This is a genomic window from Microbulbifer mixtoriginis (SeqCode), from assembly GCF_052466715.1.
Genome location: NZ_CP174288.1, coordinates 3,247,844 through 3,305,514 on the forward strand (window position 1 = coordinate 3,247,844; position 57,671 = coordinate 3,305,514).

55 protein-coding genes and 1 other RNA gene (2 of these 56 running past the window's edge) are annotated in these 57,671 nt (G+C 52.9%); 18 read left to right on the forward strand and 38 right to left on the reverse strand.

From position 1 onward, the window contains the following. From ACJJH9_RS14375 to yacG, 3 genes are all read left to right on the forward strand, one after another. Nucleotides 1-405, forward strand: partial view of a prepilin peptidase gene (locus tag ACJJH9_RS14375; protein ID WP_444923183.1) — the end only. 474 nt of this gene lie to the left of the window's left edge; only the last 405 of its 879 coding nucleotides appear in the window; its start codon lies off the left edge, out of view; its stop codon occupies nt 403-405. Nucleotides 406-467: 62 nt separating this feature from the next. Next, nucleotides 468-1,136 carry a dephospho-CoA kinase gene (gene coaE, locus ACJJH9_RS14380; protein ID WP_444923184.1) on the forward strand — a complete coding sequence of 223 codons (669 nt, stop codon included), beginning with the start codon at nt 468-470 and terminating at the stop codon, nt 1,134-1,136. A gap of 73 nt (nt 1,137-1,209) precedes the next feature. Continuing rightward, nucleotides 1,210-1,425, forward strand: coding sequence for a DNA gyrase inhibitor YacG (gene yacG, locus ACJJH9_RS14385; RefSeq protein WP_444884061.1), 216 nt, complete (start codon nt 1,210-1,212; stop codon nt 1,423-1,425). Between the two features lie 53 nt (nt 1,426-1,478). Here yacG and mutT read toward each other — a convergent pair whose 3' ends face one another. The 21 genes from mutT to rsmI all read right to left on the reverse strand — a co-directional run bounded on the left by mutT (nt 1,479) and on the right by rsmI (nt 26,739). After that, a complete protein-coding gene (gene mutT, locus ACJJH9_RS14390) occupies nt 1,479-1,877 on the reverse strand; it encodes an 8-oxo-dGTP diphosphatase MutT (RefSeq protein WP_444900079.1) in 399 nt (132 codons plus the stop codon). A 9-nt stretch (nt 1,878-1,886) separates the two neighbouring features. After that, on the reverse strand, nt 1,887-3,089 hold the full coding sequence (gene argJ, locus ACJJH9_RS14395; RefSeq protein WP_444923185.1) for a bifunctional glutamate N-acetyltransferase/amino-acid acetyltransferase ArgJ: 1,203 nt from the start codon (nt 3,087-3,089) through the stop codon (nt 1,887-1,889). A gap of 216 nt (nt 3,090-3,305) precedes the next feature. Next, nucleotides 3,306-6,050 (reverse strand): preprotein translocase subunit SecA, encoded by a 2,745-nt coding sequence (gene secA, locus ACJJH9_RS14400; RefSeq protein ID WP_444923186.1) that lies wholly within the window; start codon nt 6,048-6,050, stop codon nt 3,306-3,308. Between the two features lie 162 nt (nt 6,051-6,212). Beyond that, complete coding sequence (locus ACJJH9_RS14405; RefSeq protein ID WP_444923187.1) at nt 6,213-7,148, reverse strand: M23 family metallopeptidase; 936 nt, start codon at nt 7,146-7,148, stop codon at nt 6,213-6,215. 201 nt (nt 7,149-7,349) lie between these two features. Continuing rightward, nucleotides 7,350-8,261 carry a UDP-3-O-acyl-N-acetylglucosamine deacetylase gene (lpxC, locus tag ACJJH9_RS14410; protein ID WP_252082957.1) on the reverse strand — a complete coding sequence of 304 codons (912 nt, stop codon included), beginning with the start codon at nt 8,259-8,261 and terminating at the stop codon, nt 7,350-7,352. 428 nt (nt 8,262-8,689) lie between these two features. Continuing rightward, a complete protein-coding gene (ftsZ, locus tag ACJJH9_RS14415) occupies nt 8,690-9,949 on the reverse strand; it encodes a cell division protein FtsZ (RefSeq protein WP_252082958.1) in 1,260 nt (419 codons plus the stop codon). A gap of 88 nt (nt 9,950-10,037) precedes the next feature. Then, nucleotides 10,038-11,273, reverse strand: coding sequence for a cell division protein FtsA (gene ftsA, locus ACJJH9_RS14420; protein WP_252082959.1), 1,236 nt, complete (start codon nt 11,271-11,273; stop codon nt 10,038-10,040). A gap of 112 nt (nt 11,274-11,385) precedes the next feature. Beyond that, nucleotides 11,386-12,192, reverse strand: a complete 807-nt coding sequence (locus ACJJH9_RS14425; RefSeq protein ID WP_444923188.1) for a cell division protein FtsQ/DivIB — start codon at nt 12,190-12,192, stop codon at nt 11,386-11,388. A 6-nt stretch (nt 12,193-12,198) separates the two neighbouring features. Beyond that, the gene (gene murC / locus ACJJH9_RS14430; RefSeq protein ID WP_444925227.1) at nt 12,199-13,641 is read right to left on the reverse strand and encodes a UDP-N-acetylmuramate--L-alanine ligase; all 1,443 of its coding nucleotides are present in this window, start codon (nt 13,639-13,641) and stop codon (nt 12,199-12,201) included. Between the two features lie 55 nt (nt 13,642-13,696). Beyond that, nucleotides 13,697-14,794 carry an undecaprenyldiphospho-muramoylpentapeptide beta-N-acetylglucosaminyltransferase gene (gene murG / locus ACJJH9_RS14435; protein WP_444923189.1) on the reverse strand — a complete coding sequence of 366 codons (1,098 nt, stop codon included), beginning with the start codon at nt 14,792-14,794 and terminating at the stop codon, nt 13,697-13,699. A gap of 4 nt (nt 14,795-14,798) precedes the next feature. Next, nucleotides 14,799-16,025, reverse strand: coding sequence for a putative lipid II flippase FtsW (gene ftsW, locus ACJJH9_RS14440; protein WP_444923190.1), 1,227 nt, complete (start codon nt 16,023-16,025; stop codon nt 14,799-14,801). After that, complete coding sequence (murD, locus tag ACJJH9_RS14445; RefSeq protein WP_444923191.1) at nt 16,022-17,404, reverse strand: UDP-N-acetylmuramoyl-L-alanine--D-glutamate ligase; 1,383 nt, start codon at nt 17,402-17,404, stop codon at nt 16,022-16,024. The genes ftsW and murD overlap by 4 nt, the downstream gene beginning before the upstream one ends. Before the next feature lie 7 nt (nt 17,405-17,411). Next, nucleotides 17,412-18,497, reverse strand: coding sequence for a phospho-N-acetylmuramoyl-pentapeptide-transferase (mraY, locus tag ACJJH9_RS14450; RefSeq protein ID WP_252082965.1), 1,086 nt, complete (start codon nt 18,495-18,497; stop codon nt 17,412-17,414). Then, nucleotides 18,497-19,876, reverse strand: coding sequence for a UDP-N-acetylmuramoyl-tripeptide--D-alanyl-D-alanine ligase (locus ACJJH9_RS14455; protein WP_444923192.1), 1,380 nt, complete (start codon nt 19,874-19,876; stop codon nt 18,497-18,499). The genes mraY and ACJJH9_RS14455 overlap by 1 nt, the downstream gene beginning before the upstream one ends. Next, entirely contained in the window at nt 19,873-21,402 is a 1,530-nt protein-coding gene (locus tag ACJJH9_RS14460) for a UDP-N-acetylmuramoyl-L-alanyl-D-glutamate--2,6-diaminopimelate ligase (protein ID WP_444886948.1), read from the reverse strand. Before ACJJH9_RS14460 ends, ACJJH9_RS14455 begins: the two co-directional genes overlap by 4 nt. After that, the gene (locus tag ACJJH9_RS14465; RefSeq protein WP_444923193.1) at nt 21,399-23,159 is read right to left on the reverse strand and encodes a peptidoglycan D,D-transpeptidase FtsI family protein; all 1,761 of its coding nucleotides are present in this window, start codon (nt 23,157-23,159) and stop codon (nt 21,399-21,401) included. Before ACJJH9_RS14465 ends, ACJJH9_RS14460 begins: the two co-directional genes overlap by 4 nt. Nucleotides 23,160-23,325: 166 nt before the next feature. Then, nucleotides 23,326-23,601, reverse strand: coding sequence for a cell division protein FtsL (ftsL, locus tag ACJJH9_RS14470; protein ID WP_444923194.1), 276 nt, complete (start codon nt 23,599-23,601; stop codon nt 23,326-23,328). Between the two features lie 4 nt (nt 23,602-23,605). Further along, nucleotides 23,606-24,538: a 16S rRNA (cytosine(1402)-N(4))-methyltransferase RsmH gene (rsmH, locus tag ACJJH9_RS14475; protein ID WP_444923195.1), complete on the reverse strand. Its 933-nt coding sequence runs from the start codon at nt 24,536-24,538 to the stop codon at nt 23,606-23,608. Nucleotides 24,539-24,550: 12 nt separating this feature from the next. Then, entirely contained in the window at nt 24,551-24,994 is a 444-nt protein-coding gene (mraZ, locus tag ACJJH9_RS14480; RefSeq protein ID WP_252082971.1) for a division/cell wall cluster transcriptional repressor MraZ, read from the reverse strand. A 465-nt stretch (nt 24,995-25,459) separates the two neighbouring features. Further along, nucleotides 25,460-25,827: RNase P RNA component class A (rnpB, locus tag ACJJH9_RS14485), an RNA gene on the reverse strand. A gap of 69 nt (nt 25,828-25,896) precedes the next feature. Further along, nucleotides 25,897-26,739 (reverse strand): 16S rRNA (cytidine(1402)-2'-O)-methyltransferase, encoded by an 843-nt coding sequence (gene rsmI, locus ACJJH9_RS14490; protein WP_444900066.1) that lies wholly within the window; start codon nt 26,737-26,739, stop codon nt 25,897-25,899. Nucleotides 26,740-26,778: 39 nt separating this feature from the next. On the opposite strand from rsmI, the gene ACJJH9_RS14495 reads away from it, so the two are divergent. The 4 genes from ACJJH9_RS14495 (at nt 26,779) to ACJJH9_RS14510 (ending at nt 30,289) form a co-directional block, all read left to right on the forward strand. Next, a complete protein-coding gene (locus ACJJH9_RS14495; protein ID WP_444923196.1) occupies nt 26,779-28,692 on the forward strand; it encodes a penicillin-binding protein activator in 1,914 nt (637 codons plus the stop codon). Next, nucleotides 28,679-29,041, forward strand: coding sequence for a YraN family protein (locus ACJJH9_RS14500; protein ID WP_252082974.1), 363 nt, complete (start codon nt 28,679-28,681; stop codon nt 29,039-29,041). Before ACJJH9_RS14495 ends, ACJJH9_RS14500 begins: the two co-directional genes overlap by 14 nt. 63 nt (nt 29,042-29,104) lie before the next feature. Continuing rightward, the gene (locus ACJJH9_RS14505) at nt 29,105-29,695 is read left to right on the forward strand and encodes an SIS domain-containing protein (RefSeq protein WP_226645585.1); all 591 of its coding nucleotides are present in this window, start codon (nt 29,105-29,107) and stop codon (nt 29,693-29,695) included. A 3-nt stretch (nt 29,696-29,698) separates the two neighbouring features. After that, nucleotides 29,699-30,289, forward strand: coding sequence for a BON domain-containing protein (locus tag ACJJH9_RS14510; protein ID WP_252082975.1), 591 nt, complete (start codon nt 29,699-29,701; stop codon nt 30,287-30,289). Nucleotides 30,290-30,417: 128 nt separating this feature from the next. Here the strand turns inward: ACJJH9_RS14510 and ACJJH9_RS14515 are convergent, their stop codons facing one another. Continuing rightward, on the reverse strand, nt 30,418-31,608 hold the full coding sequence (locus ACJJH9_RS14515; RefSeq protein ID WP_444886954.1) for a thiolase family protein: 1,191 nt from the start codon (nt 31,606-31,608) through the stop codon (nt 30,418-30,420). Nucleotides 31,609-31,786: 178 nt separating this feature from the next. Here ACJJH9_RS14515 and ACJJH9_RS14520 point away from each other — a divergent pair, with 178 nt between their 5' ends. Beyond that, the gene (locus tag ACJJH9_RS14520; protein ID WP_444923197.1) at nt 31,787-32,383 is read left to right on the forward strand and encodes a LemA family protein; all 597 of its coding nucleotides are present in this window, start codon (nt 31,787-31,789) and stop codon (nt 32,381-32,383) included. A 3-nt stretch (nt 32,384-32,386) separates the two neighbouring features. Then, complete coding sequence (locus tag ACJJH9_RS14525) at nt 32,387-34,282, forward strand: M48 family metallopeptidase (RefSeq protein WP_444923198.1); 1,896 nt, start codon at nt 32,387-32,389, stop codon at nt 34,280-34,282. A gap of 19 nt (nt 34,283-34,301) precedes the next feature. Here ACJJH9_RS14525 and ACJJH9_RS14530 read toward each other — a convergent pair whose 3' ends face one another. The 9 genes from ACJJH9_RS14530 to zapE all read right to left on the reverse strand — a co-directional run bounded on the left by ACJJH9_RS14530 (nt 34,302) and on the right by zapE (nt 42,717). Next, nucleotides 34,302-34,925, reverse strand: a complete 624-nt coding sequence (locus tag ACJJH9_RS14530; RefSeq protein ID WP_444889628.1) for a Yip1 family protein — start codon at nt 34,923-34,925, stop codon at nt 34,302-34,304. A gap of 106 nt (nt 34,926-35,031) precedes the next feature. After that, nucleotides 35,032-36,210, reverse strand: coding sequence for a GGDEF domain-containing protein (locus ACJJH9_RS14535; protein ID WP_444923199.1), 1,179 nt, complete (start codon nt 36,208-36,210; stop codon nt 35,032-35,034). Nucleotides 36,211-36,377: 167 nt separating this feature from the next. Beyond that, nucleotides 36,378-36,773 (reverse strand): ClpXP protease specificity-enhancing factor, encoded by a 396-nt coding sequence (locus ACJJH9_RS14540; RefSeq protein WP_252086012.1) that lies wholly within the window; start codon nt 36,771-36,773, stop codon nt 36,378-36,380. 25 nt (nt 36,774-36,798) lie between these two features. Continuing rightward, nucleotides 36,799-37,425: a glutathione S-transferase N-terminal domain-containing protein gene (locus ACJJH9_RS14545; protein WP_252082981.1), complete on the reverse strand. Its 627-nt coding sequence runs from the start codon at nt 37,423-37,425 to the stop codon at nt 36,799-36,801. 104 nt (nt 37,426-37,529) lie between these two features. Next, complete coding sequence (locus ACJJH9_RS14550; RefSeq protein WP_444884042.1) at nt 37,530-39,731, reverse strand: ubiquinol-cytochrome c reductase; 2,202 nt, start codon at nt 39,729-39,731, stop codon at nt 37,530-37,532. Then, a complete protein-coding gene (gene petA, locus ACJJH9_RS14555) occupies nt 39,728-40,327 on the reverse strand; it encodes a ubiquinol-cytochrome c reductase iron-sulfur subunit (protein ID WP_444884041.1) in 600 nt (199 codons plus the stop codon). Before petA ends, ACJJH9_RS14550 begins: the two co-directional genes overlap by 4 nt. Before the next feature lie 301 nt (nt 40,328-40,628). Further along, nucleotides 40,629-41,021 carry a 30S ribosomal protein S9 gene (gene rpsI, locus ACJJH9_RS14560; RefSeq protein WP_252082984.1) on the reverse strand — a complete coding sequence of 131 codons (393 nt, stop codon included), beginning with the start codon at nt 41,019-41,021 and terminating at the stop codon, nt 40,629-40,631. A 15-nt stretch (nt 41,022-41,036) separates the two neighbouring features. After that, on the reverse strand, nt 41,037-41,465 hold the full coding sequence (gene rplM / locus ACJJH9_RS14565; RefSeq protein WP_152454552.1) for a 50S ribosomal protein L13: 429 nt from the start codon (nt 41,463-41,465) through the stop codon (nt 41,037-41,039). Between the two features lie 127 nt (nt 41,466-41,592). Further along, nucleotides 41,593-42,717 carry a cell division protein ZapE gene (gene zapE / locus ACJJH9_RS14570; protein WP_444923200.1) on the reverse strand — a complete coding sequence of 375 codons (1,125 nt, stop codon included), beginning with the start codon at nt 42,715-42,717 and terminating at the stop codon, nt 41,593-41,595. 357 nt (nt 42,718-43,074) lie between these two features. Between zapE and ACJJH9_RS14575 the strand changes: the two genes are divergently transcribed. Next, nucleotides 43,075-43,515, forward strand: a complete 441-nt coding sequence (locus ACJJH9_RS14575; RefSeq protein ID WP_252082986.1) for a Z-ring associated ZapG family protein — start codon at nt 43,075-43,077, stop codon at nt 43,513-43,515. Nucleotides 43,516-43,606: 91 nt separating this feature from the next. Here the strand turns inward: ACJJH9_RS14575 and sat are convergent, their stop codons facing one another. Next, a complete protein-coding gene (gene sat / locus ACJJH9_RS14580) occupies nt 43,607-44,797 on the reverse strand; it encodes a sulfate adenylyltransferase (protein ID WP_444923201.1) in 1,191 nt (396 codons plus the stop codon). A 604-nt stretch (nt 44,798-45,401) separates the two neighbouring features. On the opposite strand from sat, the gene ACJJH9_RS14585 reads away from it, so the two are divergent. Beyond that, complete coding sequence (locus ACJJH9_RS14585) at nt 45,402-46,544, forward strand: S1C family serine protease (protein ID WP_444923202.1); 1,143 nt, start codon at nt 45,402-45,404, stop codon at nt 46,542-46,544. A gap of 27 nt (nt 46,545-46,571) precedes the next feature. After that, on the forward strand, nt 46,572-47,006 hold the full coding sequence (locus ACJJH9_RS14590) for a nuclear transport factor 2 family protein (protein ID WP_444923203.1): 435 nt from the start codon (nt 46,572-46,574) through the stop codon (nt 47,004-47,006). 24 nt (nt 47,007-47,030) lie between these two features. Here the strand turns inward: ACJJH9_RS14590 and ACJJH9_RS14595 are convergent, their stop codons facing one another. From ACJJH9_RS14595 to ACJJH9_RS14620, 6 genes are all read right to left on the reverse strand, one after another. Continuing rightward, complete coding sequence (locus ACJJH9_RS14595; RefSeq protein ID WP_444923204.1) at nt 47,031-48,194, reverse strand: hypothetical protein; 1,164 nt, start codon at nt 48,192-48,194, stop codon at nt 47,031-47,033. 42 nt (nt 48,195-48,236) lie between these two features. Next, nucleotides 48,237-49,544 (reverse strand): histidinol dehydrogenase, encoded by a 1,308-nt coding sequence (gene hisD, locus ACJJH9_RS14600; RefSeq protein WP_444923205.1) that lies wholly within the window; start codon nt 49,542-49,544, stop codon nt 48,237-48,239. A 16-nt stretch (nt 49,545-49,560) separates the two neighbouring features. Beyond that, on the reverse strand, nt 49,561-50,196 hold the full coding sequence (gene hisG / locus ACJJH9_RS14605) for an ATP phosphoribosyltransferase (protein ID WP_444923206.1): 636 nt from the start codon (nt 50,194-50,196) through the stop codon (nt 49,561-49,563). 59 nt (nt 50,197-50,255) lie between these two features. Continuing rightward, nucleotides 50,256-51,518, reverse strand: a complete 1,263-nt coding sequence (gene murA, locus ACJJH9_RS14610) for a UDP-N-acetylglucosamine 1-carboxyvinyltransferase (protein WP_444923207.1) — start codon at nt 51,516-51,518, stop codon at nt 50,256-50,258. Between the two features lie 42 nt (nt 51,519-51,560). Beyond that, nucleotides 51,561-51,794, reverse strand: coding sequence for a BolA family protein (locus ACJJH9_RS14615; protein ID WP_444884033.1), 234 nt, complete (start codon nt 51,792-51,794; stop codon nt 51,561-51,563). A gap of 87 nt (nt 51,795-51,881) precedes the next feature. After that, nucleotides 51,882-52,535, reverse strand: coding sequence for an MlaC/ttg2D family ABC transporter substrate-binding protein (locus ACJJH9_RS14620; RefSeq protein WP_252082995.1), 654 nt, complete (start codon nt 52,533-52,535; stop codon nt 51,882-51,884). A 414-nt stretch (nt 52,536-52,949) separates the two neighbouring features. Between ACJJH9_RS14620 and ACJJH9_RS14625 the strand changes: the two genes are divergently transcribed. From ACJJH9_RS14625 to ACJJH9_RS14650, 6 genes are all read left to right on the forward strand, one after another. After that, nucleotides 52,950-53,921: a KpsF/GutQ family sugar-phosphate isomerase gene (locus ACJJH9_RS14625; protein ID WP_444923208.1), complete on the forward strand. Its 972-nt coding sequence runs from the start codon at nt 52,950-52,952 to the stop codon at nt 53,919-53,921. Nucleotides 53,922-53,983: 62 nt separating this feature from the next. Further along, on the forward strand, nt 53,984-54,523 hold the full coding sequence (locus tag ACJJH9_RS14630) for a KdsC family phosphatase (RefSeq protein WP_444923209.1): 540 nt from the start codon (nt 53,984-53,986) through the stop codon (nt 54,521-54,523). Continuing rightward, a complete protein-coding gene (gene lptC / locus ACJJH9_RS14635; RefSeq protein ID WP_444886966.1) occupies nt 54,523-55,089 on the forward strand; it encodes an LPS export ABC transporter periplasmic protein LptC in 567 nt (188 codons plus the stop codon). Before ACJJH9_RS14630 ends, lptC begins: the two co-directional genes overlap by 1 nt. Further along, nucleotides 55,076-55,624 carry a lipopolysaccharide transport periplasmic protein LptA gene (gene lptA, locus ACJJH9_RS14640; protein WP_444923210.1) on the forward strand — a complete coding sequence of 183 codons (549 nt, stop codon included), beginning with the start codon at nt 55,076-55,078 and terminating at the stop codon, nt 55,622-55,624. The genes lptC and lptA overlap by 14 nt, the downstream gene beginning before the upstream one ends. A 92-nt stretch (nt 55,625-55,716) precedes the next feature. Next, the gene (lptB, locus tag ACJJH9_RS14645; protein ID WP_444923211.1) at nt 55,717-56,442 is read left to right on the forward strand and encodes an LPS export ABC transporter ATP-binding protein; all 726 of its coding nucleotides are present in this window, start codon (nt 55,717-55,719) and stop codon (nt 56,440-56,442) included. 193 nt (nt 56,443-56,635) lie between these two features. Beyond that, nucleotides 56,636-57,671, forward strand: partial view of an RNA polymerase factor sigma-54 gene (locus ACJJH9_RS14650; RefSeq protein ID WP_444923212.1) — the 5' portion only. The gene runs 410 nt beyond the window's last position; only the first 1,036 of its 1,446 coding nucleotides appear in the window; its start codon is at nt 56,636-56,638; its stop codon lies off the right edge, out of view.

Consider the following 57,671-nt stretch of genomic DNA (forward strand, 5'->3'; position numbering starts at 1 on the left):
CCAGACAGCATTACCCTGCCGTTGCTCTGGGGCGGCTTACTGATAAACCTTTGGGGTATTTTTGTTCCACTGCAAGATGCCGTTATTGGGGCTATCGCAGGCTATCTTTCTTTGTGGCTAGTGTTTCATATCTTTAAGCTGGTTACCGGCAAGGAAGGTATGGGAGCTGGGGACTTCAAGATACTCGCAGCTATCGGGGCCTGGTTTGGCTGGCAGATGCTGCCTCTGGTAATTCTGCTCTCTGCCGCAGTTGGTGCTATAGCGGGTATTTCCTGGAGCCTGGCGGCTGGACGGGATCGCAGCCTGCCGATTGCCTTTGGTCCTTATCTGGCCGGTGCCGGCTGGATTGCTATGCTATGGGGTGAGCAGATTGTTGCTTGGTACCTGAGTATTTCCGGCCTATAGATAGCCAGTAATACCAGCTATTTTCAGGGCTCAATTAGCCCATTTGAGGCAAGTGAATTACCATGAACCCGGTCACTCATTGGCCGGGTTTCTTATTTTTAGCTCCAAATTTTTTATTGCAAGGGGACAAGCCATTGTTTCGAGTAGGCTTAACTGGAGGTATCGGCAGTGGCAAGTCCGCCGCCGCGGGGTACTTTCGCGAGCTGGGCATTCACGTGGTAGACGCTGACTGGGCCGCAAGGATAGTGGTGCAACCTGGCAGACCTGCATTAGAGCAGATAGCCCGTCACTTTGGCGCAAATGTATTACTAGAAAATGGTGAGTTGGATCGAGCGCAACTGCGTGTCTTAGTGTTTGATCAGGATGAAGAGCGGGCCTGGCTGGAAAAGCTATTGCACCCTTTGATACGCGAGGAAATCATTACCTCGCTGGAACAGAGTTCTAGCCCTTACGCGATACTGGAGTCACCACTATTGATCGAATCCGGCCAATATCAGCTGGTAGATAGAATCTGCGTGGTAGATTTGCCGGAAAGCTTACAGCTGGAGAGGGCCAGCGGTAGAGATGAAAATCACCCAGAACAAATACGCAAAATTATGGCGGCACAGCTTAACCGACAGGAGCGCCTGGCCAAGGCTGATGATGTGCTGGACAATTCTATAGGATTGACGGAGTTACGCAGCCAGGTACAAGCTTTGCATCAGAAATATTTGCAATTAGCGAAGTCTTAGCACGACTCTACTAATGTAAAATAATAGACCCCGAGACTACCCCAAACATCGAAGAAGCTGTACCAAACCTAATATGCCCAAGCCAAAAGAAGCCCCAAGCCTAAACTGCCCCACCTGTAAAAAGCCGATAGAGTGGAGCGATAAGTTTCCATTTAAACCTTTTTGCAGCGAGCGTTGCAAATTAATTGATCTTGGCGAGTGGGCCAGTGAGGGGCACAAGATACCAGGCGAGTCTATTTATGATGACGTTTTGAGTGATGACCTGGACCCGAGCAAGCAGCGCCATTAAGCAACGCTATATGATGACAGCCTATGCACAAGCCCTGCATAGGCATACTCAATTTATACTTCCGCGGTCTTTATGGCTGCAATAATCGCCTGGTTGGCATCTGGGAACTGATAATTGTTTAGTTCCTGTACCGCCACCCAGGCGGTCTCCTGCCCCTCACGCCCCTGAGCCTCACCGGAAAATGCCGTTACCTGCCAGGTATCGAGAAGTACGGTCTTTTCCGCATACTCATGCTGGATTTCCACCAGGGGCTGTAGCTGATCAACCTCAATTGCCACCTCCTCAAGTAGCTCACGGGTCAGGGCCTGCTGTACGCTTTCCCCTGACTCCACCTTACCACCAGGAAATTCCCAGCGCCCGCCCATATGTAAGTGATCGGGGCGGCGGGCAATTAAAATTTTGCCATCGCTGCGACGGACTACACCAACAGCAACATGAATAACACGACTCACAACAACTCCTCAGGTGCGATATTCAGCGTTGATGGTGACATACTCGTGGGAGAAGTCACAGGTCCAGATATGCTCACTGGCGTTGCCACGGCCCAGCTCTATACGAATGGTGAATTCAGGCTGAGAAAACACCTGCTCGCCTAACTCTTCCCGATAGTCCACCGCGCGACCTCCGGCCTGTACTACCTGCACAGTATCCAGGTAAATATTGACCTTTTCAGTATCCAGACTATGAGTTATTGCATTGCCAACAGCCATCACCAGACGGCCCCAGTTGGGGTCTGAAGCGTAAAGTGCAGTCTTTACCAGAGGGGAGTTACCCACTTCGAAAGCAACTTTAAGAGCTTCTTCACTACTCTCTGCACCTTCCACCTGAATCGTGACAAATTTGTTGGCCCCCTCACCATCCCGAACCACATCCTGGGCCAGCTCAATATGCACCTGGGTAATAGCTTCCATCAATGCGCTATAACCTTCATCAGCAGGGGAATGGATAGGCTTGCCTTTTACTCCACTGGCAATGAGTACACAAGCATCATTGGTAGAGGTATCGCCATCTACACTGACGCGATTAAAGGAGGCATTTACGGCCTCCTTCACCATTTGATCCAGTAAAGGCTGGGCGATGCAGGCATCAGTGGCGACATAGGCCAACATGGTCGCCATATTTGGCTGAATCATGCCGGATCCTTTGGCGATCCCCACCACTGTAATTTCTTCACTGCCAATTTTTAGGAGGCGCTGAGCTTTTTTCGGACGGGTATCCGTTGTCATAATGGCTTTTGCTGCCCGCTCCCATCCGCTTTCGATTAGCTCTGCAGCAGCGCTGGGGATAGCATCCAATAAACGCTGCAAAGGCAGATGCTCACCAATCACCCCAGTGCTAAATGGCAATACCTGCTCTGTTCGAACATTCATCGCTGCAGCTACTGCTGAACAGCAAGCCCTGGCATCGCTTAGACCACGCGCGCCTGTGGCCGCATTGGCGTTACCCGCATTAACCAGCAAGGCACGGATATTGCCCTGTGCGATATGCTCTTTGGCTACCAGTACCGGCGCCGCACAGAAGCTGTTCTGGGTGAAGGTGGCCGAGACCGATGCACCCTCGGCGACCTCTATTAACAACAGGTCATCACGGGACCAATCTTTGATCTTGGCTGGAACACTGGCAAGGCGAATCCCTTTTACGGGAGGAAGTAATGATTCAGGCATATCTGTTCGACTCTAGCACCGGCTTCGGCTCTATTAGTTAAAGCTAGCTGTAGGTAGAAAAGCGCCATTATTAGATCCTCCCTCTTTCGAATCAACAATTATCCGCACTTAATGCGGATAAAAATATAAATTCCGCAGAATATTTTCTTGCTAGACGAAAAAATACCCCGCATATAGCAGGGCATTTTCTAACTTAGGCACTAAAGTCTGCAGGCCTTAGCTCTGGGTAGAGGAAGCCAGCTTACCGTGGCACTGCTTGTATTTCTTGCCAGAACCGCAGGGGCATGGGTCATTACGGCCAACCTTGGGTCCGCGGCGCTCTGGCACAGGTGCCGCCTGCTGCTGTGGCTGGCCTTCAGGAAGCGCGGAGGCCTCGGCATGCTGAAGCTCCAGCTGCTGCTTACGCTGCTCTTCCAGGCGGCGCTGCTCCAACTCGTCCATTTGCTCTCGGGTCATAGGTTCCACATGGGCCAGGATACGCACCACCTCGTGCTTGAGGTTTTCCAGCATACTCTGGAAAAGGTGGAAAGACTCGCGTTTGAACTCCTGCTTGGGGTTCTTGTTGGCGTAGGCACGCAAACCAATACCCGCTCGCAGGTGGTCCATGCTGGAGAGGTGCTCCTTCCACAGCTGATCCAGCACTTGCAGCATAATCTGGCGTTCCACCGTCGGCATCAGATTGGCATCGCCAGAAGATTCACTGATGCGCTCCACCTTGGTGGCGTAAGCGGCTTGAGCTTCGGCAACAACCTTCTCGCGCAGCGTCTCCTCATGCAGATTGCGGTCTTCATCCAACCATTTCTGAATAGGCAGCTCAATGCCCAGTTCACCAGCCAACTGCTGTTCCAGTGCCGGGATATCCCACTGCTCCTCAACACTCTGTGGCGGTACAGAAGCGGAGATAATTTCATTCACAACATCTTCGCGAATAGCGTTGATGGTATCACTGATCTGACCGGCTTCTAGCAGCTCATTGCGCTGGCTGTAAATCACCTGGCGCTGATCATTAGCCACATCATCATATTCCAGCAGCTGCTTGCGAATATCGAAGTTGCGCCCTTCAACGCGACGCTGGGCTTTTTCAATCGCATTGGAGACCATGCGGTGCTCAATAGCCTCGCCGCGCTCCATTCCCAACATCTGCATAAAGTTCTTCACCCTATCGGAGGCGAAGATACGCATTAGATTATCTTCCAGAGACAAGTAGAAACGGGTTACACCGGGGTCACCCTGACGCCCGGCACGGCCGCGCAGCTGGTTGTCGATACGACGCGACTCGTGACGTTCGGTGCCGATAATATGTAAGCCGCCAGCCTCGATCACCTGCTCGTGGCGCTTCTTCCACTGCTCCTTTACCTTGGCCACTTCGGCCTCACTCAAGTCACTACCTTTCTCCTGAGTGAGCGCCTCGGCCTCAGCCTCCCAGTTACCACCCAGAACGATATCAGTACCGCGACCGGCCATATTGGTTGCAATGGTGACAGTACCGGGACGGCCAGCCTGAGCAATTATTTGTGCTTCACGTTCATGGTATTTGGCATTTAGTACCTGATGCTTGATGCCCGCCTTTTGCAACATGCGCGACATCTCTTCAGAAGTCTCGATAGAGGCAGTACCTACGAGGATCGGTGCCTGCTTATCACGGCAGAACTTAATATCCTCGATAATGGCGTCCATTTTTTCTTCTTTGCTCAGGTAGACCAGGTCGTTGAGGTCATCCCGCTGAATATTCTTATTAGTGGGGATCACTACCACATCCAGACCATAAATCTGCTGGAATTCAAACGCTTCAGTGTCTGCGGTACCTGTCATACCAGAGAGCTTTGGATAGAAACGGAATAAATTCTGGAAGGTAGTGGAGGCTAGCGTCTGACTTTCAGACTGGATCTGAACACTCTCCTTGGCTTCCAGCGCCTGATGCAAACCCTCGGAGAGACGACGGCCCGGCATAGTACGGCCGGTGTGCTCATCGATCAGGACAACCTGACCGTTTTGCACGATATAGTCCACGTCCCGGTTAAACAGTACCTGGGCACGCAATGCGGCATGCACATGGTGCAGCAGGCCCAGGTTACCAGGGGCGTAGAGCGATTGATCTTCTTTCATCAAGCCGCTGCGAGACAGCAGCTCTTCCACCAACTGATGCCCCTGCTCGGTCAGCTCTACCTGGCGGGTCTTCTCATCTACGGTGTAGTGTCCCTCACCACCTTCTTCGGCACGCTCCAGCTGTGGAATCAGCTTATTCATGGCCAAGTAAAGGTGAGAGGAATCTTCCGCCGCACCAGAAATAATCAACGGGGTACGCGCCTCATCGATAAGGATTGAGTCCACCTCATCCACGATGGCGAAATTTTGTGGGCGCTGGGTACGATCTTCCTTACGTAACACCATATTGTCACGCAGGTAATCGAAGCCAAATTCGTTGTTGGTGCCGTAAGTAATATCGGCTTGATAGGCGGCTTTTTTATCGTCAGGGTGCTGCTGGGAGATAATCACCCCAACAGTCAGCCCGAGAAATTCATAGACTGGGCGCATCCAATTGGCGTCGCGGGATGCCAAGTAATCGTTGACCGTAACAATGTGCACGCCCTTGCCTTCGAGCGCGTTCAAATAAGCCGGTAAGGTCGCTACCAGAGTCTTACCTTCACCGGTACGCATTTCCGCGATACGACCTTCATGTAGAGTCATACCACCGATTAGCTGTACATCGAAGTGACGCATACCCATTGTGCGCCGACCCGCTTCACGCACTGCGGCGAAAGCTTCCGGCAGCAGCTGGTCTAGAGTTTCCCCATCTGCAATACGCTTTTTAAACTCTTCTGTTTTGGCACGAAGAGCTGCATCATCCAGCTTCTGGAAATCCTCTTCCAGCGCGTTGACTTTTTCCACGACGCGTCGCATGCGCTTCAGCTCGCGGTCATTTTTTGTACCAAAGACCGATTTAATCAGTTTGCCAATCATTATCTAGAAACCACTTATCTTATGTGCGCTATCGGCGCTAATGCTGGGCAGATATTGCACCGATACTCCTTTATGCGAGGGGTGCAAGTAAACAGGAAGGCGTAAGCGCTGGCAACTCTTATGCCAAGCTGCCAGCAATTACGCGTAAAGGAAGGATAGTTGTTATCTGCCTGTACGGCGGATATAGCTGGCCGGGTCGACCGTGCGATTGTTCTTAAAGATCTCAAAGTGTACATGGGGACCAGTGGAACGCCCACTGGACCCCATTTGGGCAATCACCTGCCCTTTCTTAACTACATCACCGAGCCCAACATTGAGTTCACTGTTATGGCCGTAGCGGGTGGAATAACCATTACCATGATTGATTTCCACCATATGTCCGTAGCCGTGACGCTCATCAGCCCAGGTAACAACACCGGCGGCTACAGATACTACGTCTGACCCCATCTTACCGGCAAAGTCCACACCTTTATGCCAAGTGCGGCGCCCAGTGAAAGGGTCGGTGCGATAACCATAGCGCGAGGACATCCAGCCTTTGGTGATCGGGCGCCCGGCAATAAATTGCTCATCCTCGAGCTGCAGGTTTGCCATCAGGGACTCGAGCGTATTGAGCTGCATTTGGCGATCATCTACTTTGTGAGACAAGTCACCAATGACTTCGAGAAACTCGGGGGGTTGATAGGGTAAATCTGAAGCTCCGGCGATGCCGGGATCTTCCGGACCACCCACTGCAGGCACAGCGCTAAATTCAAACTCGCCCTGATCGAGATTGGCCGCTGCGGTTAGGCGCTCACCCACAGCATCTAATCGGGTAAGGCGCGCCTGCAATTCAGCCAGTTTTACCGTGAGCGCAGCAAGTTGCTCGTGAGCCTCGCGATCGGCCTCCTCAATTTCCTGCTGCTGCTTACGTAAAGCGCGCTCCCAAGCCTTGGCTGTACGCGCATCAAATAAATCAGTTTTGGTCACGGGAAGATTGGCACCCAGGAAGAGGGCACCAACCGGGAGGCCCAAGAGGCACAAGCTCAATAGCGCCTTGCTCAGCCCACCAAAGTTGAAGCTGCGGGTTGCACCGCGCTCATTGACCAGAATTACTTTCATAACAAGCAGGAGAAGTCCGATATCTTGTAATTTTGCTGTCTCTGTAAGTGAGACGAGGCTCCAGTGCAATACCTCACACTAAAAGACCGGTCATCCAAATACCCAAAGGGAAACAAGGTTACCAGAATTACCCCAACCCTCTCTGGCGAATCTGTCACGTAAAAAAGCCGGCAATAAAATGCCGGCTTTTTTATTGAGAGTTTAAACTGCCAGTATTGGCTTAACGTAGGAAATTGGAGCTTCTTGCTCTCCCTCGAATGTCACCATCTCCCATGCGTCCTTTTGGGTCATCAAATGACGCAGAGACTTATTGTTCAAGGAGTGGCCGGATTTAAAGGCTTTGAACTCACCGATCAGGCTGGTACCCAGAAGATAAAGGTCGCCAATGGCATCGAGAATTTTATGTTTCACAAATTCGTCTTCATAACGCAATCCACCTTCATTCAGAATGCGGTACTGGTCAATCACGATGGCGTTATCCACAGAGCCACCCTGAACCAAACCCTTAGAGCGCAGGTACTCAATTTCGTGCATAAATCCAAATGTACGCGCACGACTCACCTCTTTCACAAAAGAAGTGCTAGAGAAGTCTACGGAAGAGGTTAGGTTACGCCCCTGGAATACCGGGTGGTCAAAGTCGATGGTAAAGGAGACCTTGAAACCATTGAAAGGCAGGAAGCTGGCTACTTTATCGCCCTCTTCCACGGTAATCGGCTTCTTAATACGCAGGAATTTCTTCGGCGCAGATTGCTCCTGAATACCAGCGGACTGGATCAGGAACACAAAAGGACCGGCACTGCCGTCCATAATCGGTACTTCCTGGGCGGACAATTCGACAATCGCATTATCGATACCCAGGCCCGCCATCGCTGAGAGCAAATGCTCCACGGTAGCGATGCGAACATCACCCTTGACCAGGGTAGTGGAAAGTAGCGTATCGCCCACATTCTCTGCGCGGGCTTCAATTTCGACCACCGGGTCCAAGTCCGTTCGACGGAACACGATGCCGGTGTCTACGGGAGCCGGCTTCAAGGTCAGGATGACCTTTTTGCCAGTGTGCAGACCTACGCCAGTGGCGCGAATAGCATTTTTAAGCGTGCGCTGTTTGATCATGAAACTATCTTTTCCCAGTCGGTGGTCTACGCAAAACGCGCAGCAAGCCGCCGATATTAGCACAATTGCGACGCCAATACCAATTGTAGGCGTGTGGTCAACTTAACACGCCGCCACCGTCCTTCTAAGGATAGTTTAAATAAAGATTGGAGCGCCACATCTCAGTCGCTGAGACAGCATTTTAAGACCATGAGCGCCGGGATCACTGTAAAAAATTGTTAATTAAACTCTTACTTGCCTATTTCCTTACCCCATATAGCTGAGAGTAACCCTGATAGCAGGTCTTATGGAACTGGGCAAACTTCTGATTTAGCAATACCCAAAGTGATATCAAATACAAAATTCTGCGATAAGCCGCCCCGCAGAGGCGACACCCAACAATAAGCTGGGTGGACATGAGCGGTGTACTGCCTCTGCGGCGGCTACTCTCAGTCTGCCTGGCGGCGCAGGAAGGCCGGAATATCCAAATATTCCATATCGGCATCAGCAGAACTGAGCGACGGAGCGGGGCGCTTGGGGCGCTCTACATCCACCCGAGGACGGGTGTCGGCCGCACTCTCACGAGAGACTAGCCCTGCAGCACCGTGGCTTTCACGCATATCGCGCATATCCCGGCTCTCACGCATGTCTCGAGTCTCGCGAACATCGCGGGATTCACGCACTTCTGGACGACGTGTGTTATCTACCACTTTAGCCGGGCGAGCCGCAGGAGTTCCCTCACCCAAGCCAGCGGCTACTACAGTCACCCGCATTTCATCACCCAGCTTATCATCCACCGCCGTACCAATAACCACTGTGGCCTCATCAGAGGCGATCTCTTGCACGATCTCACCCACTTCGGAGTATTCACCCAAGGTCAACTCCTGACAGCCAGCTTCTTCACTGCCGGTAATAATGTTGACCAAAATACCACGTGCACCAGCAAGGTTAACGTTATCCAACAGCGGGCTGCGTACAGCCTTCTCCGCCGCTTCACGAGCGCGATTCTCGCCAATGGCAGAGCCGGAGCCCATCATCGCCATACCCATTTCAGACATCACCGTGCGTACATCGGCGAAGTCCACATTCATAATGCCGGGGCGGATCATCAGATCGGCAATACCCTGTACCGCTCCGAGTAACACGTTGTCAGCCTCTTTATAGGCAGACTTCATGGTGATTTTGCTACCCAATACTTCCAGCAGGCGATCGTTAGGGATAGTAATCAGGGAGTCCACTTTGTCGCGCAGTTCGAGAATACCCTCTTCGGCTACGACAGTGCGCTTGCGGCCTTCAATTTTGAACGGGCGAGTAACAACAGCCACGGTGAGAATGCCGAGCTCTTTGGCAATCTCGGCTACAATCGGCGCTCCACCGGTACCAGTGCCGCCCCCCATGCCAGCGGTAATAAACACCATATCAGCACCGCCCAAGACTTCAGCGATGCGATCGCGGTCTTCCAGAGCGGACTGACGACCGATATCGGGATTGGCCCCAGCACCTAGTCCACGGGTAATCGTATTACCAAGCTGTAGGATAGTTTGCGCTTCAATATCTTTCAGCGCCTGAGCGTCAGTGTTCGCGCAGATAAAGTCTACGCCCTCCACGTCGCTGGCAATCATATGCTTAACAGCATTGCCACCGCCGCCGCCGACTCCTATTACCTTGATGACAGGTTTATCCTGTACGCTATCAACTAGCTCGAACATCGCTGTTCCCCTTTCTTGCTCATGTCGAATTTTACAGCCACGCCTAAAAAAAATCCCTTATGGGACGGCTAATTCTGGTTGCATGCTATTACAAGTTTCCACGAAACCAGTGCTTTACTTTGTCCCACCACTGATTATCGTTACGCACGGGCTGAGTTTTTCCCTCTGCAGCCTCTTCTTGCTGCATTGCGTACATCAATAATCCAACTCCGGTGGAGTAAATTGGATTGCTCACGATATCGCTCAATCCAGAAATTCCTTGAGGCACTGCGAGACGTACCGGCATATGGAAAATTTCCTCAGCCAGCTCTACCGCACCCTCCATTTTTGAAGAGCCTCCTGTTAAAACCACCCCTGCTGCGCACAGATCTTCAAATCCACTGCGGCGCAATTCCGCCTGCACCAGAGTAAACAGTTCGTCATAGCGCGGCTCTACTACTTCAGCCAGGGCCTGACGGGACAAATCCCGGGGTTCCCGATCTCCGACACTCGGTACTTTTATGGTTTCACCTTCCCGCGCAAGTTTTGCCAGAGCACAGGCATATTTTATTTTTAAATCTTCGGCGTGCGGTGTCGGGGTACGCAATGCCATCGCAATATCGTTAGTCACCTGATCCCCAGCGATGGGAATCACTCCAGTATGGCGAATTGAGCCACCGGTAAATACAGCAATATCGGTGGTGCCCCCACCGATATCCACCATACATACCCCGAGCTCTTTCTCATCTTCAGTCAGTACCGCGTAACTGGAAGCCAGCTGTTCGAGAATGACATCCTCCACTTCAAGACCACAGCGGCGGATACACTTCTCAATATTTTGTGCCGCATTGACGGCACCACTGACTAAATGCACCTTTGCTTCGAGGCGCACACCAGACATCCCCAGAGGCTCTTTTACCCCTTCCTGGTTGTCGATCAGGTATTCTTGCGGCAGCGTATGTAAAATTTTCTGATCCGCGGGTATAGCAACTGCACGAGCTGCATCAATTACCCGATCCAAATCCTGTTGGGTTACTTCACGATCTTTAATAGCCACAATGCCGTGAGAATTGAGACTGCGAATATGGCTGCCCGCGATACCGGCATACACAGAGTGAATTTCACACCCCGCCATGAGTTCTGCTTCCTCCACCGCACGCTGAATAGATTGCACGGTGGATTCAATGTTTACCACCACACCTTTTTTCATCCCGGTGGAGCGATGGGAGCCAATACCAACAATATTAAGGTCCCCGTTAGCAGATACCTCACCAACGATGGCAACCACCTTGGAGGTGCCGATATCCAGCCCAACAATCATGCGCTGATCGGATACTTGTGTCATTTTTGTGCCAACCTCGCTAGGCCATACCCCGGCTTTCCTTTCATTATCAACCGGATCAGCGCCTTCGCTTTTAAACTTTATCTTTCCACAGCGGCTAGTGCCGCGTCCCTGTTTACTCTTGCTCGTTCTTCCACTGAACCGCTACCGCGTTACCGTAACGAGTATCTACCTCGGCTACTTTTTGTAAATAAGGAGCAAGTAACCCGCGACTCAAAGTGAGAAAGCGGTTAACACGCTCCAGCAGTGCCTCATGACCGAGTTTTAATTCAATTCCCGACATCAACTCCAGATGCCAGCCACTAAGGTCATCAAATGACAAGCGCTTCACTTCCATATCCCGCGTAGTCAAAAGCCCCGCAAGCGCTTGGTATTGGGACATAATTTGCCCAACCAACTCTTCATCCCCGGCGAGCTCGGGTAGTTTACCCACCTGCATTTGTTTCGGCCGTGGCAGCAGTGCACCACTGGCAACCAACAAACGATCACGGCCCCAGATGGCAAGTGGCTGCGCCTCGCTGACTTCAACAACAACGTCTTTGGGCCAGCGGCGACTTATGGAAACCTTGGTAATCCACGGTTTCTCCAGTAATGCTGCACGCATCGCGCGGATATCAACAGAAAAAAAACCCGCTTGCAAATACGGCAGTAAAATTTCTTTAATCTGCTCTTCAGTTACAGCATTAAAGGTTCCGCGAACCTCAACTTGCTCCAGTGCATCAACTCGACTGAGCTGAATCGCCGGTAGGTGCTGCCACAACCAGTAGCCCCCACTAAGCAGCCCACCAAGCAAGAACATAAAGACACTGGTAAATAACCAGGGGCGCCAGTGGAATCCCCGCTTCTCTCTCTCTTTGAGAGGGCTGGCACCACGAACCGGGGCCCGCTGAGCCCCTGTATTTTTTTTTTGTGCAGACCTCACTACCACTCAAGCCTCGAGGTCTTTCTCACCCAGGCGCCATTCCGCCAACCTCTGTGAAAGAGCCCCAACATTACCCGCGCCCTGAGTCAGAACCACATCGCCAGGTTCCAGTAGATCAGCCAGGATTGGGGGAACCTGATCAACGGTTTCGACAAAAATGGGATCGACCTGGCCTCGATTGCGCAGGCTACGAGCCAAAGTCCGCCCATCCGCGCCGGCTATCGGTGCCTCCCCAGCACTGTAAACATCCAGCAAAATTAGTTTATCCACCTCGGACAGCACCTGAACAAAATCCTCAAACAGATCTCGGGTTCGGGTATAGCGATGCGGTTGGTAAACCATCACTAAGCGCCGATCGGACCAGCCGTCACGTACAGTCCTGATGGTTGCTGCCACTTCCCTTGGGTGGTGGCCATAATCGTCCACCAGCATCACTTTTTCTGCGTTACTGTCGTCACTAATAGAGAAATCTCCATAAATTTGGAAGCGACGACCGACTCCTTGGAAACCTTGTAATCCCTTTTTAATAGCTTCATCACCGATACCCTCATCGGTAGCGACAGCAATTGCCGCAGTAGCATTCAATACATTGTGGATACCAGGAGTATTTACCGAGACCTCAAGCAGATCACCCGCCGGGCGCTGCACTTTAAAATGGCTTCGCAACGGCTCCTGTTTAACCTCGACAATGCGGAAATCATTGCCCTCAGCAAACCCATAAGTCAGCACCGGCCGGGAAAACTTGGGTATTACTTCCTGCACATTGGCATCATCACCACAGACCACAGCAAGGCCATAAAAAGGCAGGTTATGAACAAAATCAATAAAGATCTGTTTGACCTTTTCAAAGTCCCCGCCATAGGTTTCCATATGGTCCGCATCAATATTCGTGATCACCGTCACCATTGGTTGCAGGTGAATAAAAGATGCATCACTTTCATCTGCCTCGGCGATTAGATAACGACTTTCGCCCAATGCCGCATTGGCACCTGCCGAATTGACCAAACCGCCAATCACAAACGTCGGATCTTTTTTATCCGCAGCAAAAATCGAGGCTATCAGGCTGGTAGTTGTAGTCTTTCCGTGTGTACCCGCCACGGCAATACCATAGCGATAACGCATCAGTTCCCCGAGCATTTCCGCACGGCGCACCACCGGAATTCGGTTTTCGTGGGCGGCGACCAACTCTGGATTGTCGTCATGCACGGCCGAAGAGTTAACAACCACATCGACACCGCGGATATTTTCCGAACTGTGTCCAATTTCAACCCTAACACCGAGCTTTTGCAGACGGTCTGTTACAGCTGATTCGCGCAAATCGGAACCAGAAACCTCGTAACCCTGATTCTGTAGCACTTCAGCAATGCCGCTCATGCCTGCACCACCCACTCCGATAAAGTGGATGCGACGAATGCGGCGCATCGTCGGTACAGCATAACTTTTTTCCATATTGGCACGCTCAGAAGCCATACTCTCTAACCTTGATCCACTCATTTTTTATTTGCTATCTGACAAGAGCCAGCTGTTCAGCGCAGGCACCTACTACCTGCTCGGTTGCATCAATTTTTGCCACACTGCGCGCAGCTTTCGCCATCGCAAGCAACGCTTGAGGGTCTGAGAGAAGCTTCTGCAATAATTCTGACAGACTCTGTGCATCCATGGCGCTCTGCTGAATTACCACAGCACCACCGGCATTCTGTAACCACTCGCCATTGCGTGTCTGATGATCATCAATCGCAAAGGGAAAAGGCACCATAATTGCGCCCACACCAGCGGCAGCGATTTCCGACACAGTCAGCGCCCCGGAGCGACAAATGATCAAATCTGCAACGCTATAGGCATCGGCCATATTCGCAATAAAAGGTACAACCTCTGCCTCTACTCCCGCAGCTTTATAAGCCTCTTGGGCCAACGCTGTATGACGTTCACCCGCCTGATGAACCACTTTCGGCCGTAGGGATAACGGCAAAAGAGCCACAGCTTTTGGCACCAGCTCATTAATTGCCACAGCGCCGAGACTGCCACCGAGCACCAGCAGGCGCAGTGGTGCCTCATTTCCGATACGCTGTTGCGGCTCAGGCAAACTCGCAATCTCAGTGCGCACCGGATTGCCGACCTGCTTAGCACCAGGCAAACCACTGGGGAAAGCCTCCAATACCCTACTCGCGATTCGAGCAAGTAGGCGGTTAGTGGTACCGGCAACCGCATTCTGCTCGTGAATAATCAGCGGAATTCCACTGAGTCGTGCTGCTACACCACCGGGACCGGTGGCAAAGCCACCGAACCCGAGCACCGCATCTGGTGCTACCGCCCTTACCACGGCACGGGCCTGGACCACCGCGCGAAAAATCTGCAGAGGTGCCTTGAACAAGGCCAATTTGCCTTTGCCACGCACGCCCTCCACACGAATACAGTGCAGTGGAATATTCGCCTCGGGAATTAAACGCGCTTCGATACCGCGCTGTGTACCCAGCCACTCAACACTGGCACCGCGCTCCTGCAAGGCTTTTGCCACTGCCAGTGCTGGAAATACATGGCCACCGGTACCTCCGGCCATCAGTAAAAACTTCTTATTGGCGAAAATTTTTTCTTCATGGGACATCAGACTACCTCCCCACTACCATGCCAGCACTGGTGCGGCGCCGGGCAAAAATTGGCAACTTCCCAAACAAACCAGGACTTTCCTCACTATCCCCGGCTTGCCCAAATTGCCCTCGCAATTCAGTGCGAATCCTCAAAGCCAACCCCAATAGGGCACAGCAAATAATCAAACTACTACCACCGGAACTGACAAACGGCAGGGTTAGCCCCTTAGTCGGTAACAACCCTGAAGCCACTCCCATATTCACAAAAGCCTGGCCAGCAATCTGTATTGCCATGCCAAATGCCAGTAAAGCAGCAAAAAATTTTTGTTGTGCCAGGGCTTCACGGACCAAACGCAATAGCGAACAGGTCAGGAGCACAAAAAGCCCAACAACAACCAAGCCGCCAAACATGCCCCACTCCTCGGCGAGGATGGCAAAAATAAAGTCGGTATGGGCCTCGGGCAGATAAAACAGTTTTTGCACGCTATTACCCAGCCCCACACCAAACCATTCACCACGACCAAAAGCGATGAGCGATTGGGTCAACTGATAGCCACTGGCAAATTGGTCTCCCCAGGGGTCTAGAAACGTTAGCAGGCGCTGCAAACGATAGGGGCTCATCAGCGCCATCAAGGCCAAACCGCAAGCCGCTGCCGCCACGAGTAAAAACGTGTGGGGTAAGCGTGCACCACCCAAAAACACCATCGCCAGCACTGTGCCGGAAAGTACTACCACAGAGCCGAAGTCCGGTTGCAATAACAGTAAAAAAGCAACCATCGTGAGAATAACCACCGGTACCATAAAGCTGCTCCAGTGGTGTAATTGCTTGCTGCGCCGGGTTAGAAAACTGGCAAAAAATACCAGCATGCAAAACTTCGCCACTTCTGCAGGTTGGATAGTAATTCCCGCAAACACCAACCAGCGTCGACTACCATTTACCTCTCGACCAATACCTGGCACCAATACCACGATTAAAAGCAGACAGGAAAACAGTAACAGTGGCCAAGATAGGCGCGACCAAATAGCCAATGGGATCTGGCTTACCAATAACGCCGCAATTGCCCCAATTAACAAGAATACCAAGTGACGCTTCAGGAAATACCAAGGGTCTGCATAAATATCTGTAGCAAAAGCGATCGACGCTGAAGCCACCATCACAACGCCGATGCTCACCAGCGCCAAAACGCTAAAAGGTAAAAGAGCATCGAGAAAATCACGCCTGCTATTTAGGGAGGGCAATTCACTCATTGTCCCTCCCGTGAGCACTCACACAGCGTCGCTACAATATTGCGAAAGTCTTCACCACGCGCTTCAAAATTGCGATACATATCAAAGCTGGCACACGCCGGGGAGAGCAACACGTAGTCTCCGCTATGCGCCAAAGTTCGGGCCTTACTCACAGCATCCGCCATAGAATCAGCGCTGAGTGTGCTGCACTGGCCAGCAAACACGCTGGCAATTTTGTCGCCATCAACACCGATTGAAACCACTGCACGCAGGGAGCCTGCGCTTTTCTTCAATGCGGAAAAGTCTGCACCTTTACCATCTCCACCTGCGATTAAAACTATTTTACGGGTTGAGGTCGCCAATCCATCCAGCGCGGCCTGAGTTGCACCTACATTAGTGCCCTTAGAGTCGTTGACATAAGTTACGCCATGTAAATCCGCCACGCGCTCACAGCGATGTGCCAAGCCAGGAAAACTACGCAGCACCGACAGCATTGCCGCCACAGGCAGCCCCACTACAGTACCCATGGCCAATGCAGCCAGAGCATTGGCAATATTATGCTTGCCCACCATCGCCAGCTCATCGACCGGCAATAACTTCTCACTTCCTTGAGCCAACCACTCACGCTCCCCAGATAAGCACACACCAAACTGTTTTAAGTCCGGTCGATCAAGGCCGAAAGTCCACTCACGCCGCTCGCGCGACAGAGGTCCCTGGCTCAGGGGGTCATCGCGATTAACCACAAATACTTCTGCACCGCGATAAATCCGTTGCTTCGCCCGGTGATACTCCAACATACTGGGATAGCGGTCCATATGGTCCGCACTCATATTCAAAACAGTCGCTACTGTTGGAGTGAGGGAATAAGTTGTCTCCAATTGGAAACTGGAAAGCTCCAGTACAAACAACTCCGGTAAGGGGTCATCCAATAAATCGAGTACCGGTACGCCAATATTGCCACCCACCCGCACAGAAATGTTGGCGGCTTCAGCCATTCTGCCAAGTAGTGTCGTGACCGTGCTTTTGCCGTTAGAACCAGTAATCGCGGCCAATTTCGCTTTAGACTGCTTTCGCAGTAAAGCCTGGGCAAATAATTCAATATCACCAACAACCGGAATACCCTCGGCAACGGCCTTTTGCAAAACCGGCTCCGCCAAGGGCACACCTGGGCTGACAATAATTAAACTGGTCGCAAGTAAAGTGTCTGGACGTAGCGGGCCGGTTTCCACCACGACCCGAGGAAACTCCTCCTGAAAAGCCGCAAGCCCTGGAGGGTTATCACGGCTATCCACCACCACCGGGGTATGACCATGACGCAGCAGGTAGCGCACCACCGATTGCCCGGTAGCGCCCAGTCCAATTACTACTTTGTGCTGCGAAGAAGTCGCGATCAGGCTCATTGTATTTTTATCGGAGTTTCAGTGTTGCCAGTCCAGCCAGAACCAGAATTACCGTGATAATCCAGAAGCGCACGATTACCCTCGGCTCGGGCCAACCTTTCAATTCAAAATGGTGGTGCAACGGGGCCATGCGGAAAATACGCTTACCCGTCAACTTGAAGGACGCAACCTGCAGGATGACTGAAACGGTTTCCATCACGAACACGCCCCCCATAATAAACAGTACAATCTCGTGGCGAGTGATCACCGCAATGATGCCCAGTGCCGCACCCAGGGCCAGGGCACCCACATCCCCCATAAACACCTGCGCCGGATAGGTGTTAAACCATAGGAACCCTAAGCCTGCACCGCACAGAGCGGCACAAAATACGGCGAGTTCCCCCGCACCAGCAATCGCAGGAATATGTAGATAATCGGCAAATTCCGCATGTCCAGATAAATAAGCAATAATTCCCAGTGCCCCGCCTACCATCACCGTAGGCATAATTGCCAGGCCATCAAGACCATCGGTCAGATTAACCGCATTACTGGAACCCACCACTACAAAATAGGTCAGCAAAATAAAGGTGACGGGCCCAAGATTAATAGCGACGTCTTTAAAGAAAGGCACAAAGAACTGGGTTTCCGCCGGGCTGGTCGCACTCATAAATAAATATATGGCCGCCCCTAAACCGGCAATGGACTGCCAAAAATATTTCCAGCGCGCGATGAGGCCGCGGGGGTTCTTGTGTACAACTTTTTTATAGTCATCGACAAAACCTACCGCGCCGAAGACAAAGGTCACCAGTAATGTGACCCACACATAGCGATTACCAAGATCCGACCATAGCAGCGCCGAAGCAAAGATCGAGGCGAGAATCAGGGTGCCGCCCATAGTGGGCGTACCGGATTTACTCAAATGTGTTTCAGGGCCATCGTCGCGAATCGCCTGCCCCACTTGTAAATGGTTCAGCCAGTTGATCATGCGTGGCCCAACAATCAGGGAAATCCCCAGTGCGGTAAGGGCCGCAAGAATTGCGCGGACAGTTAAATAATTGAACACCGAAAAGGTGCTCACATGTTGTTGTAATAATTCCGCCAGCCAAAGCAGCATTACGACTCCCCTCTGCTGTTGCCAAGCAGGGCCTGAGCGACCAGTTCCATACGGGCACTACGAGAACCCTTCACCAAAACAGTGGTGTTGTTATCTAATTCATGGGCCAGAGCTGCGATCAACGGCTCCCGCTCCCGATAATTCTGCAGGGGCTCATTGCCCCCATGGCTAAATGCCAAGCTGGCAGCAGTGCCTAATGGTCCCAGGGTAAACAGCGCATCAAGCCCACGCTCTCGCGCGAGATCACCTACATCGCGATGCATATCCTCAGCATCCGGCCCCAACTCCGCCATGTCCCCAAGCACCAGGATTCGTTTCCCTGGTCGTTGTGCCAAAAGCTCAATAGCCGCACCCACAGAACCCGGATTCGCGTTGTAGCTGTCGTCGATAACTGTGGCCCCAAAAATACCGCGCTGCTCCTGCAAGCGGCCGCTGACACCTCTCAGGCTTGATAGCCCCTGAACAATTTCTTTTGCCGATATCCCCGCGGCAAAAGCACAGGCTGCCGCTACTAGAGCGTTGTGCACGTTGTGCTCTCCAAGTAGCTGAAGCTGCAACGGGTAGCTAAGCCCTTCAATCACTAGGTCAAATCCGGCACAGCCACTATTATTCAGGACAATATTTTCCGCAAAGATTTCACATTGGCTGGCAAGCCCCACCTCTAAAGTGCGCACACCTTCGGGCATTCGCCCGCGCCAATAGTCTGCGTAATTATCATCGGCATTGATAATTGCGGTTCCACCGACATCCAACCCTGTATAAATTTGACCTTTGGCTTTGGCGATGGCGTCAATAGAACCAAACCCTTCAACATGAGCGGGCATAACATTATTGACGGCACTCACTTGTGGCTTGCCGATACTACACAGATAAGCAATATCGTCAGGGCCATTCGCCCCCATCTCCAAAATCAGTACATCGTGCTCTTCGCTGAGACCGAAAAGGGTTATCGGCAAACCGTACTGGTTGTTTAGGTTGCCGGCGGTCACACAAGGTGTGTGGCGTTGGGAGAAAATCGCCGATAGCATTTCCTTAACCGTGGTCTTGCCACAGGAACCAGTAATCGCAATTACTGGACCAGAGAATTTTTCACGACACAGCAGACCAATTTGTCCGAGTGCTACGGTAGTATCTTTCACCCGCCACTGAGGCAGGCTGCAACCCCGAACCTCCCGATCAACAACTAAGCCAAGTGCCTGACCATCAAGCTCTCCGACAAAATCATGAGCATCGAAATTGTCACCAACCAATGCAACAAACAGTGCTTGGGGATTTAACTTACGAGTATCTGTGCACACCTCAGAAAATTCGACCGAGCCATTGATCAACTCGCCACCGAAGCGTTCTTGCAGTTGCTTAAGAGTTAACGACCCAATCACTGGGCTTCCCCCTTCATTCCTTCAACCTTGAGGGGCTTACCCATACGCCGCAGCAACGCCGAAGCTGCCTGCTCGCGATCGCAAAAATGAATTTTTTCGCTGCCGATAATCTGGTAATTCTCATGGCCCTTACCAGCGATCAGCACTATATCTCCCGGCTGTGCCGCAGCCACTGCCTGGCCAATAGCCTTGGCCCGATCAATTTCTACTTCAATATTACTGGCAGCACCTTCGAGGATATCGTCGATAATTTTTTGCGGCTCTTCACTGCGGGGGTTGTCGCTGGTAACAATGGCCCGATCAGCCATTTCCGAAGCAATACGCCCCATTGAAGCGCGCTTGCCAGTATCACGATCACCGCCACAGCCAAATACACACCACAATTTCCCACGGCAATAAGGGCGTGCAGCGGCCAACGCCGCTCGCAGCGCATCTGGAGTATGGGCGTAATCGACCAACACACCCACTTCATAGACACCTTCGACTTGAACTCGCTCCATACGACCGGGTACCCCCTGAATAGAGGGAAAAACCGTGAGAATTTCCTCGAACGGCATACCCGCCGAAGCAGCAGCAGCGATAACGGCAAGTGCGTTATAAATATTGAAATCGCCAATCAGCGATGCATTGAGTTCACCGCTCCCCCAGGGAGAACTTAGCTGGACAGAAAAGCCTTTTTCATGACGGCGTAAATCTGTCACATGCAGGTCGCCCGCCTGCAGGCCATAGGTCAATACACGCAACCCGCGCAATCTGCAACGCTCCGCCAGTTGAGCGCCGAAAGGGTCATCCAGGTTTATAATGCCGCGCTTTAATTTTGGCAGGCCAAATAATTTTTCTTTGGCAGCCCCGTAGGCTGCCATATTGCCGTGATAATCCAGGTGGTCGCGGGAAAGATTGGTAAAAATTGCGGTATCAAAAATAAGACCATGTACTCGGCCCTGTGACAGGGCATGGGAGGAAACTTCCATCGCCGCAGCACCTACTCCGCGTCGGCAAAAATCGGCAAAATCCTCCTGTAGCCGCACAGGGTCAGGAGTTGTGAGCCCCGTCTCATGCAGCTCAATCACCCCGTGATTCCATATGCCATTACCAATGGTACCGATCAGGGCAGCGCTGCCAAAATGCCGAGCCAATAACTGGGAGGTGAGATAAGCGCAGGTAGTTTTACCATTGGTGCCGGTCACTCCCACCAAATGCATTTTTCCGCTGGGATTATCGTGGAAGCGCGCGGCTATTTCCCCCACCCGCTTAGCAAGCCCGGGTACGGTAACCACAAGGATATCCTTGTGGGTTTTACATTCCAGTTTGTCCCCATCTGCCAACACTACGGCAGCGCCAGCTTCTATTGCGGCATCAATATATTCCCGCCCATCCACGACAGAGCCGCGCAGCGCCATAAAAGCATCGCCAGCTTTCACCTTGCGGCTATCCAGAGCTACACCACTAACAGGTACATCGGGTATGCTCGCGTATCCGGGCACCAATTCCTGCAGGGAGATAAATGATTGTTCGCGCTGAGTCACGACTTTGAACCCCTTCCGGTTAACTGCGCGGCTAACTGCCGTTCCGCCGGCTCTTTAAGCTCTGGCGGCACTTGCAGCAGGCGCATAGCCCCAGCCATCACAGCGCCAAATACCGGCGCTGCCACTTCACCGCCGTAGTACTTCGCCTGGCTGGGATCGTCTATTACTACAACCGCGGCAAGGCGCGGCTTGTCTGCGGGAATAAATCCCGCAAATACTGAGCGGTAGCGATTATCGGCATAACCACCACTACCAACCTTGTGAACAGTGCCAGTCTTGCCCGCCACTCGGTAACCCTCTACAGCGGCTTGACGGCCAGTGCCGCGGCTGCCAATTACGGTCTCCAGCATGGCGCTCACATCCTTAACGAGCGGCCCTTCTACTACCCGCTGCGCCTCAGAATCGGGCTTATCCTCAGATAGAATCAGGGAAACCGGACGTTTAAGCCCACCGTTAGCCAACACGCTGTAGGCCTGGGCCAATTGCACCCCATTCACGGTTAAACCGTAGCCGAAGGCAAAATTAGCCCGCTCGATCGGGTGCCAGCGGCTGCGACTAGGTAGGATTCCCGGCGTCTCACCAGGAAAACCACTGCCAACCGCCTCCCCCAAACCCAGGCGGTAAAAGAGTTCTCGAAGCGTATTTGGTTCCAAATCCAGGGCAATTTTTGTAATACCCACCTGACTCGACTTGGTGATAATGCTGGTTAGATCCAACTTGCCGTAGTTGACCGGATCCACCAAAGTTTTACCGGGCACGCGGATATAACCCGGGCTTGTATCTATTTCGGTATGGGGCTTGTAGCGACCTGTCTCCAGCGCCGCCAATACCGTCAAAGGCTTTACCGTAGAGCCCGGCTCAAACTGATCAATCAGAGCTCGATTGCGCATGGCCGCCGCCCTAACTCCCTTGCGGTTATTGGGGTTAAAAGAGGGCTGGTTAGCCATAGCGAGGACATCGCCACTGTGGATATCCAAAATCACCATAAAACCGGAAGCGGCACCATTTTCTGCCACAGCACTTTTTAATTCCCGATAGGCGAGGTATTGCAGACGCATATCAATCGAGAGGCGCAACTCCTGACCGGGTTGAGCCTCTCTCTGAATAGCCAGTTCTTGCACCGTGCGACCTTTCAGGTCCTTAACCACCTGCTGCGCACCTGGCTCTCCGGACAACCAGTTATCGTAAGCAAGCTCAATGCCCTCCTGACCGCGATCGTCGATATTGGTAAAGCCCAATAGCTGCGCAACCACCTCGCCGGCGGGATAGAAGCGGCGGTATTCCTTTTTGCTGTAGACACCGGGCAAATCGAGAGACAAGACCCGCTCCGCCTGCTCTGGGGTCAGGTGGCGACGCAGATACATAAATTCCTTATTGCGGTATTTTTCCAGGCGCGCGGTCAACTTATCCGCCTTTAACCTCAGCGTCTTAGCCAGTTGCTTTACTTGTTCGGGACTGCTCTCGCGCAATAATTTGGGATTGGCCCAGAGGCTGTGCACCGGGGTGCTGACCGCTAACAGCTCTCCATTGCGATCGACAATGGAACCCCGATAGGCGGCTATCTCCTCGGTACGGATGGTGCGCGCGCGCCCCTGATCCTGCAGGAAGCGATATCCCCGTTCTGCTGCAGGAACCACCTGTAACCGCGCCAAGTGAGACACCAGTGCCAGGGCGAGCAGGCACAACAGAACCGCTACCAGCACAAAGCGCCAGCGAGCGATTCCCGGTTGAACTTGCTTTTTCTTTACTGCGCCCATAATTTTCCAATTTGGCGTTATATTGTCATCCTGAGGGCAAACCTCTTAGCGGGGCGATTTAACCGGTACCCCGACAGCGCATCGATAAACAAATTTTCTTATGCTTATTAAGTCAAATTCCGGTGTACACTGCCTAAAAGAGCCGCCTACACTCCGACCGAGCCAATCACTCCACTGGCACCAAGATCTGCTCTGAAGGGCTCGGCATGCGCATTTTTAATTCTTTCCGGGCCACTTTCTCCACACGGCTATAGGCAGACCAGGCCCCCCGCTCAAGCAGCAGGCGCTCCTGCTCATAACGCAATTCATCGCGGGTCTTTTGTGCGCGGCCTAGCTCTGCGGTCAATTCTCTGCTGCGCTGAGTCGAATACACCACTGCCAACGCCGAGGAAATTGCACCCACCCAGAGCACAGCAATGCCAAGAAACGACCGTATAGGCACAGAATCAGCACCCACCCTGCTTTTCGGCAACCCGCATCACCGCACTGCGCGAGCGCAGGTTTTCATCCACCTCAATGGTGTTAGCCTTGACCGCTTTGCCCACTGAACGCAGGGGCTTGGCGATTTGGCTATCCATTACCGGAAGTCCGCGCGGCAATTTGGGTCCGCGCTCTTTTTCGCGGATAAAGCGCTTGACCATGCGATCCTCCAGCGAATGGAAGCTGATAATCACCAACCGGCCTCCCGGCGCGAGCAGCCGCAGAGACTTTTCCAATGTGCTCCGCAGGTCATCCAGCTCACCATTCACATGAATGCGAATAGCCTGGAAGACTCGAGTAGCCGGGTGCTTGCCCTTTTCCCAAGCTGGGTTGGCTGCCTTCACTACCTCAGCCAAATCCAAAGTTCGCTCGAAGGGCTTTTCAGTGCGGCGGCGAACGATGGCTGCGGCCATTCGCCGCGCGAAACGCTCCTCGCCATATTCTTTAAACACCCGGACCATCTCATCCTCGGCCTCGGTATTCACCCACTGCGCTGCGCTGATACCCCGGCTAGTATCCATACGCATATCCAGCGGCCCGTCCTGCATAAAGCTAAAGCCGCGCTCAGCCTGATCCAACTGGGGCGATGAAACCCCTAAGTCCAACAGGATTCCGTTAACACTTCCCGCCCTCTCGCCAACAGCGAGATCCATATCGGCAAAGGAGCCGTGCCAAATTGAAAAGCGCGGCTCAGCAGCAAAACGCTGCTGCGCATAGTCAATCGCCTGGGGGTCTTTATCCACAGCCAACAATTGCCCCTTGGGGCCCAGTTGTTCGAGGATCGCAGCGCTGTGTCCACCGCGCCCAAAGGTCCCATCCACATAGAAACCTTCGGTGTCAGTCACCAGAGCGTCCACGGCCTCGCGCAACAACACACTGCGATGCAATTCTTGAGACACTCGGTGTACTCCTTATAAAGAAAGGGAAGCCATTTCCTCGGGCATTCCCTCCTCGTCGTCACTATTATCGAGCCAGGACATCCATCGCTCCTCGCTCCAAAGTTCTAATTTCTTGCCCTGCCCCACGAGCATCAGCTTTTTCTCCAGCCCCGCATATTCGCGCAGAGTAGGAGGGATCAAAACGCGGCCATTGCCATCCACCTGCAGCTCACAGGCATAACCAATCAGTAATCGCTGGGCCCGGCGCGCCACCTTATTAAAGCTGGGAAGAGCCTCGACTTTAGGTAAAATTTGCTGCCACTGCGGCGCCGGATAGACCAGCAGGCAACGCTCCTCTGTATGAGCTGTGATCACCAGGCTACCGGCGCACTCCTCCAGCAAGCGGTCGCGGACCTTCGCCGGTATCGCCAGACGCCCCTTGGCGTCCATATTGATTGCATGGCTGCCTAAATACACTTTGTGAGTTCACTCGCTCTGCTAGGCGATTGTCGCGGTAGACCCCTTCATCCAGCGGGCCGATAGCGGGAAAAATTTAAACTTACGCCGCACTGTGTAAATGCCCACTTACCGGCGACGAATAAACCACAAAGTTCCACGAATTTCCACTTTTACCCACTCTCGACACTATAAAACTGGTCGACACAAAGTCAAGGAAATCGACCGCAAAGTCCGCATAAACCCCAGTAAAATCGGGGTCTACAGCAAAGATGGGAGTAATGACATATAAATCACTGTCACAAAGCAACAAAATGGAGTGGGCACCCACTTACAAAATAGTCAACCATATTAAACTAGCCGCCACGGCACCAGTAAGCGCGCCACGATCAAAAACAGAGGTACATCCGTTCCATTCTCCGCCAAAGGCTATGCCAAGCTAGAGGGAACAAAATAAAAAGCCCGGCGAATGCCGGGCTTTAGAAATGTGTGAGCTGGCCTGTAAGCCGGGTTCTGTCGAGGACAACCATTCATCTGGGATGCCTGTCACCAGACACCTCAAGCGACCTACCCGCCCTCAGTGCGGGTCACACCTATAGAGGGCCTATTTGGTCTTGCTCCGAACGGGGTTTACCGTGCCGCGGACTGTTACCAGCCGCGCGGTGCGCTCTTACCGCACCCTTTCACCCTTACCTGTGCTTCCCCAGACCAAAATCGAGGGAAGCCATCGGCGGTCTACTCTCTGCTGCACTTTCCGTAGGCTCGCGCCCCCCAGGCGTTACCTGGCGTTCTACCCTATGGAGCCCGGACTTTCCTCCATCGCACAAGGCGACAGCGATTGCCCGGCCAGCTCGCGGCGAAGAGTAATGAGGCGACAGCCGGAATGCAACAGGCATTTTCCCTGAACCGCGAAAGACAGCGCCTTATTTTTGCTCCAGGCTCCAGTTATACAGAGCCTTCTTTTTAACACCGGTAATCTCCGCAGCAATAGCGGCGGCCTTTTTCGGTGGTAACTCGGCCAGCAACAGAGTCATCACTCGCTGCGCCTCTCCATCCAGCTCATTGTCGTGGCGACGCTCAGCACCACGCACCAACAATACAATCTCTCCTCGCTGCTGATTACTGTCGGAACGCACCCAATTTACCAACTCACCCAAAGGCATCAACTGGAATGTCTCGAAGGCCTTGCTCACCTCTCGTGCTATGACCGCTTCGCGCTCAGCGCCAAAAATCTCTGCCATCGCCTGCAAGGTATCTGCGACCCGGTGGGGCGCCTCATAGAAAACCAGAGTGCGACTGTCTGATGCCAACTCCTGTAATGCTCGCTCACGGGGGCCGGATTTGGCGGGTAGAAAACCCTCAAAGCTAAATCGGTCACTGGGTAAGCCGGCAGCACTCAGTGCGGCGACAAAGGCACAGGCGCCCGGGATTGGCACCACGCGAATACCCTTTTCTCGCGCCTCGCGCACCAGACGATAGCCGGGGTCGGAGATTAGTGGGGTACCGGCATCGGAGATCAGCGCCACCGTTTGCCCTTGCTCCAGGCGCTGTAGTATCTGCCCCGTACGCTTGCCATCGGAATGATCGTGATAGGCCATTAGCGGCGTATCGATATTGAAATGGGAAAAGAGTCTCTGACTGTGACGTGTGTCCTCTGCCGCAACCAGATCGGCGCATTGTAGAACTTCAATCGCTCGCGGTACCATATCGGCCAAATTACCGATGGGCGTAGCAACAATATATAGCAGCGCCTGATCCGGCCCCATAGCTGTTCACTCCAAATATAAATATTGCGGGAGAAGAATATGTTCGCCTCTTCCCGGCGTACCTCTACTGTGATCACCAGCGTGGCAGCCGCCGCTCTGACACTGGCCTTAGCTGCCTGCCAGACACCAGCCTCACGGCCTGGGGGCTACCAGCCCTCCTATCCGGCAAACCACCAAGTCAGCCGCAGTGATGCCCTGCGGCTGCTGCGCCGCTCAGATACCCTGCCGGCACCCGCTAGGGACCAACAGCGTCTGCAAGCGGCGGCTATTCTATACGAGCTGGGCGACAAAGAGACGGCCAAAGACGCAGTAACCCAAATAATTCCCGAGCAGCTCAACGACACTCTGTTTGCCAGCTACGCCCAGGTTTACGGCCATCTACTGGTTGATAATGACGATTTCTTCGAGGCTTTAGACCTAGCAACCTCGACGCGCCTCGACAGCGTCTGGAGGCAACTACCCCACGATACCGCCCTGCCGTTGCGAAACCTGCGTGCCGACCTATGGGGGCTTTTGGGAGACTTGGATAGCGCTATATCTGAGCGCCGCGAGATTTCCTACCTGGCCCAATCTGATGAAAGCATCACCGAGAACAACAACGGTTTCTGGCAGCTGTTAACCCAGCTGCCCTCCAGCGAACTTCAGCAGCGCGCTAACAGTAGCAGCGATACCCAGATGCGCGGCTGGTATCAGCTCGCCCTGCTGGGGCGCGATACCCAGGCCGATATCAGCTCTCAACTCACCGCCCTGAGCCGCTGGCGGGAGCGCTGGCCAGCACACAGTGCCAATTCCCACCCACCCGAGGCACTGCAACTACTGGAACGCCTAGCTGCGCAGCGGGCAGATAATATTGCCTTATTATTGCCTATCAGTGGCTCACTGGGCAGTGCCGGCCGCGCGATTCGCGATGGTTTTATGGCCGCCCACTACACCGCCTTAAAAGCTGGTGCAGCAACGCCTCGGGTATTGGTGTACGACACCGGTACCGAGCAACCTTTCGAGGAGATTTATCAAAATGCTGTAGACGCGGGAGCGCAGTTTATTGTCGGCCCACTCGATAAAAGTAAGGTCGCTAATTTACTGGCCACTGAAAAGTTACCCGTCCCCACACTCGCACTGAACTATGGTGACAGGGGCCGACTTACTGGCGACCTGGTCCAATTTGGACTGGCAGTTGAGGATGAAGCTCGCCAGATTGCTCGTCACGCCTATCGCCAGGGACATCGCCAAGCGATGGTTTTGAGCACCAATAGCAGCTGGGGACAGCGTGGTGCCGAAACGTTCGTGGAGGAATGGCAGCAACTCGGCGGCTCCGTAAGCATCAATGAAACCTTCACTAATAACAGCAAATTTTCTGACCTGGTCAGCGATGTCCTACTCATTCCCGACAGTAAGGCACGCAAGAAGGCACTCCAGGGACGCCTGTCGGCGCCACTGGAGTTCACCCCTCGCCGGCGCGGTGATGTCGACATGATCTTTGTTACCGCCCTGCCACAGCAGGCACGACAGCTCAACCCCATGTTGACCTACTTCTATGCTGGAGACCTGCCGGTTTATGCGACCTCACATGTTTTTGCCGGCCAGGCTAACCCAAATCGCGATCGAGATATCAATGGCGTGCGCTTTACCGCACTGCCCTGGTTGTTTGAAGACAGTGAAACCAAACGGAATATCGAAGAGCAGGTAGCCCCGCAGGCTGCATTCGCCCGCCTTTACGCTCTGGGCGCAGATGCTTTCCGCCTCTACCCGCGCCTGCCAATGTTGCGCCAGTTCCCAGAGCAAAAAGTACACGGCCTCACCGGCGCACTGAGCCTAAGCACCGACGGGCGCATAGTGCGCGAGCAGATGTGGGCTCAAATTGAAAAAGGTGTGCCGGTACCGATTACAACCATAGAACCCCCGATGCCAGCGCGACAACCCAGCCTACAAGCGGATAATAGTGAAACTTTTTAAAGGCTCCGCAGGCAGTATCGGCGCCCACATGGAGGGCGCCGCGGCACGCTATTTACAGCGTGCCGGACTCACCCTGATCGAACGAAATTACCGAAGTCGCCACGGAGAGATAGACCTTATCGCCCGTGAAAGTGATACTGTAGTGTTTGTGGAGGTGCGCTTCCGCCGCAACAACCGTTTCGGCGGGGCCGGAGCCAGTGTAGATATTCGCAAGCAACAGAAACTGCTCGCCACTGCTCACGGCTATTTGCAACAACACAAACTGGACTGTCCCTGCCGCTTCGATGTCCTTGCTATAGAGGGCGATGCGCAAAACATTCAGTGGATTAAAAACGCCTTCGAAGCTTGAGGCAAAACCGAGATTTACCTTGCCAAGTATGGCGAACTCCAGTTCGCCAGTATTAAGGACACAATGGAACAGCGAGTCGTAACCCTTTTTCACCACAGCCTGGAAGCCACCATGAACGCCGGTGAGATACTGGCGCCCCTGATTGCGGAAGCCAGTGAGATGGTGGTGCACACACTGCTGGCAGAGAGCAAGGTGCTGCTCTGCGGCAATGGGGTCAGCGGCGCCCTGGCACAGAGTTTTTGCTCTCAACTTACCGGGGGGTTCCAGCGCGAGCGCCCTGGCCTGCCCGCCATGGCCCTTAACAGTGACGGCGTCTCCATGGGCACCGTTGCGCAAAATCACGGCAGCGCCGATACCTTTGCGCACCCAGTGCGCGCCCTGGGACAACCCGGCGACCTTTTGGTAATTATCAGCAGTGATGGTCGCGACTCAAATCTCGTTCAAGCCATGCGCGCTGCACGGGATCGCGATATGGGCATACTGGCGCTGACCGGTGGCGACGGTGGCGATTGTGCAGCCCTGCTAGACACGCACGATATTGAACTGCGAGTGCCTTCTGATGTCGCAGCAGAGGTACACCAGGTGCACCTTCTGACTATTTTTTGCCTGTGTGATCTAATCGACAGCAGCCTTTTTGGTGGCTACGAGGACTGAACCATGAAAAAAAACCAACTTTCCTTGGGAAAACGCCTTCTCTCTGCCCTTGCCGCAACCGCATTACTCGGTGGCTGCAGCACCGTTATGGAGGCCACCCACGATGGCCCCATTCAACAAGATCCCGGCAAGCGTTCACTGGGCACCTATATCGATGACGAGAGAATCGAAACGATAGTGACGGTCAATATCAATAAGGCACATCCGGATCTGAAGACCTCAAATATCGATGTGACCTCCTTTAACGGAGTCGTGCTACTCACTGGACAGGTGCCCGATCAGGAACTGCGCCTACTCGCCGGGCGCACTGCCAGCCAAGTACAAAATGTTCGCCAGGTTTACAATGAAACTCAGGTTCGCGGTAAAGTTACTTTTCTAGCCTCTACCAGCGATACCTGGCTGACCACCAAAGTAAAAACCAACTTACTCGCTCACAAAGAAATTGATGGTGCGCGCATTAAAGTCGTGACGGAAAACGGAGTCGTTTACCTGATGGGACTGCTCACCCCAGCCGAGGCCGAGCGCGCTGCTGACCTCACCCGCTCGATTGGCGGGGTTCAGAAAGTGGTGAAAGCGGTGGAATATATCAACTAACAACACATCCACTGCGCGCTACTGTAGCTAGGCCTTAATAAGAGCCTGGTGATATCGGTCAAAAAGAACAAGCGCAAAAAAACGGAGGCAAAAGCCTCCGTTTTTTATTTCTAACTATCGTGCGGGACCTATACCCGCTCAATCGCTACTGCTGTGGCCTCACCACCGCCGATACAGAGGCTCGCCACCCCTTTTTTCACATCACGCTTTTCCATCGCCGCTAGCAAGGTCGTCAGGATTCGGGCACCGCTGGCGCCCAGGGGATGCCCCAATGCACAGGCGCCGCCATTCACATTGACCTTCTCCCAGGGCAGATCCAGCTCGCGCATGGCCGACATGGTCACCACAGCAAAGGCCTCATTGATTTCAAACAGGTCTACATCGCTGACGGACCAACCGGAGTTTTCCAGCAGCTTGTGCATGGCGCCCACCGGAGCGATGGTGAACCACTCGGGTTCGCGGGCAAACTGAGCCTGTGCCTTGATCACCGCCAACACTTTGAGACCGCGCTTCTCCGCTTCACTCTTGCGCATCAGCACCAGGGCGGCGGCGCCGTCAGAAATAGAGCTGGAGTTGGCTGCGGTGACAGTACCATCCTTGCGGAAGGCCGGCTTCAGCTGGGGAATCTTATCTGGGCGGGCATTGCCGGGAGCCTCATCCGTATCAACCTTTACCTCGCCCTTACGAGAAGCGATGGTCACTGGGGCGATCTCACGAGCGAAACTGCCACTCTCGATGGCTGCCTGGGCCCGAGCCAGGGATTCCAGTGCGAAAGCATCCTGCTCCTCACGGGTAAAGCCGTATTTTTCGGCCGTACTCTCGGCAAAGGTGCCCATCAACTTGCCATCTGCCGCGTTTTCCAGGCCGTCAAGAAACATTGAATCCTTGACCTCGCCGTGTCCCAAGCGCATGCCGGAGCGAGCTTTGGCCAGCAGGTATGGGGCATTACTCATGCTCTCCATACCGCCGGCAACGATAACTTTGCCTTCACCCAAGAGTAGTGCGTCGCGGGCCATCATCACGGTCTTCATACCGGAGCCGCAGACCTTATTAACTGTGGTAGTGGGCGTGCCTTCGGGAATACCCGCAGCCAGGGAAGCCTGGCGGGCAGGCGCCTGCCCAACACCGGCCGGAAGCACACAGCCCATCAGTACTTCATCGACATCGGCAGGAGACACGCCGGCGTCTTCCAGCGCCGCGCGAATGGCCGCGGCGCCCAGCTGCGGCGCGCTCAACGCCGACAGGCTCCCCTGCATAGCACCCATTGGGGTGCGTGCCATTCCAACGATCACTACTGGATCTGAGGTTACATCGCTCATTCTGTCTGCTCCCAGTTCAGCGCCGCCATCCCTGTCGTGGCGGCAATTGTTTTTAATGTCGCGGCATTATAGCCGAAGCCATACCCCGTTCCGCCAGAACCCCGGGGCAATACGTCTCGATCGCCACAGGGGCATGTTACTATCGACGCCAATCACAAGAAAAAGTGGCGAGGGGATTATGGAGATTTCAAGCATCGTCGTTCTGGTTGTTTTGGCCGCACTGTTGTTCTACGGGATCGGCATCTTCAACCGGCTGGTATCCCTAAAAAATCGCAACGAGAATGCCTTCGCTCAGATTGAGGTGCAGCTTAAGCGCCGCCACCATCTGATCCCCAACCTGGTGGAAACCGCCAGGGGCTACTTACAGCATGAGAGGGATACCCTTGAAGCGGTGGTCAGTGCACGCAACACCGCCATTAGCGACCTGAAGGCCGCGGCAGCCAGCCCTTCCAACGCCAGCGCGATCGACAACCTCGGCCGTGCTGAAAGTGCCCTAAACAGCGCTCTGGGCCGCTTCAATGCTGTTATGGAGGCCTATCCAGATCTCAAGGCCAACCAGAATATGATGCAGCTCAACGAGGAGCTGAGCAGCACCGAAAATAAGGTTGCCTTTGCCCGCCAAGCCTTTAACGACGCAGTCACCAATTACAACATTTACAAACAGAGCTTTCCCCCCGTTCTACTGGCGGGATTCTTTGGTCACCGCGCCGACGGCCGCTTACTGGAGTTTGCCGACAGCGAAGCCATCCAGGTAGCACCACGAATCGAGTTTTAAGCGATGAACTTCTTCGAGTACCAGGATAAGGCCAGGCGCAACAGCGGCTTGTTAGTCGGACTCTTTACGTTGGCGTTAATTCTGCTGGTTGGATTGACCACCTTGGTGGCTGCCGCTGCGGTTTCGTATTCCCGCGGCCAGGCTTTTTCCCCACTGGCGATCGAGCAGCTGCTCGGCTGGCAGACAGTGGGCTACATAGCACTTACCATTGTGGCTATCGTGGCCCTGGGCAGCCTGTACAAACTGCAGCAGCTGGCCGCCGGCGGTAAAGTGGTAGCTGAGTCGCTGGGCGGGCGCAAACTCAATATCGCCCCTCAGGGCCCTGCCGAACAGCGCGCCCTGAATGTGGTAGAGGAGATGGCCATCGCCTCCGGTACCCCGGTGCCAGATGTGTACCTGATTGAAGATCAAGCCATCAATGCATTCGCCGCCGGCTACAAGCCTTGCGATGCGGTGATCGGTCTTACACGCGGCTGCATTGAAAATCTCAACCGAGACGAGCTGCAGGGCGTGGTGGCGCATGAGTTCAGCCATATCCTCAATGGCGACACACGTCTGAATATCCGTATCGTCGGCCTACTGAACGGCATATTGATTATCGGCCTGCTGGGTCACTGGCTGGTGCGAGGCGTCTACCCCAACAGTAGAGATAACCGCGGTCGTATACCTCTGTTTGCTTTGGGCGTAGCTCTGATGGTGTTGGGCTATGCAGGCACATTACTCGGCAACCTAATCAAATCCGCTGTGAGTCGGCAACGGGAATATCTTGCAGACGCCTCTGCGGTCCAGTTCACCCGCAACAACGCAGGTATTGCCAACGCCCTCAAGAAAATTGGCGGCTACAGCACAGGCTCAAACCTCAGCAGTGGCAGAGCGGCTGAGTTCAGTCATATGTTTTTTAGCAGCGGCCTAAAGCGCTCTTTTTTCAACCTGTTCGCCAGCCACCCTCCCCTGAGCAAACGCATAGCGCGGCTAGAACCGAGCTGGAATGGCCTCTACCTCAATGAGCGAAGCTCCACTGCACAAACACAAACTAAAGAAACAAATTCCGGATCAACTATCCATTTCGTCGACTCAGCCCCCTTCCAGGTCGCCCTGGAAGCGGTGGACAACAGTATTGCCTGCCCCAGTGCACAACAAGTGCAATACGGCCGTCAGCTACTGGAATCTATCCCCTCCGCTATCCTGCAGGCTGCTCACGACCCCTTCATCGCTCGTGCTCTGATTTATCATCTGCTGCTGCACAGCGGGGAGAGCGAGCGCGAGACCCAGATGGTGCTATTGAAGAAAATCGCCCATCCCGCGGTAGTAAGAGAAATGCACAAGTTAGCTCCACAACTAAAAGCCCTGCCCGACAATGCGCGTCTGCCGCTTTTAGATCTCTGCGTACCCGCACTCAAAGTACTGGTTCCACAGCAATACCAGGTATTCAAGAGAAACCTGATTAAACTATTGCGCAGCGATGGAAAGATTGAGATCTGGGAGTGGGCCCTGTATCGAGTATTGATGCACGCCATGGAAGAGAGTCCCGATCGGCAACGCCTTTCCAACAAGAAAGGCGCTGGTAACGATGCCTCTCGTTTCCTGATCGCAGCCATTGCCCATGCGGGTAATAGCGAGTACCTACCGGCAAAACGCGCCTACGAGCAGGGGCTAAAGTTTTTACAGCTAGAGGTTACTCCACTGCCAAGCCGCAAAGATATCGATCTGCAACATCTGGACAAAGCGATCGCTATAGCCTGTCAAATGAAGCCTTTAGAAAAGCCCTTACTGCTAAAAGCGTTGGTTTACACTCTAAACCACAATGGCATTATCAAGGCGGAAGAGATTGAGTTGCTCAGAGCGGTAGCGGACAGCCTGGATTGCCCTATGCCGCCCCTAGTATTAAAACAAAACTAGCCTGGCAAATTATTTACTCTTAAGGCGCGTGGTGCTGATAGATTGGGCCTATGCCCACACTCCATAAAATAACGGAGGTGATTAGCACTGTGACCATCAACACCAAGGCCACGGTCAACACTGCGCAAGCATAAAGGAAGGCCCGCTCTTTATTCATATTCATCAAAATGGGGATGCCTGCAAACACCAGATAGATGGAATACATACCCGCAATTCCGACCGCAGCCATGGTCAACCAGGGGTGTGGGAAAAGCACGACAATGCTGGCAAGAAAAATCGGTGTGGTGATAAAAACGGCGAGTGCTGTACCTTCATAGTGCCTAGTGGGCTCATCCCCCTCGACCCCATAGGACCTGGCCATCCAGTTGATAAATTCCCCTAGGAAATAAACACCAACCAAAAGAGCAAAATAGGTAACGATTGATAAAACCGCCGCACTCTCAGGGGTCAGCTTCGCCAAGTGCCCGCCTACTTCAAACCCGACCCTAGTTACACCAAAATAACCGGCAACTGTAGGTATCAAAGCTAGAAATGGCACATGGGTCATGAACACCTGGAAGAAAGAATGCCTGTCCGCCCGTATAGCCTTCCACTCTTTCTCTGGGTTGGTCAAAATACCAATAGTGTGACTGAGTAACCGCACGCTTATTCTCCCTTTAATACCCTGCTTTGCAGTATCGGGGGTCGGCGCGAAAATAACCAATGCAAATAAGAAATTAAGCGCCACTTTCAAATCAGGTTGATTTATATCAAAGGTGGATACTCATGCGATTTCGACCACTGCGCTTAGCTTTATAAAGTGCCTGGTCCGCAGCTTTTAGAATCTCCTCAGCCCTTCTCAATCTCCTGCTTTTCTGGGCAAGGCCGATACTAACGGTTACCTTGACTTGCTGGCCCGTACGGTTCTCAGAACGCCAAAATTTATTCCCAGAGCTACGTTTTCCTGAGCGCAGATGCATAGGGTAAGAGGCAATTTTCTCCCGCATAAATTCCAGCTGTTTCTCTGCCGCTTCCCGGTCACGCCCCGGTATCAGCAACACAAATTCCTCACCACCGTAGCGAAATAATTGCCCCGGTGCATATCTGGCGATTTGGGTAGCCACCATCCGCAACACCTGATCTCCAAGCTGATGCCCAAAGCGGTCGTTCAGCTTTTTAAAATGATCGATATCAATCATCGCAATGCAATAGTGCCACCCCGGTGTAAGCATTTGATAGCGAAACGCCCTCCGAGACTTAACCCCGGTCAATTCATCGCGAAAAGCCAACTCATAACTACTCCCAAGCAACGAAGTTAGAAGAAGTAAGCCCGCTACAGACATCAGAGGAATCAAGGGCATACCACCCCAGACCCCATAAAGCATAAGCAGGTTGCAACTTAGCAACCCCATGGCCGTTGGTCCTGGGTAAAGGATCAATAGAGCGAATGCCCCCATTGAAGCCGCCATACAGGCCAAAAGTGGTAGCGGAGAGGTGAACGATTCAAAGGCTAACGACCAAGCCGGCAAGTGTGGCAACGAAAACTGCTGTAACAGTGGACCAAAGTTCTGTTGCATCCAAAAGAGCCCCATCCCCTGCCCAAGAAGCGCCAATAGCCAGACACCACCCAAATAGCCCCAGATACTACGATCGCGGCTACAACCAAATAGCATCAGATTGAGAGCTATCAACCCCAGGTAAATGGGTTGGTCCTGCTCCCACCCCAATAACCAGTCCAGGCGAGTCGCCCCATAGAAAGCCATCAGCAGCAATGCAGCCAAACCAACCCGGCTGGAGTGATAAAAAAAGCTGAGTAGCAGCGCCCCTACCAACAGGAGAAATGGCAGCTGGGCATTGTGCAGAAAGGCCAAATCAAGCCAGGGTAAGTATTGGACAAGCGGTAAACCCAGAAGCAGCCCAGGTATCCAGCTAAAACGCAGCCACTGCAAATACGACGGCATGGTGATGAATAGGAACTAAAAAATAACAGGCAATTTTACGTAACTAGCAAGCACGTATTCTCAGAAGTAACTCACAGAAATAGAGAGGAGCGAAAATAAGCTAGAGTAAAAACAACAAAGGGGGCAAAATCGCCCCCTTCGAAATCCTGATGCGATTACTTCACCACCCTTAAAGAGGGCTTTTTCACCGACTTTTTGCCTAAACTGGTAGGCGGTGTCGGCTCCGGCGGTTCCGGGGTCTCTTCAGGCTCGAACACCATGCCCTGCCCATTTTCACGGGCATAGATACCGATAACCGCCCCTACCGGGACTTGTATATCGGTAGGCACGCCACCAAAACGCGCATTAAATCTGATCGCATAGTTATCCATGGTCAGGCCAACCACAGCACTTTCCGAGACATTCAGCACAATCTGGCCGTCGTCGTTAACATGCTGTTGAGGCACCAAGACTCCAGACAAATGGGTATCCACCAGAATATAGGGAGTGCACCGGTTATCGGTTATCCACTCATAGAACGCCCGTAAAATGTAAGGGCGATTGGATGTCATAGCCGGCTTACTCACAAAAGTGTCCTCAACGCATTTCCCGTTCGTACTCAGTCAGGCTCTGCTGGAAGGCTTCGCGAGCAAATAGGCGATCCATATAATCCAGTAACGGCTTAACCTGCTTGGTTTTAGGCAAACTGACTTCAAACTGCTCAAGACGCCACAGCAGCGGGGCCATGCAGCAATCGACCAGAGAGAACTCTTCATTAAAGAAATAGGGCAACTCGGTAAACATCGGCGCAATACCAACGAAGCTATCGCGCAGTTCTTTACGCGCAGAAGCTACATCTTTGCCGCCGGCCAAGATTTTATCTACCAAGGGGCACCAGTCACGCTCGATGCGGTGCATAATCTGGCGGCTCTGTGCACGGGCAACCGGATACACAGGCAGCAACGGCGGATGCGGGAAACGCTCGTCCAGATATTCCATCATCACCTTGGTTTCGAACAATACTAAATCGCGATCTACCAGGGTGGGCAAAGAATTATAGGGATTGAGGTCAGCGAGCTCGGCTGGTTTATCATCGGGATCAACATCAATGATGTCGACGGAAACTCCCTTTTCTGCAAGCACAATGCGCACGCGGTGGCTGTAGTGACTGCGACCATCGGAAAAGAAGGTCATCGAGGAGCGCTTGTTGGTAGGCACACCCATGTTCAATCTACCTCAAACTAGTTGGTCGGCGAGCGCCAACCTTTTCAAAATATAAAAGGGTGGCGGAGCAACTCCACCACCCATCAAAGAGAAACCGGCGAAACTTAGTGGTGTATGTCTTTCCAGTACTCGCGGTTCAACAGCCAGGCGAAGATAAAGAATACAAAAATAAACGCCAGCACGTAGAAACCAATGCGCTTGCGATCTTCAGCCATAGGCTCGGCAATGTACTCCATAAAGTTAACCAAGTCATACATAGCCTGGTCGAACTCTTCAGGATTCATGGAGCCCTTCACACTACCGACTTTCAGACTGCCACAATCCGCATCCATAATGGGGTTGCCCAACTCATCGCGCACAATCTTGCCGTGGTCGCGCTTAGGACCCGGGGCACATTCCGGCAAACCCTGCAGCTCCATCAAAACATGGGGCATAGCAACACTGGGGAATACCAGATTGTTCACACCGGTAGCCCGGCTGTCATCCTTGTAGAAACTGCGGAGATAAGTGTAGAGCCATTCCGGTGAGCGGGAGCGGGCCACCAGCGTCAGGTCCGGAGGTGTGGCACCGAACCACACCTTGGAGTCATCCGGACGCATGGAGATCTCCATCAGGTTACCAATCTTATCGTTGCCCAGAACCAGGTTCTGCATCATCAACTCGTTGGGGATATCCAGATCGGTGGCAACGCGCTCCCAGCGGGAGTAGTTGGCACTGTGACAACCCATGCAGTAGTTGACGAAGTACTTGGCACCGCGCTGCAGAGACGGCTTGTCCTGCAGGTCGATATTGATGTGGTCCAGCTCAACACTGGACTCGGCACCTACGGCCTTAATCGGGATAAGGGTCAGCAGTCCGACAACCACGATACCAATAAACAGGATACCGAAAGTCTTGGCGCCAGACGGGCTGGTTACACGCTCAGGTTCCGGATATACGTCATCGCGGTTAGTAATCCACGGCAGAGCGGCAAAGAAGCCCGCCAGTAGAAGGGTTACCACAGCCATGAAAGTATTCACAGAGAGATTGGCAACGGCCATCCACAGGAACAGCACACCGAAGCCGATGCTTACAACCCAAGAACCAATGCCTTTTTTGCTCTTCGGATTCGTCCAGACCGGCATGGTCAGGAAGAAGGCGAAGTAGAACAGAGTCGCCACCTGAGACAGGAAGTTGCGTTCAGGGGTCGGAGATTTAACACCAAGATAACCGAGGATAATAAATACCGCAGCGAACACCAGCAGTAATGCCTTGGGCAACCAGCCTTTGTAGCGGATGGAACGCACCGGGCTCTTATCCAGCCAGGGCAGCACAAACAGCACCGCAATAGCAGCACCCATAGCAACAGTACCGAGGAACTTAGCCGGCAGAGGGCCAATATCCATAGTTACTGCGCGCAAAACTGCATAGAAGGGTGTGAAGTACCAAACCGGGGCAATATGTGGCGGTGTCTTCAGCGGGTTTGCCTCTTCGAAGTTAGCGTACTCCAGGAAGAAGCCACCCATCTCCGGGAAGAAGAACACCACGGTTGCGAAGATAAACAGGAATACCGCAATACCCACCAGGTCGTGAACCGAGTAGTAAGGGTGGAAAGGCACGCCGTCTTTAGGAATACCGTTCTCGTCTTTGTTCTTCTTGATCTCGATACCGTCTGGGTTGTTAGAGCCCACTTCGTGCAGCGCAAGAATGTGCAATACCACCAACAATACCAGCACCAACGGCAACGCAATGACGTGCAGAGAGAAGAATCGGGTCAGAGTAATACCTGAAATCAGGTAGTCACCACGAATCCACTCCACCAGGGTGTCACCGATGCCGGGTATCGCACCAAACAGGGATACGATCACCTGGGCACCCCAGTAGGACATCTGACCCCAGGGCAGTACGTAACCCATAAAGGCTTCGGCCATTAGCACCAGGTAGATACACATACCGAAGATCCACACCAGCTCGCGGGGCGGCTTATAAGAGCCGTACATCAGACCGCGGAACATATGCAGATACACCACCACGAAGAAGGCAGACGCACCTGTCGAGTGGAGATATCGTATCAACCAGCCCCACTCCACATCGCGCATGATGTATTCAACGGAGGCAAAGGCGCCCTCTGCAGAGGGGTTAAAACTCATTACCAGCCAAATACCGGTCAACAACTGGTTGACCAGTACGAGCAGGGAGAATACGCCGAAGAAGTACCAGAGGTTAAAGTTTTTGGGCGCATAGTACTTGCCCATATGCTTATCCCAGGCCTGGTAGATCGGCAGACGCTGATCAACCCAGTCACCGAAATTTGCTAGCCATTTCATGCAGCGCCCTCCTGGTCTACACCAATCACGATTACAGCATCGCTCTCATAGGAATAAGGCGGAACCTCCAGATTGGTAGGTGCCGGAACACCGGCGTATACACGGCCAGCCATATCGTATTTGGAACCGTGGCAGGGACAGAAGAAACCGCCCATCCATTCGTCACCACCCAGGTCGGCAGCACCGACTTCGGGGCGGTACATAGGCGCACAGCCCAGGTGAGTACACAGACCAACCAGAACCAACAACTTCGGCTTGATAGAGCGGTTTTCCGGGTTTACATAAGCCGGCTGGATAGACTCTTCGGAATTGGGATCTCGCAATAGCGGCTCCACCTTTTCCAGGTCCTGTAAAATCTCGTCAGTACGACGGACCACATATACCGGCTTGCCGCGCCACTCAACGGTGACCATCTGACCCGGCTCAAGTTTGCTAATGTTGTACTTAACCGGAGCGCCCGCAGCTTTCGCCTTGGCACTCGGCTTCCAGGAAGCGACGAAAGGCACGGCCACCCCAACCGCACCCGCACCACCAACTACAGAGGTAGCAGCGGTTAAAAAACGGCGCCGTCCTACATTTACACCGTCATCACTCATGACGTAGTTCTCCCATCACAGCGATCCCGGACAGACCGGAAATGCGCTGGCCCAAACCCAAAAAGTCTTGAAAGAAGTCCCGCTCCGGCAGATTGCCCGCGCGAATAAACCCCACAAATCAAGCGGATACAAATCCGCGCAATGTTAAAGAAAATGCCATTTTGATACAAGGCAAAGACCTGGGGAACGCCTGGAATTGCGCGGTGAAATTGCGAGAAATTGAACAATTCCCAAATGGGTATTCAAAATCACAACTACCGGATAGAAAAAAGCCCGGCAATTGCCGGGCCCAAAAGAAAGCTTAACGCTTGGAGAATTGCGGCTTCTTACGCGCTTTGCGCAGACCCACTTTCTTACGCTCAACCTCACGGGCGTCGCGGGTAACAAAACCAGCGGCGCGCAGCGGTTGACGAAGCTCCTCATCGTACTGCATCAGGGCGCGGGTCAGGCCGTGACGGATTGCACCCGCCTGACCAAAGGAACCACCACCTTTTACAGTTGCGATGATGTCGAATTTCTCGACCATGTCTACTTTTTCCAGCGGCTGACGCACGATCATGCGAGCCACCTGGCGGCCAAAGTATTCGTCCAGGTCGCGACCATTTACGCTGATCTTTCCTTCACCGGGCACGATAAATACACGAGCGGTGGAGGTCTTGCGGCGGCCGGTACCGTAGTATTGAGTAGTTGCCATCAGATTTCTTCCCGTTTAGATCGCCAGTTCAATCGGCTGTTGTGCCGCGTGAGGATGTTCACTACCGCCGTATACTTTCAGCTTCTTGAACATGGCGCGACCCAGAGGACCCTTCGGCAGCATGCCTTTAACGGCGCTTTGAATGGTACGCTCGGGCGCTTTCTCGATCAGCTTTTCAAAGCTGATGGACTTGAGACCACCGGGATAGCCGGAGTGGCTGTGGTAGATCTTGTCTTTGGCCTTATTGCCGGTCACGCGAACCTTCTCGGCATTGATCACAATAATGTAATCGCCAGTGTCCACGTGGGGCGTGTATTCAGGCTTGTGCTTGCCACGCAGGCGGTGGGCGATCTCGGCAGAAATACGGCCGAGGGTCTTGTCCGCAGCGTCAACAATGTACCAGTCGCGTTTTACCGCTTCTGGCTTGGCACTGTATGTCTTCATGTTATAAACACCTGTAATATGACCCCCTGGTTTTAGGGGCCGTCCCACAAAAGAGCGCGGATAGTACAAAAGGAGTGCTCGCTTTTCAAGCGATTTCTGGGGCGCCCACCCTTCTCGGCAAGCGAGGCTATTCCGGGCGATGCGCCCTCTCCAGGTACTCCCTGGACTGCATTTCCAATAACCGGCTGACCGTGCGCTCAAACTCAAAACGCAGGTGCTGCCCTCCATATAATTCTTCGGCCAGTACCTCTGCAGAGATCACCAACTTGACGCAGCGATCGTAGAATTCATCCACCAAATTGATAAAGCGGCGCGCCTGGGCATCCATGCGCTCATCAAACTTCGGTACCGCCGCCAACAGCACTGTATGAAATTCCCGAGCCAACTCTATATAGTCATTTTGCGAGCGAGGACCATCGCACAGATCTGCAAAATTGAACCAGGCAACATCATCTGCCACCTTCAGTGCGCGGATAGGACGCCCCTCAACCTGCAAGTCGACATCACTGCGCACCTCACAACCATCCACGATCAGACGGGAGAAACTGTTGGACAGGTTTTCGTCTGCCGCTCTGTCGAGTGGAGCATGGTATAGCTCCAGTAACTCCAGGGTGCGCAGCCGGTAGTCGGTGCCACCATCGACATTCACCACCTTGGTATGTTGCTGAAGGAGTTCTATAGCTGGCAGAAAACGGGCTCGCTGTAGACCATCTTTATAGAGCCCTTCCGGCACGATATTAGAGGTGGCCACTAGAACCACCCCACGGCGGAACAAGGCATCCAAAAGGCCCGCCAGGATCATAGCGTCAGCGATATCGGAGACAAAGAACTCATCAAAACAGAGCACACGCGCCCTTCGCGCAATCTTGTCGGCTACCTTTTCCAGCGGGTTTTTCTCCCCGGCATACTCCTTCAGATCCTGGTGAACCTGGCGCATAAACCTGTGGAAATGGGTGCGCTGCTTCTGCTCAAAAGGCAGGGACTCATAGAAGGCATCCATCAGATAGGTTTTACCGCGTCCCACCCCACCCCAGAAGTAGAGCCCGCGCTCAGGCCCAACATCGGCGCCGCGCAGACGTGAGACTAGCCCGGCAAGAAACCCTCGCTCAGCCCTTGCCACCAGGCGCAGGTGCAGATTTTGCAGCTCCTGAACCGCTGCCCTCTGGGACGAGTCCTCCAAAAATTCAGGGCGCTGCAGGTCATTCTCATAGCGCTCAAGAGGGGAAAGTAAGAGAGGTTTGGCGGGCAACATAGATGAAAATTTCTTCAACAGCTAAATCACAGGCGCGCACTCTACCAAATTCACCACAAAGCCGCCTAGGCGACAAAGGTACAACATCGGTGGACCCAGCCAGGCCCTACCCGTGTCCGATTCGCCAGCCTATACCGGCAATTCGGAACTGGCGGTAAATTGGCGTGTCGCAAATAACTAACAACCTTAATTGTCAGATTAATAATCGCGTATACTGGGCCCGCTAACATTGGGCGACAGTCACTTAACATTGACCATCCAGGGCCTCAGACAGTATCGCGGTCCAAATAACCGCCATCCATAATCATGCACCAGGGATCGCCAGTGCCATATAAGAGCAAGTTCGGGAGGTAGGAAGTGCACTCTACATCGGTATTAATTTTAGTTGGCATTCTCGGAATGACGCTGGGTGCTTTTTTAGCCTACCTGGCGATTCGCGGGCGCTCCAGTATTGACCGCACCCAAGAGCTGGAACAGCGCCTGCGAGAGGCCAATAGCAAGCTCGAGGATTTCCAGCTACAGGTCAATGAACACTTTGACCAAACTTCTCAGCTGGTTCACAACCTGACCGAAAGTTACAAAGACGTTCACGAGTATCTATCCAATAGCGCTTTACGCCTCTCCAACCAGGATATAGGCCGACAAATGCTTGAAGCCGGTAGCGGCAAACTGAAAGAAGACGACAAGCAACTTCAAGAGATGGAACCACCGAAAGACTGGGCACCGAAAGAGCCCGGCGCCAAAGGCACCCTCGATGAAGATTATGGCCTGGAGAAAGAGGCCCACGCAGGCAGCTAACAAGTAACAAGAACCCAATAAGCTCTATTTTTCGCAACGGTGTAAAATCGAAAAAGGCGGGATACCCCGCCTTTTTCATTGAGCTGTAAACTTACAGACTCCGATAATAATCCATCAGGATCTGCGCCACTTCCGGGCGGGAGAACTCCGGAGGCGGCGCAATGCCATCCCCCAGCATTTCACGTACCTTGGTTCCAGACAGCAGAATAAAGTCTTCCTTAGTGTGATCGGGCACATCACGCATCATCACAACTTTATTGAGCTTCTTTGAGTAAGCCGTGTGATCGGCTCGGAAGATTTCGATTTCCAAAGCACCCTCAGGTACCTTCTCATCGAAAATAGTCTGCGCATCGAAGGCACCGTAGTAATCTCCAACACCAGCGTGATCTCGACCTACAATCAGGTGGCTACAACCACAGTTCTGGCGGAACAACGCGTGCAGCACGGCTTCGCGAGGACCAGCATAGAGCATGTCAAAACCGTAACCGGTCACCATTACGGTATTAGCAGGGAAGTAGAGCTCGACCATCTTGCGAATCGAGGCATCGCGTACCGGCGCGGGGATATCACCGGGCTTTAACTGCCCCAGCAACATATGAATCAGGACACCATCCGCTTCTACCGCTTCGAGAGCCATCTTACACAGCTCTTCATGGGCGCGATGCATAGGATTGCGGGTTTGGAAGGCCACCACTTTGCTCCAACCACGCTCGGCAAACTCGTTGCGAATTTCTACCGCTGTGCGGAAGGTATCCGGGAAGTCGTTAATAAAATAACTAAAGTTCAGTACTTCGATAGGGCCAGAAATTAACTGGCGACCAGCGGATTTAAAGGTGGCTACACCGGGATGCTTATCATCCAGGGTGCCAAAGACCTGCTCGGCCATAGCATCCATCTGCTCATCGGATACGGTTTCAATCGATTCCACATCCATGATCGCCAGCACCGGGTTACCCTCAACATTCGGGTCCCGCAAAGCGATTCGAGATGCCCCCTCAATAGCACTGGTGTCTTCAACAACATTCAACACCGGCACAGGCCAAAAGAGGCCGTCGACTGTGCGCAAGGTGGCAGCAACACTCAGCGCATCGGCCAAGCTCATATAACCGTGTAAGGGGTTGAAATAGCCCGCTCCCAGCATGACTGCATTAGCAGCAGCGGCAGAGCTAACCACAATAGAGGGCAACGACTCCGCCTCATGCATCAGCTGGTGATGCCGCTCGCTGTCATAAACAAAGCGAGGCTGCAGCTCAACACTGCCGTGGGGACGAACTAAGGACATTTTGGTCTCCAAATACAAAATTTGCCGGTTAGTCAATTATCGGCTGGCCATTATACGCATCTATAAAGGCTGACCAATGTCAAACCTATACAGAGTGGGGGAGTATAGCTCCCCCTATAGCCCACCAAACAACAATACTGCTCTAAGAAATTGATGCTCTACCAAAACACAATTTTTACAGATCGTACATATATTCGAAGTAAAGGCTGCGGTTAATCTAGCCAGGAAATAAGCGCTGGGAAAATATCCCTGAATATCCATTTGGGGCTGTCAACATCAATAGGGGATAGATATAAAAACTGGGGCGAGAAAGGTCAGCTTACCACCCCCGATCAAACTCAATAAGCCTCGTGGGGATCACAGGGTAACTATAAGCACTGGCAAGCATATGAATGGACTGGCTTGCAGGCTCCTAAACAGAGGTCATTGATGCTGATCTTTTAAATACCCCCACTAACGCACCCTCAATAGTCACTGGGGGGATAGAAAACTCCTCGCAGACCCCCTAACTCACCCTGAACCAATCACCGAAACTGCAGCAAGGCTGTACTCGGCGAATCCCCAGCGAGAGGTGTGTATAATCAGCGCAAATGAGGAGTCTCGAGTGTCCCAAAATCGCTTTTTACAGGATTGGGCCCTGCCTGCCCTGATAGGTTTGGCTATGGCCGCACTACTATTGGTCATATTTCCGCAGTTGCGCGGCACAAACCCCACACCTCCCCAGGAGGATTGGCAGGGGCCGGCTTCCTATGCCCAAGCAGTCAATATGGCTGGTCCCGCTGTAGTTAACATTTATACCCGCATGGCACTACCACAGCGGCAACACCCACTATTTAATGACCCTCTTTTTCGCCGTTTGTTCGACAATATGAATGTCCCACAGAGGGAACGCATGCAGTCGAACCTCGGCTCTGGGGTTATTGTCAGTGACAACGGCTATATTCTCACCAACCACCATGTGGTCGACCAGGCAGACGCTATTGTCATCCTGCTCGCCGATGGCCGCGAAGCACAGGCTCGCATGGTCGGTAGCGATGCCGACTTTGACTTGGCTGTTTTGAAAATCGAACTCGACAACCTAACTTCTATCTCAGTTGGTGAGCCCGAATCCGCTCAAGTAGGCGATGTAGTTCTGGCTATTGGCAACCCTTTCGGGGTTGGCCAGACGGTCACCCAAGGCATCATTAGCGCCAAGGGACGCCACTTGGAAAACTCCGGCACCGGAAGCCACCTACAGAATTTCTTGCAAACTGACGCCGCCGTGAACCCGGGTAACTCCGGCGGCGCATTGGTGGACTCCCGCGGGCGCCTGCTCGGTATTAACACTTCTATTCTCAACCAGTCCGGCTACTCCGGCGGGATCAGCTTCGCCATTCCCGCCAATATCGCTTTTAAAGTAATGCAGGACATTATTGCTTACGGCCGCGTTGTACCCGGCTGGCTAGGCATCGAAGCCAGCGCAATCAGCCCGCAGATGGCTAAGGAATTCAATCTCCTCTCCACCGGTGGCGTCATGATTACTGCCATCTACAATGAGAGCCCAGCTCATAACGCCGGACTCAAACCTGGAGATGTGATCACCCATATCGATGGACTCCCCATTGGCGACGGAAAGCAAGGTGAGGCCACCATGGCAACCCTGCGTCCTGGAGACACCATATCCATTACCTTCACCCGAGAGGGGCAGTCTCATACGGTGGAAGCTACCGTGTCAGTCAAGCCTGACACAACAACCCCTGTGAAATAGCCTGCCGGGGAACAAGGAAGACAACCTATGCGCACAATCATCCTTTCCATCCTCGCGACTCTTGTTGCCGGGCAATGCTGGGCCGATGACAAAGAGGAACTCCAAAAACTACTACATTATTTTATCGATAATGCTGCCAGCAGTGCCGAGGCCCATCAGCGCTTTTGGGCTGATGACCTTGTCTATACCAGCTCCGCGGGAAAGCGATTTGGCAAAGCAAAAATCATGCAGGGCATGGAGACAGCTGGCGATGAGCCCATAATAGTGAACTACGCCGCAGAGGATATCGATATTCGCCTACTTGGAGATACGGCAGTAGTAGCTTTCAAATTAGTGGCCAACGATAGTGTCAAAGGAAAGAAAAACTATTATTTAAATACAGGCACTTTTGTGAAACGCCAAGGAGACTGGTTTGTAATCGCCTGGCAGGCAACCCAAATTCCCAGAGAAGGAAGCCAGTAGAAATAGAATATTGCGTGGGCCAGGCTAGTCCCCGGCCCGCCTTTCGCGCCAATTCTCGCGAACATTAGCCATAAATCGGGATTCACTGGGTACATTCGCCCGGGCAATTAGCCCCCTAGCAAAAGTCTCTACCTCCTCCCTGCTTCTCCCCTCTCCGGAAAAAGAAGCTCGCACCTTAATAAATTTATCCTTGCGTACAAATAAATAGGTATGGGTATCAAAGCGCTCCCCATCTGCGGCGAGGAAATAACCGGAAAGCCTGGTCACGGGCATGTCCTGCCCCTGTACGCGCCATATTTCTGAAGCCTCCTCGCTGAGATCCAACACCTGCCACTGAGCCTCCCTCTCGACCAGCTCAAGCTCCTGGCGAACCCTATCCAGCTCCTCAACCTGCGCCTGCTTCAGATCTCCCCACTCCCAATTGGGGATTGGGTAGACAAAAACATCTACAGAATCGAACTGAAACTGACGGTGCACGTAGCGCGTTTGAGCCCCAAATAACGGGTGGCTAGCAAGCACAAGGGGGTTGCTCACATACTCACCGACAGACTCCGGCAAATTCAGAGCCGAGTGGTAGTCACTCGCTCCAATGGATTGATAGAGATACTCCGGAGCCATAACCCTATCTTCCTGCAGTAAAGCTATCAGCTCCCCTGCTACCACTTTGGCTAAATCTTGCTTTGCGGCAAGCGGAGAAGTAAACAGGCTTATTGTTGTTGTGAACGGAAACTCTAATTGATAACGCTTCAAGGGTAGGCCGTGCCAAGTCAGGATTGCATCGATATGGATATCCTGCGTGGTACGCATAGGAGCCAACATCAAAGTGGCACCTGCTATAACCGCCTCGCCGATATCCTCTATCCCCTCCTCAGAATAACCGGCAGAAGTTACCAGTAACTGGTAAGGAATATCGTCGTTACCAGAGTGCACAGAACTAAAGGCTGTGGAGGCTTCCAGCTGCCCCAATAGTTCCGTGTAGTCCACTACACCATACTGACAATATTTGAGCAGAGAACTTTCGGAATAGTCGTTACAGCGCCGTTCAAAATCCTCACCAGGCATCTTGGCGAACAGGGATAGGGCGGGAAGGCTCTGCTCAAACCCTGAATATTTTTCAACGCTATATTCATCAGTCGTCGCACAACCAACCAGGCTAAGGGCGGCTAAACACAGAAGTAATTTACGCATGATGTGCCTTACTGGTGCCAGTTACCGTGATAAGGTATTCGTTTATTTCTTGATCCGAAAGGCGGCAGAGCGAGCATGGGCTTCCAACCCTTCACCACAAGCGAGGGTGGCAGCTACACGACCAAGCTGATCGGCACCTTGTGGGGAACAATAAATAATCGAACTGCGTTTCTGAAAATCGTAAACACCCAGGGGTGAGGAGAATCTCGCGGTACCACTGGTAGGCAGCACATGGTTGGGGCCCGCGCAATAGTCCCCCAGAGCTTCTGCAGTATAGCGACCCAGGAAAATCGCACCGGCATGACGAATTTGCGGCAACAAAGGTTCAGGATCAGCCACAGAAACTTCCAGATGTTCGGGAGCAATACGATTAGAGATTTTTATTGCCTGCTCAAGAGAGTCCACCAGAATCAGAGCACCGCGATCCATTAGTGACTTGGCTGCTATTGTTGCGCGAGGCAACTCCGCCAGCTGCCGCTCAAGGGATGACTCCACCGCATCGAGAAATTCTGCGTCAGGGCATAGCAGAATCGCCTGCGCCTGTTCATCATGTTCGGCCTGGGACAGCAGATCCATCGCGATCCAATCTGGATCGGTGGCCCCATCACAAATAACAAGTATTTCCGAGGGCCCGGCGATCATGTCTATTGCCACATGGCCAAAGACCGCGCGCTTGGCACTAGCCACAAAGATATTACCGGGACCAACGACCTTATCTACCGAGGCAATCGTTTCGGTGCCATAAGCCAGTGCGGCCACCGCCTGTGCACCACCAATAGTGAACACTTGATCCACTTCGGCAATCGCTGCCGCGGCCAGAACCAAATCACTGATCTCGCCCTCGGGAGCCGGAACCACCATAACCACTGAATCCACGCCAGCAACCTTTGCCGGAATAGCATTCATTAATACCGAGGAAGGGTAACTGGCTTTACCCCCAGGTACATAAATGCCAACACGCTCCATTGGAGTAATCTGCTGACCCAGTACTGTGCCGTCTGCCTCGGTATAGCGCCAGGAGCCCTGCTTTTGGTGTTCATGGTATTCACGTACGCGCCGGGCGGAGACTTCAAGGGCCTCACGCTCCTCGACTCCAATACGGGCAAGAGCCTCAGTCAGCGCTTGTGAAGTTAAACAAAAGTCTTCTGCTCCAGTAAGATTACGGCGATCAAAACGGTTGGTATATTCAATAACCGCAGCATCCCCTCGACTGCGTACCTGCTGCAGAATTTCTGCAACTGTCTCCTCAACCTGTTTATTGGCCACCGCCTCCCAAGCGAGCAACTGCTTTAATTGCCCATCAAAATCTGTGTCAGCGGCACTTAGCCGACCAATAAACTTGCGAGTCATAACGTCTAAAAATCTTCTAATTCTGCGCGACAGCTGTCGACAATTTTTCAATCAGCTCACTGATTGGCTGATACTTCATCTTCATGGCGGCCTTATTGACAATCAAGCGGCTACTGATATGCGCAATCATTTCACGAGCTTCAAGGCCATTGGCTTTTAAGGTATTACCACTATCGACTATATCTACAATTTCATCGGCAAGATCCATCAATGGAGCCAACTCCATTGCGCCATACAGCTTGATAATGTCCGCCTGCCGCCCTTGAGCGGCATAATGTCGCTTGGCGCTCTCAACAAATTTTGTTGCCACTTTTATCCGCCCCTTCGGCAGAGCGGCCCCCTTCACCCCTGCGGTCATCAGACGACAGCGCGCAATACCGAGATCAAGAGGCTCATAAATACCGTCAGCATGATGTTCCAGCAGAGTATCTTTACCAGCAACCCCCATATCCGCAGCGCCATGCTGCACATACGTGGGGACATCAACACCACGCAAGAGAAGCAGGCGCACTCCCTCGCAATTGGTGGGGAAAATCAGCTTGCGGCTTTTCCCTAGGTCTTCAAGTGGTTCCAGGCCCGCCGCTGCGAGTAGAGGTAAGGTTTCTTGCAGGATACGCCCCTTGGTCAAGGCGATTGTGATTTGCATAGTCATTATTAAGCCGGCTCTTCTTCGAGAGCCGCCCCGACCAAAGGGGCGGCTGTCTCAACTTGCTAACCAGGTACTCGGCGAATACTCGCCCCCAGTTGCTGTAATTTTTCCTCAATACATTCATAACCCCGGTCTATATGGTAGATACGATCGACTATGGTAGTGCCTTCAGCAACCATACCTGCAATCACCAGACTTGCCGAAGCGCGTAGATCCGAGGCCATTACGGGTGCTCCTTTAAGCTTCTCGACACCTGTGACGAAAGCCGTATTACCCTCAAGGGTGATATCAGCACCCATACGATTCAACTCATGAACCTGAATCAGCCGATTCTCAAAAATAGTCTCCACCACGGCGCCTTTACCCTCAGCTACGGCATTCATAGCAGTAAACTGCGACTGCATATCGGTGGGGAAAGCTGGGTAAGGTGCGGTGCGGAAACTCACCGCCTTAGGGCGGTTGCCCTTCATATCCAGCTCAATCCAGTCATCACCACAGCTCAGGTGTGCGCCAGCCTCCTCAAACTTCACCAATACCGCATCGAGGATGTCCGCACGGGTATGCAGAAGCCGAACCTTGCCACGAGCTGCTGCCGCAGCGGCAAGAAAAGTGCCAGTCTCGATGCGATCCGGCATAACGGTAAAGGTGCAAGGGGTCAACTTGGGGACGCCGTGGATGCGCATAGTGTCAGTGCCAACACCCTCTATCTGTGCCCCCATGGCAATTAGGAATTCTGCCAGGTCGACGATCTCAGGTTCGCGCGCGGCATTGTGCAATACCGTGGTGCCCTCTGCCAAAACTGCCGCCATCAGCAGGTTTTCTGTACCACCGACAGTAACCTTCTCCATAACGATATTGGCGCCTTTAAGGCGGCCATTGGAGCGGGCCCGGATAAAACCACCGTCAATGGTTATTTCTGCACCCATCGCCTCCAGCCCTTTCAGGTGGATATCCACCGGACGACTACCGATCGCACAGCCGCCAGGGAAAGAGACATTAGCTACGCCGTGGCGGGCCAGTAGCGGGCCCAAAACCAAAATAGAGGCGCGCATGGTTTTCACCAGCTCGTAGGGCGCCGTCAGATCGTTGACCGAACGGGGGTCTATTTCAACACCCAGCTTCTCATCAATTGTGACATCACACCCCATACAGCGCAGCAGGGTGATCATCGTGGTGATGTCATTAAGGTGTGGCAGATTATGAATATGTACCGGACCATCGGCCAAAAGTGCTGCGGCCAAAATTGGCAGAGCGGAATTCTTCGCACCAGAAATTCGCAGGGTGCCGGAAACTGGGCTACCACCCTCTATTATTAACTTATCCATTCGGTCTCGTATTTCGGGAGTCGCCTGAATACAGGCGACTGGTTATCGACTGGCTTCTTCTGGAGTAAGGGTCTGCATTTGCACGGCGTGCAAAGTGCCGTCGGCAATTTTGTCATTTAGCGCCGCATAAACCAGCTGTTGCTTTTTCAAGCGGCTTAGGCCTTCAAAGGCGCTGCTCACCACAGTCACCATCAGGTGGCTACCTTCAAAGGCGACGTCGACATTACTCTCGGGGATATGACCCTCAATGAGGGTTTTGATTTCATCTGGTTGCATAGGTGGGATTTGCGTTAGTTAAAAAACATCACGCAAGTGTACTTGAATCATGAAGGGTGCGCAGCTGCGCACCCTGAAGTTCGCCGACTAGCTCACTTTATCGGCAACATCCTGTCCTGCGGACCAGTTGGAGATTACCTTGTCGATATCCCCGTAAGACTGCATAGATTGAGAAAACTGACTGCGGAAAGTTTTACCCAAATTAACGCCATTTAAGATAACGTTAATCAGCTTCCACTCTCCAGCGCGGTTACGCACCAGAGTATAAGAAACTTTGGTAATACCCTCTTTGCTGCGCACTTCCTGCAAAACATTAACCCGGTTCCCACTGGGCAAAGTTCCCGGGTTGACCACTTTCACATCGAGGTCGCCAAAATTTGCTACACCCCGAGCAAATGTTGCCACCAGATCTCGACGAAAAGCACTGGAAAAACGGGAGCGCTGGGATGCAGTCGCCTGCTTGGCATAACGTCCCATAACACCGCGCGCGATAAAATCAAAATCCACAACCGGCGTCAGGACCCCCTCAATAGCGCTGTAATATCTCTGCGGATCAGAGTTGGCATATTGGGCATTTGAGCGAATCACACTCAACAGTTTTTGGGAAACCCCTTCAATCATTACATAGGGGTTTTGATCGGCATTCGCAGCGGGGACCACAGCAGATACCAATACTGCGCAAAGTACAAATCTTAGCCACCGGGAAAAACCGTACCGACCAATCCAAAATGATGTATTCACAAATACTCTCCAATTAGCAAATCATTCCTTGGACGCACACAGCGTAAATAAGTGCCATGACGAGGCTGCTGGCAATCAGTCCCAGTAAATGGGAATTTGTCGTTCATCCGCTGAGTGACATAGCTGACAGCAGCGGCGGCAGACTATACCATGACCGCGCCCGGTGGTGTGGCAGTGTACGAGCGTGTCATTTGACACTCCGGCAGGCGACCGGTTTTCCTACATGCCTGTTGGGTGTTCGTATTTAGATTAGCACGACAATCGCAGGGGCAACTGCGTCAAGCATAAGTGATAAAGTCTGCCCCCTAACGCTCAAAGAGCTCACCATTAAACCGGACGAAGATAAGTCATCACTTTTTTACCTTATAAAATTAGAAACTATTAAATTAGAAGTCAGTTATTCAGAGGCACCCAATGACCCAGGATTTGATATTGCAGGCCGGGCAGCGCACCGTGCGAATGGAAACGGAAGCTGTTGCCGCACTGGAACACCGGATCAACGGCGACTTCCAGCGCGCCTGCGAGATGATCCTACAGTGCCCCGGACGTACCATCGTAACTGGCATGGGTAAATCAGGGCATATCGGACGCAAAATAGCGGCCACCCTTGCCAGTACCGGTACCCCAAGTTTTTTCGTTCATCCAGGGGAAGCGAGCCATGGTGACCTGGGAATGATCACCCGAGACGACTTGGTGATTGCCATCTCCAATTCAGGCTCTTCCGCTGAAGTACTCACCCTACTGCCACTGTTGAAACGCCTGAGCATCCCCATGGTCAGTATGACTGGCAAGACAGATTCTCCCTTGGCGCAGGCAGCAGAGGTAAACCTGGATATTTCAGTGCAAACCGAAGCATGCCCCTTAAACCTGGCACCAACCTCATCAACCACTGTCACCTTGGTTATGGGTGATGCTCTGGCCGTGGCCCTACTGGAGGCGAGGGGCTTTACGGCTGAAGACTTCGCTTTCTCTCATCCTGGCGGAGCACTTGGCCGACGCCTGCTACTGAAAGTCGAAGATGTTATGCACGCAGGGGAAGAGCTGCCACAAGTCGAGCCTGACACCCTCCTATCGAAAGCCCTGCTGGAAATGACCAGTAAAGGGTTTGGTATGACCACTATCGTCGACGTAAAAGGAGAACTGCTTGGCGTGTTCACCGACGGGGACTTGCGCCGCGTAATCGACCACAAAATTGAATTAGATAAAGCCACTATGGAACAGGTGATGAGTCGCCGCCCCAAAACGGTATCCGCCGAGACCCTGGCTGCAGAGGCACTACGCATTATGGAAGATTACAAGATCACCGCCCTGGTTGTGGAGGATAAAGCCCACCACCCCATCGGTGTATTACATATGCACGATATATTGCGCGCCGGCGTAATCTGAGATAATCAAACAATTTGCAGGGCCCATTAGTGCTCTAAAAACAGTAAACAAGGACAACTCTGGTGGTTTCAGAAGAAGAAATAAATGTAGTATTGCAGAAAGTACGCTGGCTGGTATTGGATGTAGATGGTGTCCTCACCGATGGCAAGCTCTACTTCGACAATAATGGCAATGAACTGAAGACCTTCAATACACTCGATGGGCACGGCATTAAGATGCTGCAAAATTCCGGGGTTCGCGTAGCCATTATTACAGGGCGACGTAGCTCAGTAGTGGAGCGCCGCGCTCACGATCTTGGCATCACTAAACTGATCCAAGGGCGCGAGGACAAATTTATAGCACTGCAGGAGCTCTTAGCCGACGAGCCATGCCGCCTAGAAGATATCGCCTATATTGGCGACGACTATCCTGACCTTCTGGTTATGACCCGTGTCGGCTGCCCAATAGCCCCTCCCAATGCAGCCCCTCCAGTCAGAGAGCGCGCCCTGTGGATAACCCGAACCCGCGGTGGTGAAGGCGCTGTACGCGAAGCCTGTGACCGAATTATGCAGGCCCAGGGAACATTTGACTCTGCACTTGCCCCCTATATTGGTGAGCAATAATGCGTACCTGGCTACCGCTGCTATTAGTAGTGTCGCTAATCAGCGCTGGCCTATGGCTTTCGGAGAGCCCGCCAGATCAGCTGCTGGGAATCCGCCCTACCCCCCAGCAGCATGACAAAGCGGCAGAACTGATCATCCGAAACGCCAAGACACGCCACTTTAATGAGGAAGGAAATCTAGCCTATCGCGTGGACGCAGACCAGATAACCTACTACCAGTTTAAACGTCGTGACCGGGCAGACCTGACCGAACCTCGCATGGTTTTTTACCAAGATGACCAGCCTAAATGGCGTACCGAGTCCCGGGAAGGAGTGGCACACAATCGTGGTGAACGAATAGTCCTGAGTGGCGATGTAGAAATTGATGAACTACCCACCCCTGGTGGCATCAAATTGGAAACGTCCAGTATTACGATCCTGCCCGCGAAGGAATTCGCCGAGACAGACAAAGTTGTTACTATAAGCTCTGGCCCAAACCGCACCACCGGCAAAGGCATGCGCGCTTACTTGAATGAAGACCGGATGGAAATCCTATCCGATGTAAAGAGCATCTATGACACTGACTAATTACCGCCATCTGTTAAAAGTCACCACCATCGCAGCGCTCCTGCTCACAGCCTCATCGGCTTTTGCACTGCCTGAGGACCGCCAGCAGCGGATTAATATCAGCTCTGATGCAATGAATGCAGGTCTAAACAATAACCTAGTGGTATATAGTAATAATGTTGTTATAACTCAGGGGTCTTTAAAAATACAGGCGGACCGCGTTGAGGTTTACTTCACTCCAGAAAAGGAAATTAGCCGTGTAGTGGCCGTGGGTAAACCCGCTCATTTCCAGCAAAAGATCCTCCAGGGTGAGAACCCCGTAAAAGCCCGAGCCAAACGTATTGTATACCGAGTGGGCTCTGAGGAGTTACAACTAACCGGTAAAGCCCATGTTGACCGGGAAGGCAACACACTGACAGCGGAAAAAATTGACTACGACCTCACTACCGAGCAAATGAGCGCCAAGGGCCAAACTGGGAAAGGGCGTGTAGAGATGACCTGGAAACCCGAGAAGAAAGAGAGCTCGCAAGACGCCAATGATAATCAAGGCCAGTAAACCCTCTACTTAATACCTCATCATAAGTAACAAATATTATTGCACCGGCGGGTATCACTCTGCCCGCGGCATGGATAGATTCGGTACACACTATGCCAACGCTCAAAGCGTTACATCTCGCGAAACAGTATAAAAAAAGAAAAGTTGTCCAGGATGTCACCGTCAGTGTTTCCAGTGGACAGGTTGTCGGCCTCCTCGGCCCCAACGGTGCCGGCAAAACAACCTGCTTTTATATGATTGCCGGGCTGGTGCAGGCCGACGCTGGCAGGGTGATGATCGACGATGAGGATATAACCCGGCTATCCATGCACGGACGCGCACGCAAAGGTATCGGTTATCTCCCCCAAGAAGCCTCTGTATTTCGCCGCTTGACGGTAAAAGACAATATCTTAGCAATCCTTGAAACCCGCAAGGACCTCTCAAGAGACGAGCGGCAACAACAGGCCCAAGCACTACTTGAGGAATTTAATATAACCCATATCGCGCAAAGCCTGGGTATGGCCCTCTCTGGTGGAGAACGACGCCGAGTTGAGATTGCCCGCGCTCTGGCCACCAACCCCGGCTTCGTCCTGTTGGACGAGCCCTTTGCTGGGGTAGACCCCATATCGGTGAACGATATCAAGGAGATCATCCGCCACCTGCGTGATCGCGATATTGGCGTACTAATCACAGACCATAATGTTCGCGAAACGCTGGATATCTGTGAGACCGCTTACATTGTCAGTGAAGGTCATATCATCGCTGCAGGCACGCCGAATGAGGTTCTCGCCAACCAACAGGTGCGCGAAGTTTATTTGGGACACGAATTCACTATTTGAGGCTAACCACCAATTTCTGTCCTTAAATTCTTCACTTAAGACGGGAATAATCATAATTCTGGAAACATAGCACCAGCTATCACGCCAGGAGCGGCACGCTTATTGCTTGTAATAGATTGGAGAGAGGGGTAGTCTGCGCCATCTTAGGACAATTTGATCGACACCCTGTCTTATCGGCCTGCGGCGCCCCACTATGAAGCAGTCTCTCCAGCTCAAGCTCGGCACACAGCTGACCATGACTCCCCAGTTGCAGCAAGCAATTCGCCTACTGCAACTCTCCACACTCGATCTGCAACAGGAGGTCCAGGCAGCACTGGACAACAACCCGATGCTGGAAGCGGATAGCGAAGAGCAATCCGTAAAGGTGGATGAAAATCAACCACGGTCTGAACAAACACCGGAAAACACAACACAGCCGGTAGAAGAGCGCGAACTGGCCGAGGGGGACTGGGACCAGGCAATTCCTGATGAGCTGCCCGTCGACTCGCGCTGGGATGATATCTACACCAATAACAGCGGCAGCCACGAGTTAGATTCATCCAGCTATGAGCGTAACTCCACCTCCATCGGCCTTCAGGATCATCTACGCTGGCAGCTGAACTTGACCCCCTTATCTGAGCAGGATAAGTGGATCGGTGAAAACTTAATTGATGGCATAGCCCCCAGCGGCCTCCTTGGCACTTCTGTACAGGATGTCGCCACCTCTTTATCGATCGATGAAGATGAGGTGCTCGCGGTTCTGAAGGCTATTCAGCAGTTTGATCCCGCTGGCTGCGGGGCTCGGGATCTCAAAGAATGCCTGCAATTACAACTGCAGCAGTTGCCGCCAAATACCCCTTGGCTAAGCCAAGCGCAAAACATTATTGAGAAACACTTGGACTTACTTGGCAAAAGGGATTTTCGCCAGTTGAGTCGACGCACACGGCTCACTGAAGCCCAGCTAGGCGAGGCCATTCGCCTAATCCAGACCTTAAATCCCAGTCCGGGAGAGAGCTATGGCGGGCAAGAGCCGGACTATGTAATTCCGGATATTGTCGTTTCCCGCAAAACCCTTCGCTGGCACGTAGAATTGAATGCAGAGATCACCCCAAAGATCCGTATCAATGACCACTACGCCTCCCTGGTCAAGCGTGCCGACAACTCCAGAGATAACAATTTTTTGCGGGATCACCTGCAAGAAGCACGCTGGTTTATGAAAAGCCTGCAGAGTCGCCACGAGACTTTACTCA

Bases quoted from the DNA above. Each gene is read 5' to 3' on its own strand.
- lptC (WP_444886966.1), top strand. From the start codon at position 54,523: ATGCGTACCTGGCTACCGCTGCTATTAGTAGTGTCGCTAATCAGCGCT.
- ACJJH9_RS14525 (WP_444923198.1), top strand. From the start codon at position 32,387: ATGAACTTCTTCGAGTACCAGGATAAGGCCAGGCGCAACAGCGGCTTG.
- ACJJH9_RS14495 (WP_444923196.1), top strand. From the start codon at position 26,779: ATGTTCGCCTCTTCCCGGCGTACCTCTACTGTGATCACCAGCGTGGCA.
- zapE (WP_444923200.1), bottom strand. From the start codon at position 42,717: ATGTTGCCCGCCAAACCTCTCTTACTTTCCCCTCTTGAGCGCTATGAG.
- ACJJH9_RS14595 (WP_444923204.1), bottom strand. From the start codon at position 48,194: ATGCGTAAATTACTTCTGTGTTTAGCCGCCCTTAGCCTGGTTGGTTGT.
- secA (WP_444923186.1), bottom strand. From the start codon at position 6,050: ATGATTGGCAAACTGATTAAATCGGTCTTTGGTACAAAAAATGACCGC.
- ftsW (WP_444923190.1), bottom strand. From the start codon at position 16,025: ATGAGTGAATTGCCCTCCCTAAATAGCAGGCGTGATTTTCTCGATGCT.
- murC (WP_444925227.1), bottom strand. From the start codon at position 13,641: ATGGAAAAAAGTTATGCTGTACCGACGATGCGCCGCATTCGTCGCATC.
- ACJJH9_RS14405 (WP_444923187.1), bottom strand. From the start codon at position 7,148: ATGAAAGTAATTCTGGTCAATGAGCGCGGTGCAACCCGCAGCTTCAAC.
- ACJJH9_RS14510 (WP_252082975.1), top strand. From the start codon at position 29,699: ATGAAAAAAAACCAACTTTCCTTGGGAAAACGCCTTCTCTCTGCCCTT.
- coaE (WP_444923184.1), top strand. From the start codon at position 468: ATGAACCCGGTCACTCATTGGCCGGGTTTCTTATTTTTAGCTCCAAAT.
- hisD (WP_444923205.1), bottom strand. From the start codon at position 49,544: ATGACTCGCAAGTTTATTGGTCGGCTAAGTGCCGCTGACACAGATTTT.
- murD (WP_444923191.1), bottom strand. From the start codon at position 17,404: ATGAGCCTGATCGCGACTTCTTCGCAGCACAAAGTAGTAATTGGACTG.
- petA (WP_444884041.1), bottom strand. From the start codon at position 40,327: ATGAGTGATGACGGTGTAAATGTAGGACGGCGCCGTTTTTTAACCGCT.
- ACJJH9_RS14550 (WP_444884042.1), bottom strand. From the start codon at position 39,731: ATGAAATGGCTAGCAAATTTCGGTGACTGGGTTGATCAGCGTCTGCCG.
- mraY (WP_252082965.1), bottom strand. From the start codon at position 18,497: ATGCTGCTTTGGCTGGCGGAATTATTACAACAACATGTGAGCACCTTT.
- lpxC (WP_252082957.1), bottom strand. From the start codon at position 8,261: ATGATCAAACAGCGCACGCTTAAAAATGCTATTCGCGCCACTGGCGTA.
- ACJJH9_RS14625 (WP_444923208.1), top strand. From the start codon at position 52,950: ATGACCCAGGATTTGATATTGCAGGCCGGGCAGCGCACCGTGCGAATG.
- ACJJH9_RS14465 (WP_444923193.1), bottom strand. From the start codon at position 23,159: ATGGGCGCAGTAAAGAAAAAGCAAGTTCAACCGGGAATCGCTCGCTGG.
- hisG (WP_444923206.1), bottom strand. From the start codon at position 50,196: ATGACTATGCAAATCACAATCGCCTTGACCAAGGGGCGTATCCTGCAA.
- ACJJH9_RS14615 (WP_444884033.1), bottom strand. From the start codon at position 51,794: ATGCAACCAGATGAAATCAAAACCCTCATTGAGGGTCATATCCCCGAG.
- rsmI (WP_444900066.1), bottom strand. From the start codon at position 26,739: ATGGGGCCGGATCAGGCGCTGCTATATATTGTTGCTACGCCCATCGGT.
- sat (WP_444923201.1), bottom strand. From the start codon at position 44,797: ATGTCCTTAGTTCGTCCCCACGGCAGTGTTGAGCTGCAGCCTCGCTTT.
- yacG (WP_444884061.1), top strand. From the start codon at position 1,210: ATGCCCAAGCCAAAAGAAGCCCCAAGCCTAAACTGCCCCACCTGTAAA.
- ftsZ (WP_252082958.1), bottom strand. From the start codon at position 9,949: ATGTTCGAGCTAGTTGATAGCGTACAGGATAAACCTGTCATCAAGGTA.
- ACJJH9_RS14540 (WP_252086012.1), bottom strand. From the start codon at position 36,773: ATGACATCCAATCGCCCTTACATTTTACGGGCGTTCTATGAGTGGATA.
- lptB (WP_444923211.1), top strand. From the start codon at position 55,717: ATGCCAACGCTCAAAGCGTTACATCTCGCGAAACAGTATAAAAAAAGA.
- murG (WP_444923189.1), bottom strand. From the start codon at position 14,794: ATGTCCCATGAAGAAAAAATTTTCGCCAATAAGAAGTTTTTACTGATG.
- ftsA (WP_252082959.1), bottom strand. From the start codon at position 11,273: ATGACACAAGTATCCGATCAGCGCATGATTGTTGGGCTGGATATCGGC.
- rpsI (WP_252082984.1), bottom strand. From the start codon at position 41,021: ATGGCAACTACTCAATACTACGGTACCGGCCGCCGCAAGACCTCCACC.
- murA (WP_444923207.1), bottom strand. From the start codon at position 51,518: ATGGATAAGTTAATAATAGAGGGTGGTAGCCCAGTTTCCGGCACCCTG.
- lptA (WP_444923210.1), top strand. From the start codon at position 55,076: ATGACACTGACTAATTACCGCCATCTGTTAAAAGTCACCACCATCGCA.
- ACJJH9_RS14505 (WP_226645585.1), top strand. From the start codon at position 29,105: ATGGAACAGCGAGTCGTAACCCTTTTTCACCACAGCCTGGAAGCCACC.
- rplM (WP_152454552.1), bottom strand. From the start codon at position 41,465: ATGAAGACATACAGTGCCAAGCCAGAAGCGGTAAAACGCGACTGGTAC.
- ACJJH9_RS14590 (WP_444923203.1), top strand. From the start codon at position 46,572: ATGCGCACAATCATCCTTTCCATCCTCGCGACTCTTGTTGCCGGGCAA.
- ACJJH9_RS14515 (WP_444886954.1), bottom strand. From the start codon at position 31,608: ATGAGCGATGTAACCTCAGATCCAGTAGTGATCGTTGGAATGGCACGC.
- ACJJH9_RS14545 (WP_252082981.1), bottom strand. From the start codon at position 37,425: ATGGGTGTGCCTACCAACAAGCGCTCCTCGATGACCTTCTTTTCCGAT.
- ACJJH9_RS14520 (WP_444923197.1), top strand. From the start codon at position 31,787: ATGGAGATTTCAAGCATCGTCGTTCTGGTTGTTTTGGCCGCACTGTTG.
- argJ (WP_444923185.1), bottom strand. From the start codon at position 3,089: ATGCCTGAATCATTACTTCCTCCCGTAAAAGGGATTCGCCTTGCCAGT.